At 72.1% G+C, this 57,671-nt stretch carries 26 protein-coding genes and 1 pseudogene (1 of these 27 running past the window's edge); 10 read left to right on the top strand and 17 right to left on the bottom strand.

Annotated elements, in window-relative coordinates:
• The coding region (locus tag QNO09_RS34785; protein WP_283974223.1) for an RICIN domain-containing protein at positions 1–630 on the top strand (630 nt) is incomplete at its 5' end.
• A gap of 246 nt (positions 631–876) precedes the next feature.
• On the opposite strand, the gene QNO09_RS34790 is transcribed toward QNO09_RS34785, so the two are convergent.
• Positions 877–2,391 (bottom strand): glycoside hydrolase family 43 protein, encoded by a 1,515-nt coding sequence (locus QNO09_RS34790; protein WP_283974224.1) that lies wholly within the window; start codon positions 2,389–2,391, stop codon positions 877–879.
• Between the two features lie 815 nt (positions 2,392–3,206).
• Between QNO09_RS34790 and QNO09_RS34795 the strand changes: the two genes are divergently transcribed.
• Together QNO09_RS34795 and QNO09_RS34800 are read left to right on the top strand one after the other, a co-directional pair.
• The gene (locus QNO09_RS34795) at positions 3,207–5,678 is read left to right on the top strand and encodes a SpoIIE family protein phosphatase (protein WP_283974225.1); all 2,472 of its coding nucleotides are present in this window, start codon (positions 3,207–3,209) and stop codon (positions 5,676–5,678) included.
• Between the two features lie 301 nt (positions 5,679–5,979).
• On the top strand, positions 5,980–7,515 hold the full coding sequence (locus tag QNO09_RS34800; protein ID WP_283974226.1) for a fused MFS/spermidine synthase: 1,536 nt from the start codon (positions 5,980–5,982) through the stop codon (positions 7,513–7,515).
• 363 nt (positions 7,516–7,878) lie between these two features.
• On the opposite strand, the gene QNO09_RS34805 is transcribed toward QNO09_RS34800, so the two are convergent.
• Positions 7,879–8,790, bottom strand: coding sequence for a hypothetical protein (locus QNO09_RS34805; protein ID WP_283974227.1), 912 nt, complete (start codon positions 8,788–8,790; stop codon positions 7,879–7,881).
• Positions 8,791–10,089: 1,299 nt separating this feature from the next.
• On the opposite strand from QNO09_RS34805, the gene QNO09_RS39785 reads away from it, so the two are divergent.
• A complete protein-coding gene (locus tag QNO09_RS39785) occupies positions 10,090–10,794 on the top strand; it encodes a C40 family peptidase (RefSeq protein WP_349637009.1) in 705 nt (234 codons plus the stop codon).
• 198 nt (positions 10,795–10,992) lie between these two features.
• On the opposite strand, the pseudogene QNO09_RS40130 reads toward QNO09_RS39785, so the two are convergent.
• From QNO09_RS40130 to eccD, 10 genes and pseudogenes are all read right to left on the bottom strand, one after another.
• Positions 10,993–11,549 (bottom strand): annotated as a pseudogene (locus QNO09_RS40130) (ferredoxin-NADP reductase); the annotation flags it as partial.
• A gap of 48 nt (positions 11,550–11,597) precedes the next feature.
• Complete coding sequence (locus tag QNO09_RS34815; protein WP_283974228.1) at positions 11,598–29,498, bottom strand: DUF8616 domain-containing protein; 17,901 nt, start codon at positions 29,496–29,498, stop codon at positions 11,598–11,600.
• 84 nt (positions 29,499–29,582) lie between these two features.
• On the bottom strand, positions 29,583–29,960 hold the full coding sequence (locus QNO09_RS34820; protein ID WP_283974229.1) for a hypothetical protein: 378 nt from the start codon (positions 29,958–29,960) through the stop codon (positions 29,583–29,585).
• A gap of 2 nt (positions 29,961–29,962) precedes the next feature.
• Entirely contained in the window at positions 29,963–30,415 is a 453-nt protein-coding gene (locus tag QNO09_RS34825; RefSeq protein ID WP_283974230.1) for a YbaB/EbfC family nucleoid-associated protein, read from the bottom strand.
• Positions 30,416–30,575: 160 nt separating this feature from the next.
• Positions 30,576–34,334, bottom strand: coding sequence for an AAWKG family protein (locus tag QNO09_RS34830; RefSeq protein ID WP_283974231.1), 3,759 nt, complete (start codon positions 34,332–34,334; stop codon positions 30,576–30,578).
• A 112-nt stretch (positions 34,335–34,446) separates the two neighbouring features.
• Positions 34,447–34,917 (bottom strand): type VII secretion system-associated protein, encoded by a 471-nt coding sequence (locus tag QNO09_RS34835; RefSeq protein WP_283974232.1) that lies wholly within the window; start codon positions 34,915–34,917, stop codon positions 34,447–34,449.
• A 130-nt stretch (positions 34,918–35,047) separates the two neighbouring features.
• Positions 35,048–35,356 (bottom strand): WXG100 family type VII secretion target, encoded by a 309-nt coding sequence (locus tag QNO09_RS34840; RefSeq protein ID WP_283974233.1) that lies wholly within the window; start codon positions 35,354–35,356, stop codon positions 35,048–35,050.
• An 88-nt stretch (positions 35,357–35,444) separates the two neighbouring features.
• Positions 35,445–35,780 carry a hypothetical protein gene (locus tag QNO09_RS34845; protein WP_283974234.1) on the bottom strand — a complete coding sequence of 112 codons (336 nt, stop codon included), beginning with the start codon at positions 35,778–35,780 and terminating at the stop codon, positions 35,445–35,447.
• Positions 35,781–36,320: 540 nt separating this feature from the next.
• The gene (gene eccB / locus QNO09_RS34850) at positions 36,321–37,895 is read right to left on the bottom strand and encodes a type VII secretion protein EccB (protein WP_283974235.1); all 1,575 of its coding nucleotides are present in this window, start codon (positions 37,893–37,895) and stop codon (positions 36,321–36,323) included.
• 44 nt (positions 37,896–37,939) lie between these two features.
• A complete protein-coding gene (eccD, locus tag QNO09_RS34855; protein WP_283974236.1) occupies positions 37,940–39,340 on the bottom strand; it encodes a type VII secretion integral membrane protein EccD in 1,401 nt (466 codons plus the stop codon).
• A 453-nt stretch (positions 39,341–39,793) separates the two neighbouring features.
• Here eccD and eccCa point away from each other — a divergent pair, with 453 nt between their 5' ends.
• On the top strand, positions 39,794–43,822 hold the full coding sequence (gene eccCa, locus QNO09_RS34860) for a type VII secretion protein EccCa (protein WP_283974237.1): 4,029 nt from the start codon (positions 39,794–39,796) through the stop codon (positions 43,820–43,822).
• 89 nt (positions 43,823–43,911) lie between these two features.
• Here the strand turns inward: eccCa and QNO09_RS34865 are convergent, their stop codons facing one another.
• The 4 genes from QNO09_RS34865 to QNO09_RS34880 form a co-directional block, all read right to left on the bottom strand.
• The gene (locus tag QNO09_RS34865) at positions 43,912–45,156 is read right to left on the bottom strand and encodes a S8 family serine peptidase (protein WP_283974238.1); all 1,245 of its coding nucleotides are present in this window, start codon (positions 45,154–45,156) and stop codon (positions 43,912–43,914) included.
• Positions 45,153–48,470 carry a right-handed parallel beta-helix repeat-containing protein gene (locus tag QNO09_RS34870; protein ID WP_283974239.1) on the bottom strand — a complete coding sequence of 1,106 codons (3,318 nt, stop codon included), beginning with the start codon at positions 48,468–48,470 and terminating at the stop codon, positions 45,153–45,155. Before QNO09_RS34870 ends, QNO09_RS34865 begins: the two co-directional genes overlap by 4 nt.
• Positions 48,471–48,614: 144 nt before the next feature.
• Positions 48,615–49,907, bottom strand: coding sequence for a ricin-type beta-trefoil lectin domain protein (locus QNO09_RS34875; protein WP_283974240.1), 1,293 nt, complete (start codon positions 49,905–49,907; stop codon positions 48,615–48,617).
• Entirely contained in the window at positions 49,904–50,659 is a 756-nt protein-coding gene (locus QNO09_RS34880) for a type VII secretion system-associated protein (RefSeq protein WP_283974257.1), read from the bottom strand. The genes QNO09_RS34875 and QNO09_RS34880 overlap by 4 nt, the downstream gene beginning before the upstream one ends.
• A 1,038-nt stretch (positions 50,660–51,697) precedes the next feature.
• Between QNO09_RS34880 and QNO09_RS39790 the strand changes: the two genes are divergently transcribed.
• A complete protein-coding gene (locus tag QNO09_RS39790) occupies positions 51,698–52,462 on the top strand; it encodes a mannose-binding protein (RefSeq protein ID WP_349637010.1) in 765 nt (254 codons plus the stop codon).
• Between the two features lie 219 nt (positions 52,463–52,681).
• On the opposite strand, the gene QNO09_RS34890 is transcribed toward QNO09_RS39790, so the two are convergent.
• Entirely contained in the window at positions 52,682–53,695 is a 1,014-nt protein-coding gene (locus tag QNO09_RS34890; protein WP_283974242.1) for a LacI family DNA-binding transcriptional regulator, read from the bottom strand.
• A gap of 326 nt (positions 53,696–54,021) precedes the next feature.
• On the opposite strand from QNO09_RS34890, the gene QNO09_RS34895 reads away from it, so the two are divergent.
• The 4 genes from QNO09_RS34895 to QNO09_RS34910 form a co-directional block, all read left to right on the top strand.
• On the top strand, positions 54,022–55,332 hold the full coding sequence (locus QNO09_RS34895) for an ABC transporter substrate-binding protein (RefSeq protein WP_283974243.1): 1,311 nt from the start codon (positions 54,022–54,024) through the stop codon (positions 55,330–55,332).
• 90 nt (positions 55,333–55,422) lie between these two features.
• The gene (locus tag QNO09_RS34900; protein WP_283974244.1) at positions 55,423–56,409 is read left to right on the top strand and encodes a carbohydrate ABC transporter permease; all 987 of its coding nucleotides are present in this window, start codon (positions 55,423–55,425) and stop codon (positions 56,407–56,409) included.
• Between the two features lie 12 nt (positions 56,410–56,421).
• Positions 56,422–57,342, top strand: a complete 921-nt coding sequence (locus QNO09_RS34905; RefSeq protein ID WP_283974245.1) for a carbohydrate ABC transporter permease — start codon at positions 56,422–56,424, stop codon at positions 57,340–57,342.
• A gap of 79 nt (positions 57,343–57,421) precedes the next feature.
• Positions 57,422–57,671, top strand: the beginning of a protein-coding gene (locus tag QNO09_RS34910) for a GH1 family beta-glucosidase (RefSeq protein WP_283974246.1). The gene runs 1,187 nt beyond the window's last position; the window shows 250 of its 1,437 coding nt (coding positions 1–250); it begins with the start codon at positions 57,422–57,424; its stop codon lies off the right edge, out of view.

The raw sequence follows: 57,671 nt of genomic DNA on the forward strand, positions 1-57,671 counted from the left end.
AGCACCGAGGTGTTCGCCAAGCCCCTCGCGGACGGCTCGGTCGCGGTGGGCCTGTTCAACCGGGGAGGCGGCACGGCCACGATCACGACCACCGCCGCGCAAGTCGGCCTGGCCGGCGGTCCGTTCACCCTCACCGACCTGTGGACCGGCGGCACGTCGAGCACATCCGGGCAGATCTCGGCGAGCGTCCCCGCGCACGGCGTGGCCGTGTTCCGGGTGAGCGGCGGCAGCCCGCTGGCGGCCACCACCTCGCGGTTGCGCGGCAGCGCGTCCGGCCGGTGCGTGGACGTGGACAGAGCCTCCACCGCGGCCGGGGCCACGGTGTTGATCTGGGACTGCCACACGGCCGCCAACCAGCTGTGGACCACCTGGGCCGGTGGTGAGATCCGCGTCTTCGGCGACAAGTGCCTGGACGCATACGAGCGGGGCACCGCCAACGGGACCCGGGTCATCTCCTGGCCCTGCAACGGTCAGGACAACCAGAAGTGGACCGTCGGCTCCGACGGGTCGATCCGCAACGTTCGCGCCGGGCTGTGCCTCGACGTCAACGGCGCCGGCACCACCAACGGAACCCCGCTGGTCCTGTGGACCTGCAACGGTCAGGCCGGCCAGAAGTGGAACCGCACGTGAGGGACGCCGTCCACCGGCCACGGCGCCATCGGGAGCGCACCCGGACAGCCCGGCGCCGGGGCACGGTCCCGCCACCCCCGGAAGGGAGTCGCAGCGTTCGTCAGCACCGGAGTGCCGTGGGTGACGACGTCGATCTGCCAGGGCAGCCCCTTGGAGAACCGGGCCTCGAGGGTGGCGTTGACGCCGTAGTCGCGATCACCGGCCGGCTTGGTCCTGATCTCTGTCAGCGGAGGGAGAGAGCCTGGTTCAGTGGTCGAGGGGCCGGTAGTCGAACCAGTCGAAGTGGACGGTGCCCTCCACGGCGTACATGCCGATGACCCGGCCCGTGAAGCCGCCGGCGACCTCGGTCGACAGGTAACGGCCGTCGAGGTTCGCGAGCTCGGTGAGTGTGCCGTCGGGCTGTTCGACGCCGAGGGAGACGACGTCGGGTCCGGTGCACGGCCCGTGCGGAGGGGGTGGTTCCGAGACGGTGACGGCGAGGACGACCGGCCCGGCGGGCACGGAGCGCGCGGCCACGACCGTGCGCAGGGAGCCGACGCGCGCGACCACCCGGACCCGCGTGCCCGAGACCTCGATCGCGTAGTGGTGCCGTTCGTCGAGCCGCACCGCCAGACCACCGCTTCCCTCCGCGGTGTCCAGCAGAACGCGCGCCCGGCACGACGGGTGCTGCTGGCGCCTGCCTGTGAACACCACGTCGGGCTCGTCCAGGGAGCCGCCCCGCGCGCGGAGCGTCAGCCATCCCGGGCGCTCCTTGAGGGTGCAGTGCTCGGCCGGCCGGTCGCGCAGGGAGATCCAGGACGGTCGCAGCTCGGCGAGCGCGAAGTCGTCCCGGTGGTCCTCGGCGGGGCCGGGGGAGAGCGGCCACGGCGGTTCGGGCAGGTCCAGGGCGACCTCGCCGACGACCGGCCAGTCGTCCACCCAGGTCACGGGTGCCAGGAAGGTCTCCCGGCCGAGCACGTGCCAGCCCGGGGTGCCGCCGCCCGGCCGGACCCCGAGCAACACCATCCACCAGGAGCCGTCGGGGCCCTGGACCAGGTCGGCGTGCCCGGTGTTCTGGACAGGGTGGTCGGTGCCGCGATGGGTGAGGATCGGGTTGGCCGGGCACGGCTCGAACGGGCCGGCGGGTGTACGGCCCCTGGCGATCGAGACGCCGTGGCCGCGTTCGGTGCCGCCCTCGGCGATGAGCAGATACCAGTAGTCGCCGATCCGGTACAGGTGCGGCGCCTCCGGAGCCTTGGCGCCCGGCCCGCCGGACCAGAGCCTGTGCGGTGTCCCGTGCGTCTGACCGGTGGACGGGTCGATACGGACCTGGGAGACCCCGGCGACCGTGCACCAGCAGGTGCCGTCCTCGTCCCAGACCAGGTCCGGATCGATGCCGGGGACGCCCGGCGCCCAGACGGGGTCCGACCACGGTCCGGCGGGGTCGGTGGCCGTGACGATCAGGTTGCCGCCGCCCTCGCTGCAGTTGGTGACGATCAGCCAGAAGCGGCCGTCGTGGTGGCGCAGGGTGGGAGCGTAGATCCCCCCGGAGGACGGCATGGAGTGAGGCAGGCGCAGTTGCTCCGGCCGGTCCAGCACGTTGCCGATCTGCGTCCAGCGCACCAGGTCACGACTGTGGAAGAGGGGCACCCCGGGGAAGTACTCGAAGCTGGAGCAGGCCAGGTAGTAGTCGTCGCCGACGCGGCAGACGCTGGGGTCGGGATGGAAGCCGGGGATCACGGGGTTGGTGGAGTGTCCGTCCGGCTGGCGCAGAGGGGGCACCCGACAGGTCCTCTCGTCGGTTCGTGATGCGGGCGTGGAGTGGTCGGGCGAATCCGGACTTGCCGTGCGGGGTCAGGCAGCCCACCGTGGGCGAGCGCAGCCGGAAGGCTCTGCCCTCACCGGGCGTTCCGAGATGCGTGAGGCGCGTGCTGCCGTCGTCGGGGAAGACCATGTCGAGGCGAAGTGCCGCGTGCCCCCAGTGAAAGGTCCCGAGTTCCTCGGTCATGTCGGCCCTTTCGAGGCGGCCCTCCTGCGGCAGGTGTCGAAGCGCTTCACCGCCAGGCGCAAACTAGCGGACATCTCCCCTGCGAAACAAGAGTTCCGACAACTGGCGGCTCTGTGCTGGTGTACGGACGGCTCAGAGGCATGAGTACGTCGTCGAAGCGCTTCGACGTGCCAGCGGGACGAGAGTGGTGGGCGCCTCGTGTACCGGCCCACGCGGGCCCGCTGGCCGCCGACGCGGGCGTGGGCGGCCGGACACGGCCTTCGGCGGCGTGCGCCGAGGCCGTGAGCCGTGCGAGTACATGCCGCAGGGACGGACGTCACCGGCACGGCGCCCGGCGGCCCAGGCGCCGTGCGTATCGGGAGCGTGGGGGGACCGCCTCGCATCGAACGCTGAGGGATGCGGCGGACGTCCTCGTCGAGCGGGGCCACCCGGACGACGCCCCGCAGGCCTGTTCCCCGAGGCCCGTGGCCGTCCGGACTGCCGTGGCCGGTTGAGCGCCGTGTCCCGCGGCGGGATGCTGGAGGCAGCGCCCGTGACGGGTGGCGCGGCGCCGTGCCGGGGCGCGGCAGGAACGAGGTCGGGATATCCCATGGAATACGAGCCCGACACGACCACAGGAGTAAGGGGAATAGCCGCACCCGACGACTTCGCGGTCGTCATCGACGCCCGCGGACTCGTCATGATGTGGAGCGCCGGAGCCGGGCGACTGCTCGGCTACCGGCGCGAGGAAGTGGTGGGTCGGCAGGCCGCCGGCCTGCTCGCCGCGCGGCTGCCCGTCTCGATGCGGCGCCACCTGGCCGCTTGGGAACCGTGGACGAGTGATGTGGTGCTGCGGAACCGGCACGGAGACCGTGTCACCGTGCAGCTCCGGGGCACGCCGCTGGTCGACACGTACGGGGGTCCCCACTGGATCGTCACCCGAGCGGTGACGACGTACGCCTCCGCACCGAGCGACGCGGGGACGGCGGAGCTGTGGGACCTCACGCTCGCGCAGCTCCCATTGCCCGTGGCCGTCTACGACAGCGAGGCACGGTTCGTCACGTGCAACCAGGTGATGAGTCAGGCCATGGGCCTGACACCGCAGGAGATGAGGGGCCGGACGTTGTGGGAGATCTATCCCACCCCACCCATGGACGAGATCGATCGCCTTCAGCATCACGTCGTGCGCACAGGCGAGATGATCTTCCGCGAGAATCAGCCGTTCCGGGCATCGGGCGAGGTCCGCGACCACGCCTGGTCGCTTTTCCTCTCCCCGCTCAAGGACCCGGCGGGCGCGGTGTCGGGGATGTCGGCGCTGGTGATCGACATCACCGAGCAGTACTGGGCCCGACGTCGCCTCGCCGTGTTGAACGACGCCAGCGTGCGCATCGGCAGCACGCTCGATGTGACCCGTACGGCAGAGGAACTGGCCGAGGTGGCGGTGACCGGGTTCGCCGACTTCGCCTCCGTCGACCTGCTGGAGTCGGTCGTCCAGGGACGCGAGCCGCAACCCGTACCCCGCGGAACGCCGGTCGTCTGCCGCCGTACCGCGAAACGGTCGGTGCTCCAGGGGTGCCCGGAATCCGTCGTCCGGACAGGTGACACCGACGTCTACCCTCCCGGCTCCCCACCGGCGCAGGCCTTGGTCACCGGTCGGGGCAGCCACTACAGCGTGGGCGACCCGCCGCTGCGCGCGTGGTCGACGGCCTCCCCGGCCCGCGCCGAGAGCATAAGGCGTTTCAAGATCCATTCGGTGATGATGGTGCCACTGAGAGCGCGAGGGATCACCCTCGGCGTGATGCAGCTCCTGCGACACCGCACAGCGGATCCCTTCGTCCAGGACGATCTGACCCTCGCCGAGGAGATCGCCGCCCGGGCGGCCGTGAGCATCGACAACGCCCGCCGCTACACCCGCGAGCACCGCACCGCGCTCACCCTCCAGCGCAGCCTGCTGCCCGAGCGGCTGCCGGGCGCGGAGGCGGTGGACCTCGCCTATCGGTACCTCCCCGCCGGTTCGGGCGACGAGATCGGTGGCGACTGGTTCGACGTGATCGCCCTGTCCGGGGGACGGGTCGCGCTGGTGGTCGGCGACGTGGTGGGCCACGGCGTACACGCCTCGGCCACCATGGGCCGCCTGCGCACCGCGGTACGCACCCTCGCCGACGCCGATTTCACCCCCGACGAGCTGCTCACCCGGTTGGACGACCTGGTCGTCCGCCTCGACCGGGAGGAGGGCCCGGAGACGCGGGGGCAGGCGGAGGAGGCCTCGGGAGAGGTCGGGGCCACCTGCCTCTACGCCGTCTACGACCCCGTCACCGGTTGCTGCGACCTGGCACGGGCAGGGCACCCGCCGCCCGTCCTGGTGTCCTCCGACGGCACCGCGCGTGTGCTGGACCTGCCCGCCGGGCCGCCGCTCGGGCTGGGGGGACTGCCCTTCGAGGCCGCCCGGATCGACGTGGGCGAGGGCAGTCTGCTCGCCCTCTACACCGACGGCCTGATCCAGGCCCCCGACCGCGACATCGACGTGGGACTCGACCTGCTGAGTGAAGCGCTCCGCCGCCCGGCCGCCAATCTGGAGGACACCTGCGACGAAGTCCTGCGCACGCTACCGCCCGACCCTCCTGCCGACGACATCGTCCTGCTCTTGGCCCGCGCCTCCACGCTCGGTGCCGACCAGGTCCGCACCTGGCGGCTGCCCATGGATCCCGCCGCCGTCGCCGGGGCCCGCAAGATGGCGGCCGAGCAGTTGGACACCTGGGGGCTGGCCGAGCTCGAGTTCGCCACCGAGTTGATCGTCAGCGAGCTGGTCACCAACGCCATCCGGTACGGCAACGGCCCCGTCGAGCTGCGCCTCATCCGCGCCGACGCACTCGTCTGCGAAGTCTCCGACGGCAGCAGCACCGCCCCGCACCTGCGGAGGGCCCGCGTCTTCGACGAGGGCGGACGCGGACTGCTGCTCGTGGCCCAGGTCGCCGAGCGCTGGGGCAGTCGTCAGACCTCCGTCGGAAAGACGATCTGGGCAGAACAGCCCCTGCCGCGTGAGCCCGAGCGCGACGACGGCCGGCCGCGCGCGAGCGGCTGACGCCCGCCTCGATGATGCGCTGCACGGAGTCACACTCCGGGAAGCACCGAAACAGCCCGGTCGGTCGGCGTCGTGACGCACGACGGCTCCCCCCGGGTCAGTCGGCGATGCCGTCGAAGGCGATGCCGGATGACGAAGAAGACGGCCGTGGAGCCCGCCGAGAACCAGCGCGAAGACCTTGATCCAGAAGTCGAGGACTCCGTCGGGCGACTACGTCATCAACCCCAACAAGGGTTCGGCCGACGGACGATGATTGACGCGATGCCGTTCCGGCTGTGGGCTGCGTGCAAGAATGGCGCCCGTGACCGGATCGTCATCGTCGCCCGTTGCCGAGAGCACGCCCGGCCGTGTCGGTCTGGGTCCTCGCGCCGCCGCAATACTGGTGTTCGGATCCTCGGCAGCGGTTCTGGTCGTCGAGATCGTCGCCTTGCGGCTGCTCGCCCCCTACCTCGGCCTGACCCTCGAGACCAGCACCCTGGTGATCGGCATCGCACTCACCGCCATCGCCTTCGGCTCCTGGATGGGCGGGCACATCGCGGACCAGGTCGATCCACGCCGGCTCATCGGACCGTCGCTCGGAGTGTCCGGAGCGGTGGTGGCGCTCACCCCGTCCGTGTTGCGCAGCACCGCGGAGTGGGCGCCCGCGGTGCTTCTGGTCATCGCGTCGCTGACCATCCTGGTGCCGGGCGCGCTGCTCTCCGCGGTGACCCCGTTCGTGACGAAGCTGCGTCTCACCAACCTGGCGGAGACCGGTTCGGTGGTCGGCCGACTTTCGGGGATCGGCACCGTCGGCGCCATCGTCGGCACCGTACTCACCGGCTTCGTCCTCGTGTCGCGGTTGCCGGTCAGCGGCATACTGCTCGGCCTCGGGGCACTGCTGGTGGCAGCCTCGGCGTGGATCGAGTGGCGAACCCGCGGGTGGAGCGGCGCCCCGGCACTGACACTGGTGGTCCTGGCCGGTGGTCTGGCCGTCACGGCGGCGCCCGGGGGCTGCGACGTGGAGACCAAGTACCACTGCGCACGGGTCGTCGCGAACCCCGACGGGGGCAACGGCCGCACGCTCGTACTGGACGGCCTGCGGCATTCGTACGTCGACGTCGACGACCCGACCCAGTTGAAGTTCGCGTACGTGCGCGCCATCGCGTCGGTGGTCGACGCCGCCTTCCCGCAACGTGAACCACTCGTCGCCCACCACCTGGGCGGCGGCGGACTCACCCTTCCCCGCTACCTCGCGGCCACGCGGCCCGGCACACACAGCCTCGTCTCCGAGATCGACGGCGGGGTCGTGCGCATCAACCGCGAGCAACTGGGACTGCGATCGCAAGCCGGTGTCGACGTACGCGTCGAGGACGGCAGGCTGGGCCTGCGGCGGCTGGAGACCGGCAGTCGTGACCTGGTCATCGGGGACGCCTTCGGGGGCGTCAGTGTCCCGTGGCACCTCACCACGGCGGAAGCGATGGCTGATGTACGGCGTGTGCTCAACGAGGAAGGTCTGTACGTGGCCAACCTCATCGACCACGGTGGCATGGACTTCGCACGCGCCGAAGTGGCCACCCTGGGCGAGACGTTCGAACACGTCGCCCTCCTCGGTGAACCCGCCGACATAGGCCAGGGCCCGGCTGCCGACGCCGTCGGCGGCAACCTGGTGGTGCTCGCGTCCGATCGGCCGGTCGATCTGCGCGCAGTTCAAAAAGCTCTCGACGCCCGGCGAACCGGCTGGAGGATCACCACCGGGCAGGACCTCACCTCCTGGACGGGCGATGCCCAGCTCCTCACCGACGATCACGCACCCGTGGACCAACTCCTCCAGCCCTACAGTCCGCAGAGCGGCCGGTGACAGGGATGCTTGCGGTGACGGGACGGTCCGGTGCGAACCCTGCGCCCGACAAGGCGGCCGGGGCCCGCTCCGCAGCGGTACGCGGGTGATGGTGCCGCCTCCTTGAGGCCGGCCCCCGCACACCACGAGTCGTGGCCGGTATCCCGGGGAGGCAGTAGTGGCAATGGATCCGGGACGGCAAGCCCGACCGCGTTCCGACGGACGGCACTGGTTCCGGCAGCCCCTTCCGCCGTTGCGGAGCGCACCCCCAGGACGTCCCTGGTCCAGGTGCCGCGCGACGCGATCCGGCCCGGGCCCCGCTCCTCGAGAGGAACGGGCCCCGGGCCGGGCGACGTGGCTGTGGCAGTGCGTCAGGACCCGGGATCAGACCCGGGTGAGGCGGACCGCCACGGTCTCGCTGACCGTCACCGGCAGGTCGTAGTCCGGGTCCGTCGCCGTCGCGCGGCCCTCGACCTCGACGTTCCCCTTCTGGAAGGGGACCGAGCCGGTGGGTACGGCGGTACCGGTCCAGGCGACAGGGGCGCCCGGGGTGCAGGACACCGATGTGGAGAAGGAACCGCGGATGAGGTCCCGCTTCTTCACCTGCGTGACATCGCCCGCCACGGTCACCTGCACCGGCTTGTTGCAGCTCACCGTGCCGTGGAGGGTGGCCTTGCCGTTGAGGGAACTGGCGGTGCCGGCCAGGGCGATGTCGAGGCCCAGGCCGAGTTCCGCCGGCGGGGCGGGGTTCTCGATGTGGACCTCACCGCGCGCGGCCGGGGTGCCTCCCTCGCAGTGCTGCACAAAGGTGGCGTCGAGCTTCTTCACGTAGCCCTGCGGGCCGAATTCCACTGCGGCGACGGTGAAGGTGCCGGTGAGCTGGTTGCAGCCGCGGCCGTTGCCGCTGAGCGACAGGCCCGGTTCGGCCCCGTCGTTGAACGGGTAGCGGGTGGCTCCGGTGTAAGTCCCGGGCGTCAAGGTCTTCCCGGACGGCGCCGCGAGGTTCAGGGTCCACCAGTCACCGTTCGCTCCGTCGAGGGAGACGGTGACCACCCTGTTGTCGGTGTTGCCGGAGACGTCCATGCGGTCTTGGGACGCCGTCGCGTAGGTGTAGGACCGGCCGCCGCTGATGTAGTCGTCCTCGTCACCGTTGAAGCTGAAGGAGCCTTCGGTGACCGGCAGGGCGTGTGCCTCCGTCCCGGCGAGCAGACCGGTGGTGCCGGTGGCCATGGCCAGCGCCAGCGCGAGGGTGGCGGTGGCACGGGCCAGGGCGCGTCTGGGCAGGCTGAGCTTCATAGATGTTTCCCCTGGTGAGATGACGTGAGTTCCGTCCGCCGACGTGGTGCCTCCGCGTGGCTGTTCGCACGCTTGCCCGCGTGATCCCGTCGGCGAGGCGAGTCTGCCAACCCAACGGATGTGCGACAACTGTGTTTCCGGCGTGGTGAGTTGATCTTTCAGCCAACACCTGATGTCGGCGTCGTACATCGAACAGGGGCTTTGCTGTGCCTCAAACCGCCGCGTCACCGTGGTGGGTCGGGCCGGGTCGTAGTCCCGAGTGGTAGGACAACGGCGTGAGATCAACGTGCGGTTGGAGCGGTGAAGGTCACAAAAGCATATCGGGCATTCGGGACTTGGATCTTCACGGAAGGCTCACAAGTTGGCTACGTTGGTCACCGACTGCACGAGTTCCGCCGATGGGTGGATGGTCTCGTGCACGCTCGGACGAAAGGAGCGCCCTTTCCATGGCGCCGGAACGAACCTCGTGCCCCGCAGTGGCCGACTTGGCGGGCAAGGTCAACTCCCTTGTACCGGCGGACGTCACTGCTGAGGCCCGGCTCTCGCCGTCTGCTGGTGGCCACGGTGGCGACTGAGAGCGAAGCGCTGAGCCCTGACGAGGTGCGTCGGTATGTCGACCACCTTTACGATCGGGCCGAGAACGCCACGGGTACCTTCAACGCGACCCGTGCCGCCAACGCGGCCCGCGCCGCCGCGATCCCGCGCCAGCGGAGCGCGGGCACCCGCGAGCGCTCCCGGGAAGACACGGAGCCCGCGTTCGGAGCCCTGACCCGCCAGTGGTTCGACGCCGCCCGTGCCAAGCTGGGCCCGATCATGCCGACTTCGCTGCCGGACGAGAGGCTGCCGGTCCGTCCCGACGCCGCGCCCCGGACGGCGCGATCCGCGCGCCCGGCGGAACGTCCCGCCGAGCCCCTCGCCCTCGAAGCGCCCAAGGAGCCCACACATGCTGTGTGGGAGCTGACCGGCGGATCGGCTCAGACGACGACGCCTGTTCTCCCGCAGCTCTCCGGCCCTCCCGTCGCACCGGCTGCGGCAGGCGAGTACACACAGGACGAGAGCGCTTGGCGTGCCGACACGCATGTGACTTCCGGCGAGGGCGTGGCGACATGGCCTCTGTACGAGCCCGAACCAGCCCTCGCTCCAGAGCCCGAACCAGCCCTCGCTCCAGAGCCCGAACCAGCCCTCGCTCCAGAGCCCGAACCAGCCCTCGCTCCAGAGCCCGAACCAGCCCTCGCTCCAGAGCCCGAACCAGCCCTCGCTCCAGAGCCCGAACCAGCCCTCGCTCCAGAGCCCGGACCAGTGCCCGCCCCGCAGCCCGCTGCGGCGCTGCCCGTCGGTCCAGCCCCGACCGCGTCCTATGACACCGCGTCCTATGACACCGCGTCCTATGACACCGCGTCCTATGACACCGCGTCCCATGACACCGCTACCTATGCCGCCGGTCTGCCGGACATCCCTGTACCGGCCGCTGCGGCTCTTGCTCCGGCACTGCCCGTCGAACCGGCCGCCGCACCCGTCCCCACCGCGCCGACGACGGCTGCCGTCCTCACTGCGCCGGTCATCTCGGCGGCAGGGGAAACCACCTTCACCAGCGTCGCGTCAGCCGCCCACGGCGGGTCCTGGCTGTCTCCGGCAGTCGGCCACAGTACCCAGACCGAGCGGGTGATCGCCTTCGCCCGAGGGCAGATCGGCCGGCCGTGCGTGTGGGGCGCGGCCGGGCCCGGGTCGTTCGACGCCCCCGGACTCACCCAGGCGGCATGGAAGGCCGCCGGCGTGACGCTTCCCCGGACCACCGAGGCCCAGTGGAGGGCGGGGTTGCAGGTCGCGCTCACTGAGGTCCAGGTGGGAGACCTGGTCTTCTTCCATGACGACCTCAGCCACGTCGGCATCTGGAGCGGCGGCGGCGTGATGATCCACGCCCCGGGTCCGGGAGCGCGCATCCGGGAGGAGTCGGTCTTCTTCGCCGGTCAGTCGGCGATCAAGGGCGTGGTGCGCCCGGCCTGATGTCGGCCTGGCCATCGGCCGGGTGCCGTCTGTGGTCGGCCGAGTTCGTCCGGACGGTCCGAACCGGGCGTGCCTGGTTCAGGGCCTGGCACGACGTGGGGCCGGGGGCCATGTCGCGTTCGGCGCGCCTTTCCCAGCCTGGCGCCTGTGGGGCCTCTTGGGGGCAGGGTGGTGCGCCGCAGGTGGGCTGGCGTGGCATCAGAGCCTCGATCGGCGTCGGGACGCCGTGACCAGTTCCGCCACGGTGGCGAACTTGTTGCGCGGTCTGCCGCCGCGTCGGCCGCGCCGGCGCTCGGTCCGGTCGATGGGCGCCATGCCGCGGGCGTCCACGAGATCCGGCGCGCGGCGCCGTGCCAGGCGCGGGAAGGCGTTCGCAGAGTGAGCGGGCACCGCCAGCACGCCGTCGACGGCGTCGGCGAGCCGTCAGTCCGGTCACCCGCCCCTTGCCGTGCGGAACGGTCCGGTCGCCTCGTCGAACGGCAGTCCCGGCACCGGCGCGTCCCGGGAGCCGATGGCGCGCAACACGGTCGTGGAGGGCAACAGAGCCTCGCCGCTCGCACCGGTGACGCACACGGCCCGCACGTTCCCGTCGTCGCCCCCACGATCTCCGTCGGCGCGGAGTGGAAGCGCAGCACGATACGGCGGTCCGCAGCGGGCGGGTGCGACCAGTCGGCCTTCTCGCGACGCACATTCCACAGTAGCGCGGCGAGTTCGTGCGGTCCGGCGGCGTCGATCGCGCTGCCGATGCGTGGGTCGGCGGCGGCGCACCCGCCAACGGGTGGCCACCTTCGGGTGGCGTCGGCCTACTGGATGCTGTCGCCGCGGTTGTTGAACGCCATGTGCGTGCCGATGCGACGGAAGTCGTTGATCACGCCGAGGAGGCTCTTGTTCGTCGGCAGGAGATCGCGCAGCGCGGTGTTGTCCTCCAGCCGGGCGCGCAGCAGGTCCTTGTAGGCGTTGTACACCCTCGCCGTGTAGTTGGGTTCCCTGGCCGCGTTCATCCGGTAGTCGTTGGTGATCGCGATGGACGCCAGGTCCATGAGGTAACAGTCGAACAGGTCGGTGACGTCCGCGGCCTTCGCGCCCTCTTCCCCCGCCTGCGTCTGCCGGGCGAGTATCTCGGCCGTCTCCACCACGATCTCGCGGTAGACACGGTGCCTCGTGCTGCTGGGGAAGGCCGCCATGATGTGGTCGGCCTGCCCGGCGCCCCGCGTGCTCATGGTGCGCGGAACGGCCAGATCCGCCAGGCCCGGCACCGGCAGCGGAATGTCCTGGAACATGGACTCCTCGTCGGGAATCCCCGCGTCCCGGGAGGCGAGGGGGTGCAGGCCGATCTCGTGGGCGAGCATGCCCATGATGTAGCCGATGTCGTACTTCTCGAAGTAGTAGCTGGCGAGGTTGATCTGCACGCCGTCGGCGCCCAGGTCGCGCACGTCCGCCGGGGTCTCGGTCGTGCGCAGATGCAGGGTGATCCGGACCGTGCGGTCGCCGACGTAGTCGCGGATCGTCGGGTGATCCCCGAGCAGTTCGATGATCCGGACCGCCTTGTCGCGGTACCTCTCGTTCGTGTGCTTCAGGTTGGTGAACTCGAAGTTCCCCGACCGGAAGGGGGTCGGGGTCGGCTCCGTGGCGGCGGGTGCCGCGTCCGAGCTTCGCGGCATGTGGGCGGGGACTTCGGTCATCGTCGTGCCGTCGGTGCCGTCGACGGCACCGGGGAGGGAGACCGGGTCCACCCAGACGGAGGTGCGTGGGACCGGAGTGGTGCCGGTGCGTGTCTCCTGCCAGGTCCGATCGGTGTCCTCGTCACCATCTCGAGGCTGCGGTGGCACCTCGCCGATGAGCGCTCCGAGCAGGGCCAGGTGCCGGTCGCGCAGACCGGCCGCCGCGAGTGAGCTGTCCTCGGGGGCTTCGTCGAGGGCGCCGAGGAGGCTGCCGGGGACGTGGGGGCGGTGCGGGGCGTCGGTGTCGCGGTATTCGTCGCGCAGGCCGAGCTGGTGGGTGAGTTCGTGGAGCAGTTGGACGGGAGTGGCGTCGGTCCACCAGGTGTTCTGGTCCATGGCCCGGTCCCGGCCGGTCAGGTCCACGGTCAGGTGGGGGGTGTCGGCACCCGGGTCGGTGGGGTCGACGTGTTCGACGGTGACATGCAGCCGGTCTCCGCCGGGGAGTAGATGACCGGGAGCGTTGAGGTACTCGTCCACGCCCGCCCGGAGCCGGTCGAAGACACGGGACGTCTCGTCGTGCGTGCCGCGCAGGGCGACGCGGACGGTGAGGTCGGTGACGGGCTCGCCGTCGTAGGCGAAGCGCCGAGCGTCGAAGCCCGAGCGGACGACGAAGCGGGGACGGTGGTCGCGGGGCCCTCGCGGCCGAGGAGCACCGGGGGAGGGGTACGACGGCGTCGGGTCGCCGTCGGTGCCGGAGAGCCGGGGCCGGGACTCGTCCGTTGGCTGGCCGCCGGCCTCCGGTGCGGAGGTCTGGATGCTGTCGCCCTGGTTGTTGAAGGCGAAGCTGGCGCCGAGGCCGAGGAAGTTGTTGGTGACGTTGAACCACCTCTTGTCCGGCGGCAGCAGCCGGCGCACCGGGCTGTCGTCAGCCAGTCGCGCGGCGAACTGCGCCTTGTAGGCGTTGTAGACCTTCGCCGTGTAACGGGGTTCCCAGGCCGCGTCCCTGCGCCGGTCGTTGGTGATCGCGATCGTGGCCAGGTCCATCAGGTAGGTGTCGATGAGGTCCGTGACGTCCTTGGCCTTGGCGCCCTCCTCACCCGTGCGGGCTTCCTCCTCCAGCACACCGGCCATCTCCAGGACGATGTCGCGGTAGATGCCGTGGCGCAGGGTGTGGGGGAAGGCGGCCATGATGTGGTCTTCCTGGCCGGCGCCCTCGGTGTTCATGAAGCGGGGGGTGTTGAGGGTTTCGAGGCCGGGGACCAGCAGGGGCATGCCCCGGTACAGCTCTTCTTCCTCGGGGATCCTGGTGTTGCGGGAGGCGAGGGGGTGCAGGCCGATCTCGTGGGCGAGCATGCCCATGATGTAGCCGGTGTCGTATTTCTCGAAGTAGTAGCTGGCGAGGTTGATGTCGACGCCGTCTGCGCCGCGGTCGATGACGTCGGCGGGGGTCTCGGTGGTGCGCAGGTGCAGGGTGATCCGCACGGGGCGGCCGTCGACGTACGCGCGGATCGTCGCGTGCTTGCGGAGCAGTTCGATGATGCGGATCGCCTTGTCGCGGTACTTCTCGTTCGTGTGCTTGAGGTTGGTGAACTCGAAGTTCCCCGACTTGAAGGGAGCGAGGACCCGATCCGGCGCCTCGGGCGCGGAGTTCGCCTCCTGCGGCATGCGGGGCGGGACGCCGGTGGCCACCGTGCCGTCGGCTCCCGCCTGAGGAAGCCGGGGACGTGCCTCGCCGGTGGTCGTGGCCGTCGGTGCCGCGGCGGCGGGTCGCTGGATGCTGTCGCCCCGGTTGTTGGTGCCGACACTGGTGGCGAGTTGGGCGAAGTCCCCCAGCACGCCGAACCTGCCCTTGTCGGCCGGCAGCAGGGGACGGACGGGACTGTCCTCGGCCAGCCGCTCGGCGAACTGCGCCTTGTAGGCGTTGTAGACCCGGGCCGTGTAGCCGGGGTCGAGGATCGCCTTGGCCCGGTGATCGTTCGTCACCGCGATGGAGGCCAGGTCCATCAGGTAGGTGTCGATCAGATCGGTGACGTCCCGGGACTTGGCCCCGGGCACGCCCACCCGGGCGCGCCGTTCCAGCACACCGGCCATCTCCAGGACGATGTCGCGGTAGATGCCGTGGCGCAGGGTGTGGGGGAAGGCGGCCATGATGTGGTCTTCCTGGCCGGCGCCCTCGGTGTTCATGAAGCGGGGGGTGTTGAGGGTTTCGAGGCCGGGGACCAGCAGGGGCATGCCCCGGTACAGCTCTTCTTCCTCGGGGATCCTGGTGTTGCGGGAGGCGAGGGGGTGCAGGCCGATCTCGTGGGCGAGCATGCCCATGATGTAGCCGGTGTCGTATTTCTCGAAGTAGTAGCTGGCGAGGTTGATGTCGACGCCGTCTGCGCCGCGGTCGATGACGTCGGCGGGGGTCTCGGTGGTGCGCAGGTGCAGGGTGATGCGGACGGTGCGGTCGCCGATGTAGTGCTTGATGGTGGCGTGTTCGTCGAGCAGTTCGATGATGCGGACGGCCTTGTCGAGGTAGGTGTCCGTCTGGTTGAGGTTGGTGAACTCGTAGCTGCCCAGCTTGAAGGGACGCAGGGCCGGCTCCGGGGCCGTGGACGGCGCGTCCGTGTCCTGCTGCATGTGGGCCGGGACGACGTCGGCGATCGTCGTGCCGTCGGCGGTCCGGGGCAGCGACACCGGGTCGACCCACACGGACTCGCGGGGTTCGCGTGCGGCGGCGCTCCGGGCAGCCGCCCAGCTCAGGCCGGACACCTCGCCGTCCGGCGGGGGCGCCTGGGTCACCTCGCCGATGAGCGCTCCGAGCAGGGCCAGGTGCCGGTCGCGCAGACCGGCGGGAGCGAGCGCGGGGTCCTCGGGCGCCTCGTCGAGACTGCCGAGCAGGCTGCCGAGGATGTGGGGGCGGTGCGGGGCGTCGGCGTCGCGGTACTCGTCGCGCAGGCCGAGCTGGTGGGTGAGCTCGTGGACCAGTTGGACCGGCGCGGCGTCGGTCCACCAGGTGACCTGGTCCATCGCCCGGTCCCGGCCGGTCAGGTCCACGGTCAGGTGCGGGGTGTCGGCGTTCGGGTCGGTGGGGTCGACGTGTTCGACCGTGACGTGCAGCCGGTCACCGTTGGGCAGCCGGTAGGCGGGATCGTTCAGGAACTCCTCGACCCCGCCGCGGAGTTCCTCGAAGACGCGGACGGCCTGCTCGTTCGTACCGCGCAGCGTGACGCGCACGGTGAGGTCGGTGACCGGCTCACCGTCGTAGGCGAAGCGCCGAGCGTCGAAGCCCGAGCGGACGACAAACCGGGGGCGGTGGTCGCGCGACCCCCTGGACGGCGGTGCGGAGGGCGCCGGGTCCGGCGTCGCCGTGCCCCCGCTGCTGCCGGGGAGCCGGGGGCGTGTCTCGCCCGGTCCGAGGGGTCGCTGGATGCTGTCACCGCGGTTGTTGGTCGCGATGCTCGTCGCGAGCTGGGTGAAGTTCCGTGCGACACCGAACAGGGTCTTGTTCGACGGCAGGAGATCCCGAAGTGCGGCGTTGTCGCCCAACCGGGCGCGCAGCTCCTCCTTGTAGGCGTTGTAGACCCGCGCCGTGTAGTTGGGCTCCTTGACCGCGTTCAGCCGGTGGTCGCTGGTGACCGCGATCGAGGCCAGGTCCATCAGGTAGGTGTCGAACAGGTCGGTGACGTCCTGGGACTTGGCGCCGGGCACGCCCACCCGGGCGCGCTGCGCGAGCACCTGGGCCATCTCGATGACGATGTCGCGGTAGAGGCGGTGCCGGATGGTGGGGGGATAGGCGGCCATGACGTGGTCGGCCTGGCCCGCCCGGTCGGTGTTCATGGTGCGCGGGGGATCGAGGTCGGTCAGGCCCGGCACGGTCAGGGGCATGCCCTGGTAGGCCTCTTCCTGCTCCGCTATCTCCGGGTTGCGGGAGGCGAGGGGGTGCAGGCCGATCTCGTGGGCGAGCATGCCCATGATGTAGCCGGTGTCGTATTTCTCGAAGTAGTAGCTGGCGAGGTTGATGTCGACGCCGTCTGCGCCGCGGTCGATGACGTCGGCGGGGGTCTCGGTGGTGCGCAGGTGCAGGGTGATGCGGACGGTGCGGTCGCCGATGTAGTGCTTGATGGTGGCGTGTTCGTCGAGCAGTTCGATGATGCGGACGGCCTTGTCGAGGTAGGTGTCCGTCTGGTTGAGGTTGGTGAACTCGTAGCTGCCCAGCTTGAAGGGACGCAGGGCCGGCTCCGGGGCCGTGGACGGCGCGTCCGTGCCGGTGCCGGACAGCGTGCTCAGCTCGTACGCCTCCTCCTCGTCCGGCGCGTGCGTGACGTCGCTGCCCGTCGTGGGGACGGGCGAGAGGGGCAGCGGGATCGCCGCCGGGTCCTGTTCCGGCAAGGGCGAGAGGTCGGTCGCCTCGGTGGGAGGAGTCCCCTGTTCCGAGGGCGGCTCGGGTGCCGGGGTGCGGGACAGGAGCGGGACGATGTCACCGCCGCGGCGGCGCAGGCGCAGGTGAGGGCTGTCCGCGGAAGGGCCGGTGTAGGTGTGCGCGGTGCCGTTCTCCTCGATCAGGGTGACGGTCGTGCCGGTCGCGGCGGCGGCCCACTCGGCCACCGCGTGGTCGGCCTCGGCGCCCCACGGGGCCACGGAGAGGTGACGGCGCAGCTGCCCTTCGAGGGCCTCCGGGCTGGGCGCGGGCGCGCCCGGGCGGAGCCGCGGGGGCGGGGGTGTGAACAGCGCGTCGCGCATGGTCGCTTCGCCGGGGAGGCCGTTCAGCCGCATCAACTGGGAGGGTGTCGCCTCGGCACGGGTGCGCAGGCGTGCCGCCTCGCGGGAGGGCAGCCCGGGGTGCGCGGCCGCCTCACGCAGGGCCGTGGACAGAGCGCCGAAGAAGCCGTTGCCGCGGCCGCTGGGTGTGCCCTGGGTGTAGGTGGCGCCGTCGGGTGCGGTGAGCACGCCGTCCCGGTCGAGGCGGTAGCGCGGGCCGGAACTCCCGGCGGGCGGCATCCAGGGCGGAGTGGAGTGACTGCGGCGGGGGAGGGGCTTCCCGGGCGTGCCGCGGGTGGGGTCCGCGGTCGTCGTGCCCGTGTCCGCGGCGCCCGTGGAGACGGTGGAGTCGGTGGGGGCCGGCAGCGCGGTGGCGACCGGGGGCGGGGTGCCGGGCGGGAGCGCGGCGTGGAAGAAGCCACCGGCGGCGAGAAGGACCGGGTCGGTGGCCGGCCGTACACCGGCCGGGTCGGCACCGTGCGGAAGGAACAACTGGCTGCGGCCCTCGCCGGTGACCACGGTGAGCGGCGTGCCCAGGACCCGGGCGGCGAGGGCGGGCAGCAGATCGGCGCCGCCATGGTCACCGGCGCGACGTTCCGGCGGGGCCTGCTCGCCGTCCGGGTACCCCGCTGCGTCCGGGAGCGGCTCGCTCGCGAACGGACGGGACAAGGCCGCGACGGCCAGGGCCACCCGCTGACCGGGAGTGGGCCAGAAGGTCTGCGGAAGGCGCCCGAAGGCGTCGAACTCGGCTTGCTGGGCCGGAGTGAACTCCACTCCGGCGGCGTCGAGTTCGCCCTGTGTGAAGGTGTCGGCCGCGTCCAGGGCGAGCGCGTCGAGCAGGTCCTCGTTGCCGTCCTCGCCCAGTTCCCAGGCGAGGCGGTCGCGTGCGGCGCCGACGGCCTCGGCGGTGACCTCGGGGCCGCCGGGCGCCGCGGCGAGCCGGACGGCGAGGTCGGTGCCGAGCAGGTGGGGCAGCCGGGCCCGGTCCTGGGCGACGGCGAGCAGCGCGTGGAAGAACGAGGCGCCGTCGTGCGGCACGTCGTGCACCTCGCGCACCATGGCGCCGTCCGGCGAGGTGAGGGTGCGGGGGCCGGAACCGGCGGTGTCGGTGACGATGTACGGCTCGGGAGCCTCGGAGCGCCACGCCGGCTCGGTGTACTCCTGCGGCTTCTCCGGCGCGGGAACGGCGGACGGGTTCCGGTGGTGGGCGGTGAGGCGGGTCGCGGCCAGGTGCAGACGGTGGTGGTCGGCGGCGGCGGCATCGGTGCGCCGCTCCCAGAGGCGGACCTCCGCGCGGGCCGCCTGCCAGGCGCGGACGGCCGGCGACCGGGTCACGGAGCCCGGACCGGTGGTCCCGGCGGTGTCGTCGTCCACGGCGGCCCGCTCCTGCGGAGTCAGGTCGAGCCAGGTGTCGCGGGCCCGTGCGCGGGCGTCGTAGTAGCGCTGCTCGGCCGTGGCCAGGTCGGCGGTCGCCTTCGCCAGGTCGTCCCAGGCGGAACCGACCTCGTCGGGGAAGGAGGTGTCGTCGAGGAGGCCGTGGTCGCGGGCGATGTCCTCGCGCAGCCAGACCAGGGCGGTCGTCCGGGCCTCCGCGGCACGCGGTCCGCGGCGTGCCTTGCCGAGGGCGTGCAGCGGGCGGCTGTCGGACATCTGGTGGTGTGCCTCGGCGACCGACAGCCAGCTCACCGGCAGCGCGAAGAGCATGCTGCGGTCGGTGACGACCTTGACGTGGGTGCCGAGCGTGGTGTCCACGGAGCCCTTGAGGGCCGTCGTGTCGTTCGCGCCGCCGATCGGGACCGTGGCGCCGGGGTTGGTCAGGCCCGCGTTGCTGGTGCCCGCCAGCGGGGAGGTGCCCACCGCGCCCTCGACGTTGTCGGTGATGCCGGATTCCAGCGCGTCGGAGGTCTTGCGGCGCTGCATGGCCTCCATGCGGGGCTTGTTCTCCACGGCGAGCAGCCGGGCGCCGCCGCGGTGCATCTTCGCGTAGAGACGGGCGTCGGCGGTGTGGGACTGGCCGAAGAGGCGGGCGGAGGACTGGGTCGGCAGCGGCGAGCCGTGCGGGCCCAGCGCCTCGCGGAAGCCGGCGGTCAGACCGCCCTGGGAGGTGGCCTCCGCCTGGGCCTGGGCGGGGGCCGTACCGAGGCCGGTGAGCGGGGTGAGACGGGCCATGCGCACCCGTTCGGCGAGGCTCGTGCCGGTGTGCCGGCGGCCGAGGTCGCTGTCGCCGAAACCGTCCGCGCGGGCGGTGGCGAGAGTGAGCGCGTCCTGCACATTGGCCGCGCCGACGATGTCCACGGCGAGGATCCCGGAACCGATGCGGTCGTCGAAGGGAAGGACGTCGGAGTCGGCCGTGCTCGGGGCGGTGGTGCCCGGTGCGGCGGTGTTCGGGCTGGTGGTGCCTGGGTGGTCGGTGCGGTCGGTGCGGTCGATGCCATGTGCGCTGTCGGTGTTGTCGGTGGAGGTGCGCCAGGCGGCGATGCCCTCGGGAAGGGCCTGCTCGGCGGTGAGCAGCTTCACCGCGCGCTCCGGTTCGGGCACGTCCTGTTCGGTGAGCGCGCTGTCCGAGCCGTCCCCGTCCGGGGTGAGCAGAGACGCCGGCAGCATCTCGTTGAGGGTGCCGACCGAGGCGCCGACCCGGGGCGCGAGGGGCGCGCCGGTCGCGTCGCTCATGGAGACGGTCAGCACATAGCTGGTGACGAGTTCGGCGTGCGCCTGGGTGGTGGCGATGTTCGGCATCGCGGTACTGCCGGTCGTCTCGGTCCGGGCGCTCGACCGCTGCTTTGCCGCGGTGCCCTGGAGCGACGGGTTGGCGGTGAGGATGCCGCCGCTGCCCGCGGCGCGCTGGGCGACGCTGAGCGTCGCGTCGGCGCCGCGGTTCTGGGAGGTCGCGACGGCGTCGTCGCGGGCGATGGTGCGGTAGTCCTCCAGCTCGAAGCCGGTGCGCAGCTTCTCCACGGTGGTGGTGACCGGGGTCAGCCGGAAGAGGAGCCGACCGGGGCTGCCGCCGACCGGCAGGTGGTGCGGGCTCGTCCAGGTGCGGTAGCGGACCGGCAGGGTCATCCCGTCGGTGGTCAGCTCGTGGAGGTGGGCGCGGAGGAAGTCCGGTGAGAGCCGCTGCAGGACCTGCTCGCGGTCGTGCGAGGGCACGCCGATCCGCTCCAGCTGCCGCATCAGATGGCTTGCGGCACGGCTCGCGTCGAGCTGGCCGCTGGGGTGGGTGGGGAAGCGCCGGCCGCGCAGGAAGCCGGGCACCCGGTAGCCGCCGGCGAGGTTGTGCGGGGTGCCGGTGCCCAGCCCGTCCGGGGCGAGCCCGGCCTCGATGGCGTCCTGCATCGGCAGGTGGAACATCACCGCGTCGCGGATGCGCTGGAGCGCGGCGGCGGCCCGGCGCGGTGCCAGGCGGCGCCCGAGGTGCTCCGAGAGGCGCCCGGCCGCGGAGCTGATCCGGGACCCGGCACGGGTGCCCACCAGGCCCATCGCGGCCGTCCACCGGTCCCGCACCGCGATGGTCTCGGTGGCGTCGGCGACCACCAGGTACATGCGCCCGGCGAAGGTGAGGGTGGTGTTGCGGCCCCGCGTGAGGGTCTGGGCGATGCTGCGGCCCCGGCCCCAGGCGTACTGCAGGGCGGTCGAGTAGGTGCCGACCAGCGCAGGCCCGCCGGGGGCCTGCTGCAGCGGCATGTCGGCTCCCTGTATGCCGAGGGTGGCGTGCGAGACGGTGCTCGCGCTGCCGAGGACCCGGTGCTCGTTGCCGAGGGTGGCTTCCAGACTGGCCGGCTTCGGGTCGCTCCTGACGCGCAGATGGTGCAGCTCCCCGCGGATCGCGGCCTTGAGGTAGTGGGCCTGGAGCGGTCCGGCGCCGGACAGTCCCGCGATGCGCGAGCCGAACGGGCCCAGGTACTGCCCCAGTTGGCCGGCCACACTGAGGTTCGCCATCGCCCGGCGCAGAGCGGTGCGGGCCGGTGCGCCGGGTGCGCCGATGTGCCAGGACGAGCCGGTGGCCCGGTCGGCGGTGTCCTGCGCGAGCTGCTGGCGCCGCGGGCCGCCCTCGGTGCTGAGCACCGCGTGCGGCGCCCTCAGCAGCCGCTGGGTGAGCCGCCGGTCGGCCGAGTCCACCCGGTGCACCGGGCGGGTGCCGTCGAGGAGTTGGTCGGCCTCGGTGGAGGAGAGCCGCTGCGAGGTGGTCGTGGGGGCCGGGGCGGGCCGGCCGGTCGGCGGGTCCGCGGGGGCGTGGCGTTCGGAGCCGTGCGCGGCGGGCACGGCCAGCTCCACCCGGCCCACGGTCTCGGCGCCCCGGGTGAACAGGGGCCGCTCCTCGACCTTGCTGACGAAGGCACCCGCACCGAGCAGGCCGACCGAGGCGAGCCGGGCCCAGCCCCGCGGGCGGCGGTGCCCCTCGAACGAGGCGCCCAGCTCCACCCGGTAGCTGTAGAGGTCGGCGCCGTTCTGGAACGTGAGCTGGTCGTGCGTGACCGCGACGGTGTTCCTGGTCGCCTTCTGGTCGGTCTTGGCGTACCGGGCCCCGACGGTGACGCTGCCGGCCTGGCGCGGCAGCCCGGCCTCGGGCACCTTGTCGTGGTCCCGCGGCGAGACGCCCAGCTCGACGCCGCCGGAGAGCGTGGTGGACGCCTGCTGTCCCTGGCCGGAGATCTCGGTGCCGATCACGGCGTTGCGCAGGGAGCGCTCGCTCATGGTGGTCTCGAACCGCCGGTCGCTCAGACGCGCTCTGAGGATCAGGGTGTGATGGCCGCGGTGTACCTTGCCGTCCTCGGTGAGGCTGACCGGGACCCCGGTGGTGGTCAGGTCGTCCAGGCTCTGCGCCAGGCTCGGCCGGTTGAGCGCCTCACGCACCTGACGGTCGTTGTGCAGCGCGGTCCGCATCCGCCCGTCGCCGTACCAGAACTTGGCCAGCCGCGGGTGGCGCAGCATCAGCGGCGGGACGAACAGCGACGGGTACGAGCGGTGCAGCGTGTCCAGCACGGCGTCGGCGAAGGCACGCATCGGGTCCTGCGGCGCGGGTTGCCCGGCCGGGTCCTGAGCGGGTGCCGGCGCAAGGGCGGGGCCAGGGGCAGGCGCGGGTGTCGGCGCTGGTGCGTGGGTGGAGGGCTGAACCTGTGGCCGGTTCTGCCCCTGCGGCTGGTCCCGGTGGGCGCGCGGGTGGTCGTTCTGCGGGCGGTCGGGGCGGAAGCCCTCGGCCCGGACCTGGCCGCTGAGGTGGACCGGGTCCTCGCGGGTGAGGTACCACGGCACGGGCGGCTCGGCGTCCGGGTTCGGCCCGGCTTGGCCGGGCGTGCGGCTGTCCCAGCCCGCGAGGCGGCGGGCGTCCTGGGTGGACATCCAGTCCAGGCTGACCACCCGGACCGGACGGGCCGCCGACGCCGGTTCGCCGGGCTTGCGCACCATCAGGGTGCGCTCCACCCGGTAGAGCGCCAGCGGGTGGTTGCGGACGCGGCCGGTGGTCTTGCGTGCCGCGTCCGCACCGAGGTGGTGGCCGCGCCCACTGGTGAGGTCCGCGCGGACCAGCGGACCGCCCTGGAGGCGTACGTCCGTCTCCGGGCCGACGAGGGTGTGGTTCGGCCCGGCGGTGACCTGGATCCCGAAGCGGGTGTCACGGACGTGTCCGCGTTCGTTCTGGTAGGTGGTCTGGGTGAGGTCGCGCAACTCGGCCTTGACCGACTCGGTGACCAGGGTGGCCCGGTGCGGCACCGACCGCTCCACGACCAGATGCCCCAGCGGGTGCCGGCCACCGCCCCGGGTCAGCTCGGGCCCGGTGACCGGGCTGGTCATCCGTCCGAACAGCGCGAGCAGCCGCGTCGGCCGGACGTACGAGACCACGGTGCGGTGGGCCGAACTGCCGGGCCGGGCACCGGAGATGGCGAGGGCCAGGTCCTCGGGCGGGTCCGTCAGGTGCAGGCCGGTGATGTCGGTGACCCGCGGCTCGGCGCCGTCCGGGAAGGTGAGCGTCCGGGGAGCGCGCCGGGGCCCCTTGAAGGGCACGGTGAGGTCGTCCGGCAGCCGCCAGCTGAGCCCGTCACGCAGGGCGAAGCCCGCGGTGTGCACCTGGCTGCGCCGCCAGGCGGGTTGCGGCGCGGGCGAGTCGGACGGCGTGGCGGACCGGGTGTTCCCGCCGTTGCTGTCGACGGGACCCGAGGAGGGCTTCGGTTCCTCCGTGACGCGGTCCACCCGCACCCGGTAGTAGACGTCGTCCAGGTGCAGGTGCGAGCCCTCGTGGGCGCGCCACTCGGACTGGTGGTACGCCTGCGTGCCCTGGGTGTAGTCGGTCCTGCGGGTCCAGCCCGCGGAGACACCGATCTTCAGCAGCCAGTTGAGCGGGGGACCCATGCTCAGGGCACCGGCGATCCGGCGCCCGAACCCGACGCTGCGCCCTCCGCCCGTACCGGCCTGGCCGCGCCGCATGGTGTCGACGCGGACGGTGCCGCCGTCGACGTCGGAGAAACGCTCCCAGCGGTGGTACGGGACGGCTTCGACCGTCATCTCCAGGCCGACGCCGGACTTCTCCCGTCCCACGAAGCGCGCACCGCGCGGGGCGGTGAAGGCACTGGGCTGATCGGTCAGCAGGCGCAGCAGCTCCGCCTCGTCGAACCGGGAGCGCAGGTGCTTGGGCAGCTTGTCGAAGATCTCGCGGGCGACCAGCTCGGGGGAGCGCAGCGTGGTGACGCCGGGGCCGTTGAAGAGCCCGGTCGGGACGTTCCGCGCGGACCCGTCCGGCCGACTGCCCGGGGCGCTGTCGCCGGGATCGGCGTCGGGGCTGATCAGGACCGTGGGCAGGCGGCTGCCGTCCTCGAAGGCCACGGTGCGCGGCGCCGGATCCGGTGGCGGGGCGTCCTGGCCGGTCAGCAGACGTGCCGGGCGGTGCCGTTCCAGCTGGGTCTCCAGCGGTACGGGTTCGCCCCGGTCGGTGGCCTGGGACTCCGGGGCGGCGCTCGGCTCCCGCGTGACGGGGTCGGGCCCGACGGGATGCTGCGTGGGAAGGTCGGGGGAGACGGGATCCTGCGCGGGAAGGTCGGGGGAGACGGAGTCCTGCGCGGTGGCCGGGTCCGGTACGGGGGTGAGCGGGGCCGAGGCCGGGACCAGGGCGTCGTAGTGGTCGGTGCCGTTGTAGGCCAGGTGCAGGGTGCCGCCGCTGCCCCCCGGGTGCAGCGAGGTGACGAGTGAACGACCCGGCGACCGCGTGTCCGGCTGTATGAGCCGCAGATCCAGGTCCAGGGTGTGGGCCAGTGCCTCGGGGAGCAGGTCGGCGAAGGGGGACGACCACAGCCCGGGACGCTCGGCGGCCGCCGCGAGCAGGGCCCCGGAACCGAGCCGCCGTGCCTGCGTGGGGGTGGGTGCCACGTCGGCGAGCTGGGGGTAGTCGCTGTCGCGCAGGAGCTGCCGCCACCGGCCGGGATCGCCGTCGGTGACGATCGCCTGCGCGATCCGGTTCCACTCCTCGGTGATGCGGCGGCTCTCGTCGGCGTCGCGCGCTCCCGCGAGGGCGCGCACGCGCAGGTCGTCCACCACGGCGAACACCGGGTCCGGGATCGCCGTGGCCGCGGCGGCGCCCAGTTCGGTGCCCGCGATCCGGTCGCGCAGCAGTCCGCGCAGACCCGCGACGTTCCGGGCGGCCCAGGCGGGCGGTATCGTCCGGCCGCGGGCGCTGTCGAGCAGCGCCCGGAAGAGGCAGTTGCCGCCGCCGGGCGTGTCCAGTCGCGTGAAGGTGAGTCCGTCCGCGTACACCGTGTCCGAGGGACCGGGTGTGACGGCGCCCTTGCTGAGGAGGGTCAGATCCTCGGCGGGGCTCTCCGGCCGGCTCGGTGCGGGGACCAGATCGGGTCTGCGGCGCGCGAGTTCCGCGGTGTCCTCGGGGCTGAGGGAGAGCTCCGCGAGCGGCAGCGGGGTGTCGGAGAGCGACCAGGTGACCTGCGCGGAGGGCGCGTAGGTCAGTCCGCGTACGTCCTCGGGCGAGACCATGGTGGTCGGCGGGAGCGCGGGGGGCGGGGGCGGCAGCAGGGTGTCGAGCGTGGCGTCGGGGCCCGTGGCGGAGCGCAGCCGGGCGGCCTCGCGCAGGAACCGCGCGTACTGCTCGGGCGTGGGATCGGTCGCCGGATCGGTCGTGCCGCCCGTGGGGTCGGCCCAGTGCGTGACCATCCGACGCAGCAGACCGGGGGTCATGCGGCCGTCGCCATAACGGGCCGCGGTGTCCGGGCTGAGCCAGCGCAGATGGTCGACCAGGGCGAGCCCGGCCAGCAACTCCCGCCCTTCCGGGCGCTGTTCGGCGTCGGGGCCGAAGGTGTCGCGCAGCGTGCGGATCTGCTGAAGGGTGCGTGCACGGGTGAAGGCGTCAGCGGGTTCCGGGCCCGCGTGCAGCCCGGCGTCACGGGCCAGATCGTCGAGGTCGGCGCCGACGGGCTCCGGGGTGAACAGCCGCCAGCGGCCCGGCCCGTCCGAGCCCTCGGTGAGCACCGCGCGGACGTTGCCGTCGCGGTCCCGGGCCGTGCCGACCTCGGTGGTCGGCGCGTACACCGGCCGCCCGGTGCGGTTCGCCACGTGCTGGGCCACCGGCAGGCCCGCCACCTCCGGCTGCCGTCCGGTCTCGCAGGAGAACAGCACGATCGGCCGGTCCGGATTCCCGTCCTCGGACCAGGACTTGAGCACCTGGCCGAACTGCACGCCGCTGACCTTCACGGTGGGGTGCGCGGCGTCGTCGGTGCCGAGCGTGACGGTACGGGAGGTGCCGTGCCCGGCGAAGTAGTCGGCTCCCTCCTGTGTACCGGAGCCGGGCAGCGGGGTCGGCGGGCCGGTGAAGACGGCACGGGAGACGGTCGTCGGAGCGGCGCCGGTGTCCTGGGCCGGGGGAGTGGAGACCGTGCGCACCCCCCGGAACGTGTCCTGCCCGAGCAGCGCGCGACGCCCCTCGCTGTGCGCCGTACCGTCGTCGGCCGGGCTCTGCGAGATGGTCAACGTCCGCACCGCCTGCCCGGGTTGCGGCCTCACGGCGGTGTCGGGCATCCAGCGCCGCAGCTGCGCGACGGGCACGGTGTGGCCGGCGAGGGTGGTGACGACGGGCCGGCCTTCGGGGCGTGCCGCGCCGTTGTCGGAGTCGGCCGTGGCGCCCGTCGGCCGCACGATGATCCGCCCCGTCGACGGAGCCGCCACGGGAGGCGTCTGGGCGGAGTCGTCCGGTGCGTTCGGCGTGTCCCATGTGTTGGGCGAGCCCTGCGTGTTCGGCGTGTCCGGTGTGGGCGAAAGCGGGGGTGGCGGCGGGGGCGGGGTGCCCCTGTTGCCGGACCCGCGTCCGCCGCCCGGACCGTCCCCGCGACCGGCGGAGCCTTCGCCGTCCCCCGACTCCAGGTGCAGATCGGTGGCGGGCTCGGCCCATGGGCGCGACAGAGTGGCGAGCTTGGCCGTGGCGGGGACGGTGAGCGTGCTGTCCGGTCCCGTCCCGCTGCTCTGTGCGAGAGGCGTCACCCCCGACAACGCCTTCGCGGACGACGCATCCGCGCCCGGAGACGCTGATTCGGTACGGACCGGCGTCTCACTCGGCGGAGGCGAAGGCGCGGCCGGGGGCGGGGTGCCGTCGGGCGGGGTCATGGGACTGGTGGTCCGGGTGCCGCCTGCCGGGGTCGCGGAGCTGGTTGCCCGTGTGCCGTCTGTCGTGCCTGCGGAGCTGGTGGTCCGTGCGCCGTCCGCCGGGCCGGCAGAGCCGGTGGTCCGGGTGCCGTCGGATGGCGCTGCGGAGCTGGTGGTCCGAGTGCCGTCGACGGTCGGGCCGCTCTGGGTGGCGGGACGGGGAGATGGCCCGGCAGGGGCGGGCGGGCCGAAGGCGTCGGCCAGCGGCAGTAGCACGTCGGAGCCGGGGAAGCCGGTTCCGACGGTGCTGTCCGGCGTCGTGGCGGGCGGCGGGCCGGTGAGCGGGCGCACCTCGACCGGGCGTCCCGGCCCCTCGCGGGTCAGCTCGACGGCCGCGCGCACCGGATGCCCCGCCTCGTCCATCGAGGTCGGCGGCCCGAGCACCACGGCCCGGTCGGTTCCGGCCCCGTCCAGCAGCTCGGCGGCTCGGGCAGACCCCTGCTCCGGCGGCGGCAGCTCCGAGACGACGATGGTGAACGGGGGTGCCTCGGACGGCGCGGAGCCCACCGTGGGGACGGGACCGGCCTTCGCCTCGCCCGCGTCGCCGCTGCCTCGCACGCCCGGCGCGTCACCGGTGTCCTGTCCATCAGGGAGGTCCCGTACGCGCTGCCCCTGCGAGGGTTCCCGCTGCGGCATGCCGTCCTGGCCGTCCGCTGTCCCCTGCGAACTGTCCGGCGTACGGGTGCCCTGCGACGGCGCGCTGAAAGGCGCCGACGACATTGAGGTCCCTCCCGAGGAGACGCCACCAGGCCTGCCGCCGGAATTGGTTCCAGGGGAGGCAGAGGTGGCGGAGCCACTGTGGGTGACGGGACCGGCCGCCGCCCCCTGATCCGGAGTCGTCTCCGCGCGGTCGCCGGTGACGGAGGCGTCAGTCGAGACGGAGGCGTCAGTCGACAGCGAGGTGTCGCCGGACAGCGGGGCGTCCACCGTGACCGGCACGCCGAGGGAATCGAGTGCGCGGCGGACGCCGTCCGCGTCGATCTGTGCGGCCGGGCCGCTCCCCGTGGGCACCACCCGCACCTCGGGCAGGTGTGAGAGGTTGCTGCTCAGCGTGTCACGGACCCCGATCTCGGTACTGCCGGGCGGCTTTGAGCCACGCAGGGCGGCAAGGTCGCGCAGCGCCTGCTCGCGTACCTCCGGCGGGCCGTTGTGGACCTGCTGCCACAGCTCGTTGTCGGCGGCGGTCACCGGCAGCGGGCCGGGGGAGTAGGACGGGGGGTCCACGGTCGTGTACGGCGGGGGCGGGCTCTGCGTGAAGGCGGTGGACGGTGACGGGCTGCCGGCGAAGTCGCCCGAACCGGTGGTCTGCCGGGTGGCGGGCGGCGGAGAGGTGAGGGCGGGTGCGTTGCCGCCCGCGCCGTCTCGCGAGGGGTCACCGGCGCTGTCGGCGACGCCGCCGTCACGGGAGCGCGGCGAGTCGGCGGAGTCGCGGTCGCCGGAACCGGCGTCGGTGTCCGACACGGTGGGCGGCTGGAAGCGCAACTTGTCGATGGCGTGACGGAGTTCGGCGCCGCTGTTCAGTGCGATGTCGGTGAGGGTCGCCTCGACCTGGCTGCTGATGCCCGCGCCGACGAAGGTCGACCAGCTCGTGGACCAGTCGCCGTCGAACGCTCCCTTGATCAGGATCTCCGCGAGGGCCTCGCCGGAGCCTGCGGCGAGGAAGTCGGCGGTTCCCTTGAGGCCGTAGTGGCCGGCCAGCGCGCCCGGCCGGTCGGCGTTGTGGCGCAGGAGCTGGTTGTTGCGCCACAGGTTGGTGTTGTTCCGGAAGGAGAGCGGATCGTTCCGGAAGGTGGTCGGGGTGTCGCGGGGAGGGGGCGGGTCGTTCGGGGACGGGTGCGGATCGGGGCGGCCGTTCGGGGAGGTGCCGCCGTGGGGGCCGGGGCCGGGCCTGAAGTCGAGATCCGGGTTGTCGCGAATCTTCGGCGGGTTCTTGAAGTCGAGGTCGGGCCCATGCTTGAGGAAGTTGTTGTCGTAGCTCTTGACGATGTTCTTGGCGAAGTCGTCGAAGACGCTGGTGAGGAAGCCGGCCGCCGCGCCGAACGCGGCGGACTTGAGGATGTCGTTCCAGTCGAAGCCGTCCGGGCGGCGGCCGTTCGGGGCGAAGTTCATCATGGCCAGCCGCACCGCGAAGGTGGTGAACGCCTCCGCGAACGCCTCCGTCAGGGACGGCGCGAGATGCAGCCGCTGCAGCAGATGGCTGAGCGTGGTGAGGATCATGAACCGGCTGCGCAGCTTGGCCATCATGATCTGGCTGGCCGAGGCGCCACCGGTGAAGAAGGACATCGCCAGATAGATGGCGATCTCGATGAGCAGCCGGATGACCTCGGCGATGACCTGCCACTTGGACTCCATGATGTCCATGGAGGTCTTGCGCCGGCCCTCGGCGATCTTGTCGAGCTGCTCGGCGAACTCGCGCAGGTAGTTCTTGCCGTCGTCGTCGATGAGCATGCCCATCGCCTTGGCGTACGACTTGGACAGGTCGTCCGGCATGGACTCGGCGATGTCGTGGATCGACTTGTCGATCAGTGAGGAGAGCCGGTCGAGTTTGCGGCCCAGGCCGGAATAGGGCTTGCGGCTGTCGTAGGCCAGATCCTCGTCGGCGTCGATGAGTTTCTCCCCGGTGAGGATGAAGATCATCGCGTTGACCTCGGGCGATGCCTGCAGGCTCATCGGGGGCCGCCCTGGGGGGTGTGCGGGCAGCGCGCAGCCGCCGCTCCCGGGACGGTGCGGGAGCGGCAGGCGGTGGTGCTCGGGTCAGCGGCGGCCATGCCCGCCCGGGCCTCCGTCGCCGTTCAGTCCGTCGGTCTCGATCCGGCTGTTGCGCTGCTCGATGCCCTCGATGTTGCGGTCGCGGGTGTCCTTCATCATCCGGACCTGGCTGAGCGTGGCGTCGGTGATGCCCACCAGGGCGTCACGGATGGACATCATCGTGTCCTTGGTGGTCTGCCGCTCCTTCTGCTCCTGCGGCCTGGCCTTGTCGGCGAACTCCCCTTCGGTGCCGGGCCAGCTGACCGTGGGCGCCAGCTCGTCGAGGAACTCCTCGGTCATGCTCCTGGCGAGGGAGCCGATCTCCTCCAGCTGCCCGGCCAGGGCCTCGATGCGGTGCGGGTCGACGTGGTAGCGCTGTCCCATCGTCAGTCCTCCCCGTCCTCGTCGAGCGCGTCCCGCCAGGCAGGGGCCTGCTCGTCGGCGCGTGCCGGGTCCTCGTCGTCGCGCAGCACCTCGGGGCCGAAGATCCGTTCCCAGTCGAGCTCGAAGCCCTTCAGTTCCGGCACGTTGCTGCTGGGCTCGGTGAAGGGGGCCATCGCCTTCATCACGTGCCGGTTCATCTTCACGCGTGCCGCGCCGGCCGCTTCCAGGACGCTGGCGGCCAGCTCCTGCGGCGACATGTCTCGGTACTTGCCGTCCAAGAACTCGATCCCGGTCAGTTCACCCTGCGGGCCCGCGGTCGCCCTGACCGCGCGGTCGGAGGAGAGCACCGCGAACGACGCCTGCCGCAGCTCGCGTTCGGTCCGTGCCACCGCCTCCTGGGCGGCCTGGAGCTCGGCCATCGCCTTTTCCAGGCGCTTCTCCAGCGGTTCCGTCACGCTCGCCCCTCCCCTCTCCGTAGGTCTGTCCGTGTGGCCGGAGGTCCGGCCCGTCACCCGGTCCGGCTCTTCCGGACCCGTCAACTGCCTTGCTGATCTTGCATGGTGGCGGCCCCGGAGCGAAATCCGGGGGTTCCACGGCGTGCGCGATGCGCGCCGGTCACCGGCCGATGACGGCCGGTGCGCCGCCCTCGTCGGTGCCCCACACATCCGCGTCCTCCTCCAGGTAGTCGGCGGAACTGGTGGGCCTGCGGCCCGGTTCCGTCTCCTCCTCGGGGGACTCGCCGCCGGTGGTCGTCACCCGGGAGGCCGGGGCGAGGAAGGTGTCGTCGTCCTCCTGACGGTTCCACGGGCTGCGCCGCCGGCGGTTGCGCCGCTCGCTCTCCTCGGCCGCGTCGACGAGGACGGCGCGTACGCGCTCGCCGTTGCCGCGTTCTCCGCCCGCGCCCGTGCCGCCCATACCGCCGCCCATGGGCATGCCGGGGCTGCCGGGCATGCCGGGGGCGCCGGGGGCGCCGGCCAGGGCGGAGGGACCGAGTGATGGGGCCGCGCTCTCCGCGAGCGGGGCGACGCCCGAGCCGTCGGTGGAGAACGAGCCGCCCGGGGAGAGACCGCCACCGGGCATCGCGGCGGTCGTGGTGGCTCCGTTGCCGCCACCGAGTCCCAGTTCGGACAGCGGTACGTCGCGGGAGGTGGTGGAGTTTCCTCCGCCGATCCCGTTCAGGTCGCCCAGACCGTCGAGGACGTCGGAACGGCCGGACGTCGTGGGCGAGTTCAGGTCGCGCAGATCGACCGTCTCGGTGCGGCCCTGCGGGTCGGTGACCTTGGCGATGCCCGTGTCCGGGTCGATGACCTGGGTGCTGCCGTCCGGGAAGGTCGTCGTCAGCATGCCGTTGTCCAGGACGGTGGTGGAGCCGTCCGGGTTGGTGACCTTCGCCCCGTGGGTGAGGTCGGTGGTCGTGGTGGAGCCGTCCGGGCGGGTGGTGGTGAGCATCCCGTCGTCGGGGTCGAAGACGCTCTCGCTGCCGTCCCGGAACGTGGTGGTGAAGTCGCCGTCGTCGAGCGAGGTGTGCCCGCCGGTCGGCGTCTCCAGTCCGGACCGGTCGGTGTTGAGACCGCCGAGGTCGCCGAAGTCGCCGATCGACTCGGTCGTCACGTCGGGGGTGATGTCCCCGAGGTCGCCCAGGTTGCCGAGCTGGTTCTGGGCGTTGAGGTTCCCCAGGTTGCCGAGGTTCTCCGTGATGGTCGTGCCGTCCGGGCGAGTGGTGGTCGCCTGGCCGGTGGTGGGGTCGACGGTCTGGGTGGTGCCGTCGGGGAAGGTCGTGGTCAGCTCGCCGCCGTCGCCCAGGGTGGTCGTGGAGCCGTCGGGGTTGGTCACCTCGGTGCCGTTGCCCAGGTCGGCGGTGGTGACGGAGCCGTCCGGGTGGGTGGTGGTGAGCACCCCGGTGTCCGGGTCGAAGGAGGTGCGTCCCCCTTCGGGGAAGTCCGTGGTGAGCTCGCCGCCGCCGGTGAGTTGCGTACTGCCTCCGGTGGGGGTGTCGAGCACCCCGTCGCCGCTGTTGATGCCATCGAGGCTGCCCAGATCCGTCGTGGTGCTGGTGCCGTCCGGGTGGGTGGTGGTCGCCTGGCCGGTGGTGGGGTCGACGGTCTGGGTGGTGCCGTCGGGGAACGTGGTCGTCAGCCTGCCGTCGTCGCCCAGGGACGTGACCGAGCCGTCGGGGTTGGTCACCTCGGTGCCGTTGCCCAGGTCGGCGGTGGTGACGGAGCCGTCCGGGTGGGTGGTGGTGAGCACCCCGGTGTCCGGGTCGAAAGAGGTGCTGCTGCCGTCCGGGAAACCGGTGGTGAGCTTGCCGTCGTCGAGTTGGGTGGCGCCCCCGGTCGGGGTGCGCAGCCCGGCGCCCGGGCCGTTGTTCAGCCCGCCGAGACTGCCGAGGTTCTGGGTGACCGCATGGTGGGCCGCGTCGTCGCTCGTCCCGCCGGGACCGTTGTTCAGCGTGCCGAGGTTGCCCAGGTTCGCGGTGACCGGGGGAACGTCACCGGCCGGACCCTGATCGCCGCCGCCCGTACCGTTCAGATTGCCGAGGCTTTCGGTGACCGGGATGTTCTGGTTCAGCAACGCGTCGAGGTTGCCGAGGTTCTGTTCCTTGAGCGCGTCCGGATCGAGCGCGTCGGGATCGTTGAGGCCGCCCAGGCTCTCCTCCATGGCCTTGCGCTGCTCCTCCGCCTCGCGCTTGGCCTCCTCCTGCTCGCGTTGCTGTTCGGCGCGGAGTTCGTCCTGGTATTTCTTGTCCTCTTCGCGCTGCTCCTTCTGCTCGTTGCGCAGCTCCTCCTGGTACCGCTTGGCCTCTTCCTGCTCGCGTTGCTGTTCGGCGCGGAGTTCGTCCTGGTATTTCTTGTCCTCTTCGCGCTGCTCCTTCTGCTCGTTGCGCAGCTCCTCCTGGTACCGCTTGGCCTCTTCCTGCTCGCGTTGCTGTTCGGCGCGGAGTTCGTCCTGGTATTTCTTGTCCTCTTCGCGCTGCTCCTTCTGCTCGTTGCGTAGCTCCTCCTGGTACTTCTTGTCCTCCTCGCGCTGCTTCTCCTGCTCCTTGCGCAGTTCGTCCTGGTACTTGAGGTTCTCCTCGTTCTGCCGGTCGATCTCCTTCTTCTCCTCCTCCAGCTTCCTCTTCTCGTAGTCGTCCGCGGCCGTGGTGGTCGACTTCGGCTCGGGCAGGTTCTCCGAGAAGTCCTTGCCCAGGTCGAGGAAGTGGTTGTTGAGGCTCGACTGCACCTGGGCGGCGGGCTTGCCCAGGTACTCGTCGACGCCCTGGCTCCAGATCTTGACCGCCTTGTCACCGACCTTCGCCCAGTTGGCGATGTCGGTGAGGTCGCCGTACTCCGGGTGCTCCTGGAGGAAGCCGGCCTGGGGGGAGTGGTAGGTGGAGCTGCTGTAGCGCGAGTACGAGACCTTGATGTCGGTCTTGGCGACGTTGTTCGCGTCCACCCACTGGGCGAGGTCGTCCAGGACGTAGCGCAGCACCTGGTGCGGGTCGTAGTAGGGCGACTTGGCCCAGTCCAGCCACGCCTTGAGAAGGGTGTCGGCGGCGTTCTCCAGGTAGGTGCGGCCCAGGGACAGGGCGCGGGAGTAGACCGTGCCGCCGGTGCCGGTCTCACTGCCGGACCCGGCGGTGGAGTCGAAGGTCTCGACGTAGTTGTCGTAGTTCTCGCGGATCTTCTTCAGCAGGCTGCGGAAGACCTCGGCGGCCTCGCCCTTCCAGCTCGCGTCGTCCCGGCCGAAGCGGTCCTCCCAGTCCTTCAGCACCACCGCGTGGTCCTTGAAGAATTTGGCCGCGTAGTCGAAGGACTCACCGGTGGTGTCGAAGGAGTTGAGGTCGACCACATCGCCGCCGCCCACACCCAGGTTGCTGAAGCGGGCGTCCTGGGTGCTGCCGCCGAGCAGGGCGAGGAGCGCCGCCCGTGGCCCGTTCATGTACCGGGCGAGCGGGATCGTGCTCATCTTGTCCTTGTTGTAGTCCGTGAACTCGTTGCCCTCACGGACCTGGGCGTCGTGCACGTTGTCGGAGCCGGGGCCGGCGAAGTGGATCTCGTCGCCGACCTTCACCCGGCCCTCGAAGACGATCCGGGCCTGCTTGATCTGTGTCTTCTTGCCCCGGTCGAAGAACCAGATGTCGTAGTCCTCGCCGGTGTTCGTCAGGAAGCCGGAGTCCTTGACGAGCAGGCTGAGGCTGCGGTCCTTGATGTCCATCCGGAAGAGCTTGCCGCCGTGGTCGGAGCGCAGGGTGTCGAAGATCGTGCCGCGGTCGGGGACCGGGTAGCCGGTGATGTGGGTGACCAGGGTGGCCCAGGTGTCGGACGAGGGGTCGCTGGCGTCGTCGAACTTGTCGATGTTCGCGACGGAGTTGGGGTCGTACCGATCGGCCACCGGGCGCCCTTTCTGGTCGGTGCCTGTCATCCGTGCCGGCGCACGGCGTCCTCATACCGGGGTGCGTCCGGGCGTGCGGTACCCGGACCGGACCGGCACGCGCGGCGCGCTGTCAGGTGTCGTCGTTCGTCCCGCCGGAGCCGCCGGCGGTGAGGGAGTCGACTTCTTCGAAGGTCATGAGCAGCGTCTGCGCGTCGATCGCGCCGAGGTTCTTGTCCTTGGTCTTGTCGGCCTCGTCGATGGTGTCGCTGAGGGCCTCTTTGAGCTCCTTGAAGAGCTCCATCTGGTCGCCGAGCAGCTTGTCGATCGACTCGGCCGCCGCGCGGATGTCCTCGATCAGCTTCGGCCCCGAGACCAGCGGCTCGGTGACCATCTTGCCGATGCGCAGGAGCTGCTGGTTCTGGTCCAGGTTGTCCGGGGTGGTGTGCCCGTCGATGAGCCGGCCGAGCGGGCGGATGTGGGAGCCGTCGCCTTCCTCGCGGTGCTTCTTGGCGGCGGTGTACACCGGCTGCACCTCGTTGTCCCGGAAGTTCTCCATCTGCTTGAGGTCGAAATGCTTGACGTCGGCCTTCTCACCGGCCATGGGACGTCCTCCTGGGGCTGGGTACCGGACGGGGTGGTGAGCGGCACCGGTACGGCCGGCCTGTGCCCGGGGCGCGGACGGCCGTACCGATGGGTGGCCGGCCCGGGGCTGACGGGCTGCGGCACCGGTGCTAACGGGCCCGGACGTTGCCCCAGTTGTCGGCGCTCCTGCGCTCGTCACGGGAGTGGTTGTCGTGGATGCTCTGGATCAGGTCACCGCTGTCGCCGAGCAGCAGGGCCATGTTCTTGGTGGCCTGGTCCCACTCCGCCTGGACCTGGATGTACATCTGCTGGTCGGAACCCTCCCAGGAGCTGACGAGCGGCTTCAGCTCGTCCTCCAGGTTGTTGAGGGTGTTGATGATCTGCTGGGTCTGGTCCCTCAGGTCCTCGATGGCCCGCTGAACCAGGGGGTACTGCACGTCGATGATGCCGTCGGCCATGACGTCTCCTCTCGGGTGGCCGGGCGCCACGGCCCGGGAAGCTCACGGGGTCCGGCCTCGTCCGGGAGGGCCGACGCCGGTGGGGATGTCAGAGCAGCGCTTGGAAGACGCCCTGGGTGGTCTTGCTGTTGAGGACCTCGGTCAGGTCCTGGTTCTCCTTCGCCAGACGGTCGGCGGAGGTCACGTTCTCCTGGAGCGCGTCGATCATCTTGCTGATCTGGACGACGACCTTCTGCGCCTCGGAGTTCCAGCTGCGGAACAGCTTCAGCAGGGCCTGGCCCTCGTCGCCACCGACGCCCGAACGCGAGGCCAGCTCGGCCACGTTGTTCTGGATCTTCTCGACCTGGGTCCGGGCCGACTCCAGGGACGAGACGCCCCCCAAGCCCTTGGCGTAATCCGCTTTCCTCGCGGCACTGTCCGCCATGTCGCGCTCCCTTCGTTCGAGCCAGTCTGATCGCCATGTGGCTCGCTGAGGCTAAAGAGGACCCCGCGTTCCGCGCAACGCGAGCGGGGTCGATTTTGAGCTTCGGTCCGCTTGCCCAAGAACCTTACATACCAGTGGAGTTGCGGGACGGTTTCACCGGGATGAAGGCAAAGTCCTCTCCGGTCGACAAGGAGACGGCGGCCATTCCGCCGGGCAGCGTGATACGGGCGTGAAACGGGCACGCGGAGGCGGCAAACGGTCACCGCGACGGTTCGTTTCCGAAATGTCCGCGTCGCCCGCGGTGATTCCGTGGGGCCGCCCGTCGGTATTCTCTGAGCTTTTCTTGAGGTTCCTTCTCGAGCTCGGGCATTCCTCCGACGGCTATCGGCGGGCAGGGGTCCGGCCGAGGTTGATTTCCCGCGGCCGGACTCCGCGCCGGACCGTGCCCAGTACACGCCACCGAAGCTCAATTCGGCTGGAATTCGCCCCCGCTGTCGCCCCATTCCTTTTCGTTCGGTGCGTACGTGTTCCTTGTCCGAATCACTCGGCTGTGATGACTGTGTCGGCCTTGTCCGGCTCGCTGTCCGCCGCGCGCTTCCCCGACTGCTGTGCGGTGCCGCACTCGGGGGCGGTGACCCTGGTCCGCGCGGCGCCCGAGGCCGCCGCCGGATCCAGATCCGCCCCGGTCGGGAAGGCGGCGAGCAGCGGTGCCGGTACCGAGTCGACGTCCCCGGTCCCGTACCCGAGCGCCGACAGGGCGTCCTTGGAGGGCAGCCGGTACTTCACACCGTTGTCCGCCACCAGGTAGGTGGTGCCCGCGTGGGCGGCGCCGCTGGCGTGCAGCGCCCGGACCAGCGCTCCGTGCCCGGGCCGTACGACTGTCGCGTCCGGTGGCGCGCAGGCGGGCTTCAGCGGCTGGTCGGTGCCCTCCGGCACTGTCACGGGGCCGAGTCGGGCCAAGGGGACCAGCACCGAGCTGATCCGCACGCCGCCGTCGTCACCGTCCACCTTCGCGCACAGCGCGCTGCCCCGCGGTGCCGACCGCGGCGCGGGCGGCGCGTCCGGCAACGCGGCGGACCCGGCCGGGGCCGCGTCCTTCGCGCGGTGCTCGCGCAGGGTGTCCGCGCCGACCGTGCGCACCTGCGGCGACTTCCCCTGGTAGGCGTCCTCCTGGGTGGCCGGATCACCCAGCACCAGGGCGGCGCCGAGCCGGGTCAGCGGCACCAGGCCGTCTCTCCGGAGCAGGTGGTACGTGCTCCCGCCGCCGGGGACGCTCACCTTGAACACCTGGCCGACGCGGCTCGCCTCGCCGCCGAGTGCGGGACCCTCCTCGCCGCGCCCCTGCACTTCGGGCGGGCTCAGGGCAGGACCGGGAGCCAGTGCGTCCAGGAAGGCCGCGGAGACCGGCATCGGCCGCTCCGAGCCGTAGCCGAGGGCGTTGCGGGCGTCGGAGGCGCGGTCCAGCGGCAGCCTGCTGCCCCGCCACACCAGGTACTCGGTGCCGTCCGGGCCGCGCACCAGCACCGCTCCGTCGGCGTCCATGCCGCGGGAGTTCACGGGCGCCCCGGCGACGACCGTGGTGGCGCCCGGCTTGTTCACCCCGGTGTCCGTCGCGGCCGCGGAGGTGCTGGGCAGCGCCCCCTGCGGGCCGGTGACGCACATGTGCCAGGCCTCGTCGTCGAGCTGACCGGCCTCGGGCACGGTGTCGGGGGCGCCGGGGATGCCGACCGGGGCGCCCACCGGGGTGTCCCTGAGCGATGCGGTGCCCACGTCGCTCGTCTCCAGGTCGGAGCCGCCGATGAGGCGCGCGGAGGCGTAGTTGCGCACCGGGTGCAGCACACCGTCGGTGCCCGTCCACAGGTAGCGGGCACCGGTGTCGCGGTTGATCACCAGGTGCTCACCGTCGCGCCAGCCGTCGTTGCCGCCGGGGCGCAGCAGGCCGTAGACGGTGGCGCCCGCGCCGATCAGGACGGTGAACAGCACGCCGAAGACCACGCCGCGGGTCGTGCGTCCGAGCGGGCTCTCCGGGGCGTCCGGGTCGGCCGTCAGCAGGCCCGAGCTGAGCCTGCCCATCATGAATGCGTGGGCCTGCACCTGGTCGCGTTTGGACTGCACAGCCTCTCCTCAACTCGTACTCGATGAAACGGCGTTCGGAGGTCTCAGCCGAACAGGCCGCGCAGCCAGCCGAACAGGCCCGCCACCCACAGGCTCAGCGGCAGCAACGCCACCGCCAGGCCGGTGTGGGCCAGCTCCGCCGCCCGGCCCCAGTACGGCAGCACCCGGCGGCCGGGTACCACCCAGGCGGCCACCACCAGGGTGGCGGCGGCGGCCAGCAGGACCGCCGGGACCACCGTGCGTCCGTCGCTGCCGCTGTCGACCGCCCAGGCACGGGCCAGCAGCAGCAGACCCCACACCCCGGGCACCGCGAGGGCCAGCCGCTGGGCGATGTGCACCAGGCCGCGGCCGTGCAGGAGCAGCAGCAGACTCAACGCGAGGGCGGTCAACACCTCGGGCAGGTTCGGGTGCTCGGCGAGGACGACCAGGGCGGCCGCGGAGACCACCCCGGTGGCGGCGAACAGCGCGGTGACCCAGCGCCCGGCCAGCTCGGTGCGCTCGGCGACCTCACTGCCCGCGTAGGGCTCGATGCCCTCCTGGAGCTGGCCCGCGGACGACGGCAGCGCGGGCATCCGCATCCCGGCCAGCTTGAAGGCGAAGGGCGCCACCGCTCCGGCGCCGAGCGCGACCACCGTCGCCACCAGCGCCACCGTCGCCGGCACGTCCAGGCCGCTGTAGCCGATCAGGGCCCCCGATACCGCGGTGGCCACCGCGACCACGGCGGTGGCCACCAGCGCCGGGGCGCCGACCGCGGTGGCGGCCAGCGCGAGCACGGCCCCGCCCGCCCCGGCGGCGCCCGCCGCGAGCAGCCGCGCCCCGACGACCCGCGCGGCGTCCGGGCCGGTCAGGTCGCCGCCGGGCAGCACCCAGCCGGCCAGTGCCAGGCAGGGCGCGACGAGCAGGCCGAGCGCACGGGCCGAGAGCCGGTCGCCGACCGCGCGGCTGGCCGTGCCCGCGCCCGCCAGCAGCAGCAACCCCGTCACACCCGCGTAGGCGGGCCGCACCGACGGGCTCACCCCGGGCCAGAACACCAGCAGCAGGGCGGTCACCACGGTGGCCACCGCGGTACCCACCAGCAGGCCGCGCGCCGCCCCCGGGTGCCAGTTGTGCAGCCGACGGCCGGCGGTGTCGGCTATCCCGTCCACGAGGTCGTCGAGGCGTGCCTCGGGCAGCGCCTCGGTGTGCGGGCGCAGGTACAGCACGTCGCCGTCGGTGAGTCCGGAGCGTGCGAGCGTGGTCTCCTCGTCGAGCGGGGCGTCACCGAGGCGCTGGAGCACCCAGCCGGCGTGGTCGAGACCGGCCTCCTCGGCCTCCTCGCCGACATAGCGCAGGAGCGTGGGCAGCAGGTCGGCGACCGGCACGTCGGCGGGCACCGCCAGATCGACGGAGACGCTCGGCGCGCGTACGGTCAGGCGGCACAGTTCGGCCACCGCACTGTCGGTCATCAGCTGAACTCTCGTCTTCCATGGGGGGCTTGGCAGGCAGACGTCCCCCGGGAAAGGGGAACGGGTGAAGAGTACGTAAGCCATATGCGGCCAAGAACGGGGGGCCAGGGCACGGGAATTGGGCCCGCAGGTCCGGTAACCGCCCCTCTCGCGTGGACAGGTCGCGTTCGGTGAATGCAGACTACTGCCGACGCCCGCCGGATTGTGCTGCGGACCGGACCTGCGCCCGGTACGGAGCCGATCGGCACGGGAGTCGCCCGCCCCTCTCCCCGCCCGGAAACGCACCCCGATTGCGCCGTTCCCCGGGAACCGTACGAGTCCGTACGGTGTGGAACTTTCCCGCTACCGCCCGTAGCGGTATTCGGTGCGGGCCGGAAAGCCCAGCGAACCCGGAGGTTCTGTCCCTTGAGCGTGGTGCTGTTTCGCCGGCCTGCCCGCAGGCGCGGACCGGAGATGCCCGAAGGGCAATTGACCCTCCAGGAACCACCGGTGCTGTCCGAGACGGTTCCGGACACCTCGGCGATATGGACTTATTTGCCGATGGCGCTGATGTCGGTGTCGATGATGCTGATGTTCCTGCGCCCCGGCGGCGGCAACGGCGTCTTCATCTACCTGGCGATGGGCGTCATGGCGCTCTCCGCCGGTGCCATGCTGCTGGGCCAGCTGATGCGCCGCTCCAGCGAGCGCAAGCAACGCCTCAGAGGTGAACGCCGCGACTACCTCCGCTACCTGGCACAGATCCGCAAGCGGGTCCGGGCCACCATCGTGGAACAGCAGCGGGCGTTCGCCTGGCGACACCCGGAACCCGCCTCGCTGCGCTCCCTGGCCCGCACCTCCCGACTGTGGGAACGCCGCCCCACCGACGAGGACTTCGGCGAGGTGCGGCTCGCGGTCGGTGAGCAGCAGCTCGCGCTCACCCTGCAACCCGTCTCCACCCGCCCCGTGGAAGACCTCGAACCGCTCTGCGCACACGCCCTGCGCCGCTTCATCCGCGCCTACTCCACCATCCCGGAGCAGCCCCTCGGCCTCTACCTGCGCTCCTCGGCCCGGATCCTGCTGCGCCCCGAAGAAGCCTCCGGCGAGGCGTCGGCCGAGCCGGGCGCGACGGCCCACGCCGCCGGCACCCGGAGCGGCCACACCCCGGCCGGGGACGCGGGCGGCGAGGCCGTACGGTCCCTGGTACGGGCCGCGCTCGGCCAGCTCGCGGTCTTCCACGCCCCCGAGGAGCTGTGGCTCGCCGTCTGCGTCAGCGACGAACGCCGCCCCGACTGGGAGTGGGCCAAGTGGCTGCCGCACGCCCTGCACCCGCACGAGGAGGACGGCGCCGGCCAGGTCCGCCGCATCACCGCCGACCTCACCGAGCTGGACGACCTGCTCGGCGCCGAGTTCGCCGAACGGCCCGGCTTCGACCCGGACGCCCGCCCCGGCCGCGACGAGCCCTACACCGTCGTCGTCCTGGACGGCGTCACCGTCCCCGAGGGACACCGATGGGAGGGGCACGGCTACCGCAACGCGGTGGTCCTCGACGTCTCCGGCGCGCTGCGCTGGCGGCCCGGCCGCAACACGCTGCGGATGACCGTCGGACCGGACCGCGTGAACCTGGTGCGCACCGACCGCAGCCGCAAGGAACGGTCGGTGCCGCTCGGCCGCCCCGACCGGCTCGGCCCGCTCGGCGCTCAGTCACTGGCCCGGCTGCTCACCGCACGCCGCATCAGCCTCGGCACCGACATCGCGCAGCCCCTGGACACCGACGTCGAACTGACCACCCTGCTCGGCATCAGCGACCTGCACCGGCACGACCCGCAGACCCTCTTCGCCCGGCACACCGGCTCCGCCCGGCTCCGGGTGCCCGTCGCGGTCGGCGTGGACGGCCGCCCGGTGGAGCTCGACATCAAGGAGTCCGCGCAGGGCGGCATGGGCCCGCACGGCATGCTCATCGGCGCCACCGGCTCCGGCAAGAGCGAGCTGCTGCGCACCCTCGTCCTCGGCCTGGCCCTGACCAACTCCTCCGAGACGCTCAACTTCGTCCTCGTCGACTTCAAGGGCGGCGCGACCTTCCTCGGCCTGGAGGAACTCCCGCACACCTCCGCCGTCATCACCAACCTCGCCGACGAAGTCGCCCTCGTCGAACGCATGCAGGACGCCCTGCACGGTGAACTCATGCGCCGCCAGGAGCTCCTGCGCTCCGCCGGCAACTACACCTCCGCCCTTGAGTACGAACGCGCCCGCGCCGCCGGAACCGACCTGACCCCGCTGCCCAGCCTGTTCGTCGTGGTCGACGAGTTCAGCGAACTGCTCTCCGCACACCGTGAGTTCATGGACCTGTTCGTCATGATCGGCCGCCTCGGCCGCTCCCTCGGAGTGCACCTGCTGCTCGCCTCGCAGCGCCTGGACGAAGGCCGCATGCACCAGCTGGAGAGCCACCTGTCGTACCGCATCGGCCTGCGTACCTTCTCCGCCATGGAGAGCCGCGGCGTGCTCGGGGTCCCGGACGCCTACCAGCTTCCCGCCCAGCCCGGCAGCGGCTACCTGAAGTCCGGCGTCGAGGCACTGACCCGTTTCCGCGCCGCCTACTCCTCCGGCACCTACCGCCGACGCACCGGAGCGGTGGTGCAGGCCCGGGTGGCCAGCCAGGTCGTGCCCTGGACCAGCGGCTGGGTCGTGCCCCGCACCCTTGAGCCGGCACCCGAACCCGAGCCGGAGACCAAGGAGACCGGCGACGAGGAGACCCTCCTCGACGTGGCCCTGGACCGGCTGCGCGACTCCGGCCCCGCCGCCCACCAGGTGTGGCTGCCGCCGCTGGACTGGCCCTCCCCGCTGGACGCCCTGCTGCCCGGCATCGCCCCCGACCCCGAGCGCGGCCTCACCGCCACCGGCTGGCCCGGCACCGGCAGGCTGCGCGTCCCCGTCGGCCTGGTCGACAAGCCCTTCGAGCAGCGCCGCGACCCGCTGATCGTGGACCTGTCCGGGGCCGGCGGCCACGTCGCCGTCGCCGGCGGCTCGCAGAGCGGCAAGTCCACCCTCGCCCGCACCCTGATCAGCGCCCTCGCCCTCACCCACACCCCGGCCGAGATCCAGTTCTACTGCCTCGACTTCGGCGGCGGCGGCCTCTCCCAGCTCGCCGGTCTGCCGCACGTCGGCGGTGTCGCGGCGCGGCTCAACCCGGAGCGGGTGCACCGGGCCGTCGCCGAGGTGATGACGCTGCTCGCCCGCCGCGAGCAGTTCTTCGTCGACCACACCCTCGACTCGATGCAGTCCTACCGGCGCCGCCGGGCCGCCGGGGAGTTCCCCGACGAGCCCTTCGGCGACGTCTTCATGGTGGTCGACGGCTGGTCCACGGTCCGTCAGGACTACGACGACCTGATCCCCAAGTTCAACGAACTCGCCGCCCGCGGCCTCAACTACGGCATCCACCTGCTCATCACCACCACCCGCTGGGTGGAGCTGTCCGCCCAGGTCCGCGACCAGGCCGCCACCCGCCTCGAACTGCGGATGGGCGACCCGATGGACTCCGAGGTCGACACCCGCAAGGCCCGCTCGGTGCCGCGCAGCGGCGGTCGCGGCATCACCGCGGACACCAAGATGCACTTCCTGGCCGGCCTGCCCCGCCTCGACGGCAGCGGCTCCCTCGACGACCTCGGCGACGGCGTCTCCCACCTCGTCGCCGAGGTCTCGCGGCACTGGTCCGGCGCGTCCGCCCCGCAGATCCGGATGCTGCCCCACCGGCTGCCGCTGGCGGAACTGCCCGCGCCCGAGGCCACCGAGGGCGGCGGCATGCGCCTGCCGCTCGGCATCGACCAGGACGCCCTGGAGCCGGTCTGGCACGACTTCAGCCGCACCCCGCACCTGATCGTGGTCGGTGACACCGAGAGCGGAAAGACCAACCTGCTGCGCCGCGTCACCGAGGGCATCACCGCCCGCTACGCCCCCAACGAGGCGAAGATCATCGTGGTGGACTACCGGCGCACCCTGGTGGACACCGTCCCCGAGGAGTACCGCATCGGGCACGTGATCTCCCTGGACAACCTCAAGGAGACCGTCGAGGGCGCCGCCCGCGCCATGAAGACCCGCATCCCCGGCGCCGACATCGCCCCGGCGCGGATGCGCCAGTGCGACTGGTGGACCGGCCCGCGCCTGTTCATCCTCGTCGACGACTACGACATGGTCTCCGGCAACTCCTTCCAGAGTCCCTTCGAGCCGCTCTTCGAACACCTCACCCTCGGCTTCGAGATGGGCCTGCACCTGGTCGTCGCCCGCAGCGCCATGGGAGCCGGCCGCGGTCTGAGCGATGGCCTGCTGCGCCGCCTGGACGAGGCCAACAACCCGGCCGTCCTGCTGTCCTGCCCGCCCACCGAGGGCCGGCTGTTCGGCAACGCCAAGCCGCGCAACCTCCCCCCGGGCCGGGCCCTGCACATCGCCCGCCGCCGCGAACGGCTGATGCAGACGGCGCTGGTGGAGGGGACCGAGGGGCAGCAGGCCTGAGACGGCCCCGCACATCGGGATCACACACGGACAGCGGGGGCCACCACAGGTGGCCCCCGCTCGGGGGTTTCAGCGCCCTCGTGACCGGCTCACCGACGGCCCGCCTCCCCCGGACCCGCCGCCCGCCAGCCGCGCGCCCGGGCACGCGGGAGGGCGAACACCGCCCACAGGACGCCGAGCACGGCGGCGCCGCCCAGGAGGACGAAGAGCGCGGCACGGTCGGAGGCGCGATCGGCGGCGGAGGTGTCGCGCAGGGCCACGGGACGCGCGCCGCTGTCGCCGCGTGAAGACCGCGGGGAGTCGCCGAGGACAGCCGTGACGGCGGCGTACGGATCCAGTTGGGGGAGGTCGGCGGGGTAGGCGGTGGCGGTCAGACGGCGGGTGACGGCGGCGGGGGAGGCGTCGGGGTGCGTGGCGCGCACGACCGCCGCGGTGCCGGCGGCGTAGGCGGTGGCCACCGAGGCGCCGCCGCCGAGATAGTGACCGTCGCCGCGCGGACCGCCCGAGACCACACCGGCACCGGGGGCGGCCAGGTCGATGCCCCCGGTGCGCAGCGCGCCCTCGGGGCGGGCCCCGTCGGGCAGCATGTCGGCGACCGACAGGACACCGGGTTCACCGGCCGGCCAGTAGGTGCGGGCCGGGATGTCGTCGCCCGTGCCCCGGGACGGCGGGTCCGGCGTGGCGGCCGCGAGCACCACCGCGCCCGTGCGGCGGGCGTCGGCCACCGCGCGGGTCAGCTCGGCGTCGCGGCGGGGCAGGGCCACCGCGACCGCGATCACCCCGGCATCGGCCCGGGTCGCCTCGCGCACCGCGGCCGCGACCAGGCCCGCGTCCGCCCGACCGCGTTCGTCGGTCCCCCGCAGGGCCAGGACCTTCGCAGCCGGGGCGACGCCGGCCAGGCCCGGTGCGTCCCCGCCGGTTCCGGCGATCAGCCCGGCCAGGAAGGTGCCGTGCCCCACGCAGTCGGCACCGGCCGCGCCCCGGGCGGTGACGCGGCCGTCGAGTCCGGCGGCGTCGGCGACCACCCCGGTGTCGATCAGGGCGACCGTCACGCCCGCGCCGGTGCCGTGCCGGCGCAGCCGGTCCAGGTCCAGTCGTTGCCGCGACCAGTCCTGCTTCTTCGCCCGCTCGCCGGAGGCGGGGGTGCAGGCCGCCTGCTCGGCGTCCGGGTCGAGCTGGGAGGGCATCCCGGGCAGTCGCTGGCCCTTCCCGTCGGCCGCGGGCAGGAAGGACGGCGGTACGGCGTGCGCCGGGCCGGCCAGGGGCAGCAGCAGGGCGGCGGTGAGACCGGCTCCGGACAGCAGACGGGCGGTCCCGCGCACGGGCGACTTCATCGGGGTGCCGCCTTCGAAGCCGCCGCCGTGACGTCCTCGGGCAGGAGGATGCGCAGGTCGTCCAGAGTGGGCGCGGCCAGCGAGCTGAGCCGTCCGGCCTGCCGGGTGACCATCGACTCGACCACCTGGCGGGCCAGCCGGGCGTTGCCGAAGGAGCGGTCCCGGGGCAGCGTGTCGAAGTACTCCTTGAGCAGCGGCCCGGTGCCCGGACCGCACTCGTAGCCCATGCTCGCGGCCTGGGTGCGCACGATGGTGACCAGTTCCTCGGAGGAGTAGTCGGCGAAGGCGATCCGGCGCGGGAAGCGCGAGGACAGGCCGGGGTTGGAGGCGAGGAAGCGTTCCATCTCGTCGGTGTAGCCGGCGACGATGACGACCACCTCGTCGCGGTGGTCCTCCATCAGCTTCAGCAGGGTGTCCACCGCTTCCTGGCCGAAGTCGGCCCCGCCCTCGCGCGGGGTGAGGGTGTAGGCCTCGTCGATGAACAGCACGCCGCCCCTGGCCCGTTCGAAGACCTCACGGGTCAGTTGTGCGGTGTGCCCGATGTAGCGGCCCACCAGGTCGGCGCGGGCCGCCTCGACCAGCTGGCCCCGTTCCAGGATGCCGAGCTGCGACAGGATCTCCCCGTAGAGCCGGGCGACGGTGGTCTTGCCGGTGCCGGGCGGGCCGGTGAACACCAGATGGTGGCTGAGCGAGGGAACCGGCAGTCCGGCGGCCGCGCGATGGCGGGCCGTCGTGATCAGGTTGACGAGGTCCGCGACGTCGCGCTTCACCTCGGCCAGACCCACCATGTCGCCGAGACGCGTCAGCGGGTCGTCCTCGGCAGCGGTGGTCTCGCCGGCCTTCGCGCCGGCGGTGGCGGAGACGTCCTCCGGCAGCAGCAGCCGCAGGTCGTGCTCGCCGACCTGCGGCAGGGAGGCGAGCCGGACCGCCTGGCGGTCCACCATCTCCTCGAACACCCCGCGCGCGGCACGGCCGTTGCCGAAACCGGCGTCCCGGGGCATCGCCTCGAAGTGCGCGGCCAGCGCCTCCGCGGTGCCCTCACCCAGCTCGTACTGGTGCTGGGCGCACATGTTCTCCATGATCGCGACCAGTTCGGGCACCGAGTAGTTCTCGAACTGCACCGTGCGGGAGAACCGCGAGGCCAGACCCGGGTTGGAGCTCAGGAAGGACTCCATCTCGCGGGAATAACCGGCGGCGACCACCACCACGTCGTCGCGGTGGTCCTCCATCAGCTTCAGCAGGGTGTCCACGGCCTCGCGGCCGAAGTCGGCGCCGCCGTTGCCGCTGTCCGAGGTCAGCGTGTACGCCTCGTCGATGAACAGCACGCCGCCGAGGGCCCGTTGGAAGGTCTCGGTGGTCTTGATGGCGGTCCCGCCGACGACCTGGGCGACCAGGTCCGCGCGGGAGACCTCCACCAGGTGCCCGCTGCGCAGCGACCCCAGCTCGGCCAGGATCGACCCGTACAGGCGCGCCACGGTGGTCTTGCCGGTGCCGGGCGGCCCGGCGAATACGAGGTGGCGGCTCATCGGCGGAGCCGCCATGCCGAGCTGCTCACGCCGCTGGGCGAGCTGCGTCAGGTTCACCAGGGTGCGCACCTGCTGCTTGACGTTCTCCAGGCCGATCAGCGCGTTGAGGGCGCCCAGCGGGCCGTCGGCACGGTCGGTCGGGGGAGCGTCCGCCGCGCCGGATCCGGCCGGGTCGGTGTTCTCCGCGCTGCCGGTGCCCCAGGCGTCCCGCTTGCCGTTGCCGGTGCTGGTCAGGCCCTCCACGGCGAGCCGTTCCCCGGGGGCGGTCTGCACCAGGCCGCCGCCCTCGTTCTCCCGGGCCAGGCAGTTGACCAGCGAGACGGGCGCGGTGGACTCCACCCGGAACCCGTCCTGGGCGCCGCCGGTGACCTCGCAGCCGCTGAGCGAGGCCAGCGCGCCCTCGCGGAGCAGGAAGCCGTGCCCCTGGGGGGCGTGCACCGCCGTGCGGTTGGCGGTCAGCTCACCGCCGGCGGCGACCACCACCCCTTCCTCGCCGGACATCTCGATGCGGAAGTCGCGGACGGTGACGTTCCCGCCGTCCTCGACGACCAGGCCACTGGTGGCGGTGTCGGACACCCCGCCACCGGCCAGGTAGAGGGTGCTGCCGGAGGCCACCCGCACCCCGGCGCCCTTCGGCCGGACGACCTCGCAGTCCTCGGCGCGCCCGCGGGCGTCCTTGGTGGCCGTAAGGCCGTCCCCGGAGGGCTCCACCAGCCGGGCCCGGCGCAGCAGCGGGTCGGCACCGCCGCGCACCAGGACCGCCGGCGCGCCGCCGATCACTTCGAGACGGTCCAGTTCCGGCGCCGAGTCCTCCTCCAGGAGCAGCCCGGTCTGGTCGCAGTCGCGGACCGTGAAGCCGGTGAGCGCCGGGGAGGCGGCCCCGGCGACTCTCAGGGCCGCACCCTGCGCGCCGTCCACCCAGCAGTCCTCGAAGGTGCCCCGGGCCCGGTCGGTGACCAGCACGGCGTGCCCGCGGGTGCGGGAGACGCGGCAGCGGCGCAGCACCGGGTCGGTGCCGGCGGCCAGCGTGATCCCGTTCCCGGAGGCCCCGGTGACGCGCACGTCCTCCAGCGTCGTACGGCCCGCGCTGCTCAGGTGCAGCCCGGTACTGGTGTCGTGCACCACGGTGCGGATCACCGACAGGGAACTGTTCTGCTCCAGCGCCAGGGAGGGCTTGTCGGTGGAGGACAGGTCACAGTCCTCGACGGTGCCGCGGGACTCGCCGTTGGCCAGCAGGCCGTTGCCGCGGGCGTCGCGTACGGTGCAGCCGCGGATGCGTGCCTCACCCTGCTCGGCGAGAACCACCCCGCTGGTGCCCAGGTGCTCGAAGGTGCAGGACTCCAGAGTGGTGGGCGTGGTCGAGGTGACGACGACTCCCGCCCCCTGCGCGTTGCTCACCCGGCACTCCCGCAGCGCGAGCGAGCCGGTGCCCCCGGCCAGCATCGCGGTCCAGGCGGCGCCGACGACCTCGCAGCCGTCCAGCGCGGCCTGCCCGCGCCGCACGTCCACGGCCGGCTGCTCGGCGTCACCGCCGCGCAGGGTCAGTTCGGAGAGCATCACGGCGTCGGCACGCAGCGCGAGCACGGTGCCCGAACGCGGCCTGATCTCCACGGTGCCCCGCCCCTCGGCGGCGGCGAGGGTGACCCGGGTGTGGATCACCAGATTCTCCGCGTACGTCCCCGGCCGGACGCTGATGAGCGCGCCGGTGCGGGCAGCCGAGAGTGCCTCACCGATCGTCCGGTAGCGGTCCCGGTCTCCCGGACCGACCGTCAGTACCTGGCGCGACACGCACCAACCTCCTTGCTACGGCGTCGTCTTCAGCGTCCGCCCCGCTCGACCGGGGGCGCGTGTCGGCGAGCCGACGGTGCCCTCATGTCTCGCCCCTGGGCGGGCGGGTGCCGGGAGCGGTGCTCCCGGCCCGGAAGCGTCCGGTCAGACGCTCCACTTCTGGTTGTCGGTGCCGGCGCAGGTCCACAGCTGCAGTCCGGCCCCGTTGCCCCGGTTGTTGTCCCTGATGTCGACACACTTGCCGACCACGGTGTTGACCAGGTCGTGGCTGCCGTTCAGCGTGAACTTCTGGGCGGCGTTGCCGCTGCACCAGGCGATCTGGATCGGCGTGCCGTCGTTGTAGTTCGCGCCTGCCACGTCCAGACACTTGCCCCCGATGCGCACGGTGCCGTCCGAGGCGAACTGCCACTTCTGCGCGGGGCTGTTGTTGCAGTCCCAGACCCACAACCGCTTGCCGTCGCTGAAGTCGCCGTCCGGAACGTCGACGCAGCGGCCCGAGAGATGGCTGTGGAAGGACACGGGGGAGCTGAGCGTCACTCCCGAACCGGCATGGGCGGGGCGGTCGTTACCGCCGGCCGACTTGCCGCCGCCGGTCCCCGCGTCCTGCCGGTCCGGCGCGGGCGCCTTCGTCCGGTCCTCGGTGTCGGCGTCCTTCTTCGGTGCGTCCGCGCTCCTGCCCCGGTCCGGGGCCGGCCCAGGGGAGTGCCGTACCGGCTTCTCGGGCTCGGCAGTGGCCTTGGCCGTCTTGTCGGAGGGGCTGGGGCTGCTGTCGGGTGAGGCCACCACGAACTCGCCCGGCGCCTCCTGGCCGTCCTCACCGAGCACGGTTCCGGCGCCCACCGACTTCTTGCTGCCGTCGCCGTCTCCGTTCCCGCCCAGCACCAGGAACGGCACCGACACCAGCAGCGCGCCCGCGACGGCCGCACCGGCCAGCACCGCCTTGCCGGGCCGCCCGACCGGACCGGCCTGCTGCCGGGGCCGGTCGATGGCCGTCTCGGTCATGGTCCGTACGAGCGCGGGCAGTCGGCTCTTGGCCGCCGTGGCGGCACCGGGGTCGGCCTCCCCCTCGGACCGGGCAGCGGTGACCGCCCCGGCCTCGGGACCGGTTTCGCCGGTGGGCTGGGTGGGCTCGGCCTGCGCGGCCTTCCTGGCCTCGGTCGTCTCTTCACCGGTCCCGGAGGAGCCGGATTCGGCCCTGGAGTCGGTCCCGGTCCGGGAGCCGGTCCCGGAGTCGGCACCTGTCTTCGTCTGGTTCTCCGTCTGGGGCTCCGGCTGAGCTTCCGCCTCCGCTTCGGTCTTCGACTCGGCGGGTTCGCCGTCGGGCCCGGGGGAGACGGCGGCGAGAGCGGTCGCGGCGGTGGGCGTCGTCTCGCCCTCGGCACCGGATTCCCTGCGCGCCCCCGGGGAGGTGGGGGGTTGCTGGGCGGATCGCGTCACGGGGTTCTCCCTGTGGTGTGGGGCCAGGGTTCGAATAAGTCGTCGTTCCGGGCCGCGACAGGGTCCCCGGTCTCGGCAGTGGTCCGGTCCACGGTCTCGGGGCCGGGGAGGCTGTCTGCCGGGACGAGCAGGGGAGCCGCTGCTGCCGCGTTGACCATCAGCAGGGTGCCGGGGCCGCTCAGCGAACGGACCAACTCCCGCACGGGAATGGTGTCGTGGTGAAGTGCCGGGGACATGAACTCGTGGGCCGCCGAGGTGAACAACAGCACCACAGGCGCCCCGCCGCGTCCGGCGGCGGTGAGCGGACCGCCGTCCGGCCCGCGCACCACGGTGACCTCAGCCTCGGCGAGCGCCGCCAGCGCCGCATCCGTCGAGGCGTAACCGGTGGCGGCGCGTTGCGCCGCGGCGTCCACAGGGTCGGTGGGTTCGGGCCAGCCGAGCATCCGGGCCGAAGGGCGGTAGGCCGGGTTGGCGCGGAACTCCGTGACCTCACCGCCGTCGTCCGACTGCCATTCCCCCAGCACCGCCCAGTCCGGCGGTGTCCGATCCCCGGCCCACTCCGGGTCCACCACGCCGATCCAGTGGCCCGGCGCCTGCCGAGCCGCCGTCCGTACGGCGTCGGGTATCTCGGGGATGCCGACGTCCTCGGTGGTGCCGGGGTCGGATGTCTCGGGGGCGGAGGCCGGTCCGGAGGAGTCAGATGACACGGGCAGGGCGCCTTGCCTGGCCTCTTGCCGATCTCCGGGCCACATCTCCACCTGAACTCTTGATTGCCTACGCCTACTTGGGGTGCCGAACGGCATGTGCACACGCCGACACTGATCAGTCGGGGGCCAACAGGATGCCACACGAACTTGGTTCACGGGCGCCCGGGTTGGCTCCGTTTGGGGCCGCTGGCGTGCCCGTTTGCCGCCCGGGTGGAGAACGTTCCGGGAGCAGCGAGGCGTCGACGGACAAAGCGACGGGGGCGGTTGGGGTGGCGACGCGATCGTCGGCCGCGACAGGGGCTAAGTTGGCCCAGTCGTCGGAAGCAGGACGTACAGTGCCTTCCGGCCGGACGTCCAGGCTTGGCCTTACGGCGGACCCGGGCGAAACGGGAAGGCGTCGGACCGGCTTCCGAGCGCCACCCGGCCGGGTCCCGCGGAACGTGACGACCCGGCCGGAGCCGAAGGCTCACCTTGGCGCACCACCCGCCGAAAGCCCGCCGGGTGCCGCCGTGTTCGTCCGGCCGGACTGCCGCGCGGGGCCCCTGCTCACCACCGAGAGCTCCGCCACCGAGGAGGAGTAACCGCATGTCCCCCCAGCACCACACCCCTGGCGCGAAAGCGGAGAGGGCCGCCGACCCCGACGCGGAGGAGGCCGGAGCCTCTCCCGGCCCCTCGGCACCGACCGCCCGGGAACCCGGCGCGGAGTCGGCTGCCGTCGCGGCGGGGAAGCCCACCGCCTCCGAGGCACAGCCCGGCAGCGCCGGGTCGGGTGCCGCGCCGGCCGAGAAGCCGGCAGACCCCGCGTCCACCACGCCAGAGGCATCCACCGCGCACGAGGCATCCACCGCCCCAGAGGCATCCACCGCGCCGGGGGCATCCGCTGCGGCAAAGGCACCAGGGGCGCCGGAAGCGACCGCGGCACCCGACGCATCCCCCTCCAACCCCGCATCCGACGGATCCCCCGCACCCGAGACATCCACAACACCTGAGCCACCCGCGACACCCGAGCCATCCGCGACACCCGAGCCATCCGCGGCATCCGAGACGTCCGCGGCACCCGAGCCGACCCCTGCGCGCATCGGTGTGACGGCTGCCGTCGCCACCACCCCTCCGGGCGTCAAGACCGACTCCGCCGTCGGCACCGGCCTGCCCCGCAAGCCGGTCCTGGCGGGAGCCGCGGTCCTGGGTGCCGTCCTGATCGCCGTACCGCTGCTGCTGGCAGGCGGTGCGCACGACGACGACCGCAACGCCTCCAGGACGGTGACCGCAAAGGACTCCGACACCGTCCTGGCCCCGGAATCGGCCCCCGCCGCCCTGGACGACTACGTGGCCGAGAAGCCCAGCGCGTCTCCGAGCAAGAAGAAGCCGCCGAAGAGCGAGGCGCCGGTGGCCGTCGCCCCCCAGCCGGTGGAGGTCGCGCCGAAGCCGGGCAGCTCGCCCGGCAAGACGGCCGAGCCGAAGACGAAACCCAAGCCCAAGTCCATGCCCGAGCCCAAGCCGAAGCCGAAAGCGACCCCGAAGCCGAACTGGAGCACCGAGACCATCTCGGCGACCAGCGTCCTGGAGGTCAACCAGGCCTGGACCACCAACCGCATCCGGATGGTCATGCAGACCGACGGCAACCTCGTCGTCTACAACGAGAAGGACAAACCCATCTGGGCGTCCATGACCTTCGGCCAGAATCACCGGGCGATCTTCCAGGGCGACGGCAACCTCGTCATCCACAATGCCGCCGACCGCCCCATATGGGCCTCACGGAGCCATGGCCACGGCGGTGCGCGCCTGGTACTGCGGGCGGACGCCAAGGTGGTCATCGTGCACAACGGCGCTGTCATCTGGTCGACCTGACATCGGGCAGTGGCCCGGCACGTGGCCGATGTCTGCCGACGCGCCGTGGGCCGAATTCGCGCGACGGGCTACCAGGCTCGTCGCGCTCCCGGCTCGTTCGGGAACGAGGGACGCCCCGGCCCCGAGGCGCCGACACTTCCCGGTTGCGAAGAGCTCCCCGACGGGTGAGCCGATCAGTCGGTCGCCCGGAGCACTCCTTGCACCTCGCCCGCGCGGCGGTCAGGACGACTCGCGCACCACCAGCTCCGTCGGGAGCGTCACCTGCTGCCGAGGCGCGCCGTTCTGTGTGATGTCGGTCAGTATGCGGGCCATGGTCCGCCCCAGTTCCTCCACCGGCTGACGCACCGTCGTCAGGGGCGGGTTGGTGTGGCGGGCGAGGACGGAGTCCTCGAAACCGACCACGGCGACATCGCGGGGTACCTGGCGCTGCCACCGGCGCAGTTCGGCCAGGGCGCCCACCGCCATGAGGTCGGAGGCGGCGAAAACGGCGTCCAGGTCCGGTGCGCGTTCAAGAAGCAAACGCATGGCGCGGGCGCCGCCCTCCTCGGTGAAGTCGCCTGCCTCGATCATGAGTTCCGGTGCGCGAACGCCCGCTTCGTCGTGTGCGGTGCGCCAGCCGGCGAGCCGGCTGCGGCCGACGTCCATGTCCAGCGGGCCGGTGATCGTGGCCACCCGTCGCCGTCCGCGCTGAAGCAGGTGGCGTACCGCCGCTGCCGCACCGCCGGCGTTGTCGGAGTTGACGTAGCTCAGCCGCTCACCCGCGTCGCGGCGACCGGCGAGCACGGTGGGCAGCCCCATCTCCTCCAGCATGCCCGGCAGGCGGTCCTCGGAGTGCACGGAGACCAGCAGCACACCGTCCACCCGGCGGGTCGCCACCGACTCGGTCAGCTGATCCCGTTCGGCCTGGTCGCGGACGAGCATCAGCTGCAGCTGGGTGCGGCTCCCCGCGAACGCGCCGCTGACACCGCGGATGAGCGCGGCGAAGAACGGCTCCGAACCGAGCCGGCTCTCCGACTCCGGGATCACCAGGGCCACGGCGTCGGTGCGGTTGGTCACCAGACCGCGGGCGACCGAGTTGGGGACGTAGTTGAGTTCCTTGATCGCCGCGAGAACCCTGGCGCGGGCGTCGGCACTGACCAGTTCCGATCCGTTGACGACGCGGGACACCGTGGTGCGGCCCACGCCGGCGCGGGCGGCGACCGTTTTGATCGTGGGACGGCGGTTGCCGCTCATGTGCTCCCCCCTCGGCGCCGCGGAGGCTGGACCTGCCGCGGAGGTGACCTGCGGCAATTCTTGCAGATCCGGTCCTCGGCAGAGCACTCCGGGAGTCGTGGGGACCGGCTCGGGCCGCAGCGCCGCGACTACGACTTGCGTTCAAGTCATTGACAGATCCGTCCGCTCCCACGAGTCTTCGATGCGCCGGTGGGAACGTGCCCACCCAAAAGTGGGCACGTTCCCACTGACCTAAAGCCATACAAATGTCATCGCTGTAGCCATCGCAGTAGTCAGCGCAGAACTCGTCACTCCGATGTGTCAGCGCCATCGCTAGGAGGAGATCCATGGGCAGTCCCGGTTCGTTGCGCGGAAAGGCGGTGGCGACGGCCGCGACCGTCGGCGCACTGGCGCTCGTCGTCGGCTGCGGCGGTGGCGACGGCTCCGCCACCGGCGGTGGGAAGAAGGACGGCAAAGTCACCATCACCATGGGCCTGTACGGGGTGATGGGCATCAAGGAGACGGGGCTGCTGGAGCAGTACGAGAAGGAGAACCCCGAGGTCGACATCAAGGCCGAGATCGCCGGTGACGAGCAGACCTACTACACCGCGCTGCAGACCCGGCTCGCCGCCGGCAAGGGCCTGAAGGACGTCCAGGGCATCGAGATCGGGCGGGCCAAGGAGATCACCGACACCCAGGCGGACAAGTTCGCCGACTTCGGCGACATGTCGGGCACCGACCACTTCCTGCCGTGGAAGCAGTCGCAGATCAGCACGGGCGACGGCAAGGTGCTCGGCCTGGGTACCGACATCGGCCCGATGGCCGTCTGTTACCGCAAGGACTACTTCGAGAAGGCCGGCCTGCCCACCGACCGCGAGGAGGTCGCCAAGCTCTGGGAGGGCGACTGGAACAAGTACGTCGAGGTGGGCCGCACCTTCAAGAAGGACTTCAAGCAGGACGGCGTCGCCTACATGGACGCGGCCAGCGGCCTGTTCAACGCCATGATCTACGGCCACCCCGAGCAGTTCTACGACGAGAAGGGCGAGCTGATCTACGACAGCAACCCCGTCGTCAAGGACGCCTGGAGCCTTGCCGCCGACGCGGCGGAGGACGGCCTGACAGCCAAGCTCCGCCAGTTCCAGCCCGGTTGGGACCCCGGTCTGGCCAACGGCACGTTCGCCACGGCCGTGTGCCCGGCGTGGATGCTGAGCCACATCAGCGAGAAGGCCGGCCCGGCCAACAAGGGCAAGTGGGACGTGGCCAAGGCCCCGAAGGGCGCCAACTGGGGCGGGTCGTTCCTCGGTGTGGTCGAGCAGAGCCCGGTCAAGGAGGAGGCCAAGAAGCTCGTCGCCTGGCTGACCGCCCCGGAGCAGCAGGCCCACATCTTCAAGGAGATCGGCAACATCCCGTCCTCCCGCCAGGCGCTGAACAGCGCCGAGGTGAAGAGTGCCGAGTCGGAGTACTTCGGCGGCGCGCCGATCGGCCAGATCTTCGGGGCGGCCGCCCAGGAGATACCGGACAAGCAGGTCCTCGGCCGCAAGGACGGCACGATCAAGGACACCTTCTCCCAGGGACTGACCCTGATCGAGCAGCAGGGCACCGCCCGTGACAAGGCGTGGGAGACCACCGCGGAGCGCATCGAGAAGGCGGTCGGCTGACCCCCGCCCCCGCGGCCGTCCGTGCCCGCCGGCTCCGCGCCGGTGGGCACGGACGGTCGGCTCACCCGTCCGCTCTCAGGAAGGAATCCGGTGGCCACCTCCACCACCAAGGCCGTGACCGGGGCCGAGCCCCCGGTGCCGTCCCCGGACGACGGCACCGCCCGGCGGCGCGGCGCGCTGCTGCACCGACTCGACGTCAAGGGCGCCCCGTACGTGTTCGTCGCGCCGTTCTTCGTGGTCTTCGCCGCGTTCAGTTTCTACCCCCTCGTCTACACGTCGTGGATCTCCCTGCACGACGTGGAACTGGCCACCCTCGACGTCATGGAGTGGGTGGCGTTCGACAACTACGTCGAGCTGTGGGGCGATTCCAGGTTCTGGAACGCGCTGCAGAACACGATCACGATCGGTGTCATCTCCACGGTGCCGCAGCTGCTGATGGCCCTGGGGCTGGCGCACCTGCTCAACTACCGCATGCGCGCCTCGCTGTTCTTCCGCGTCGCCTCGCTGGTGCCCTACGCCACCTCGGTCGCCGCGGCCGCCCTCGTCTTCACGATGATCTTCGAGCGGGACTTCGGGATGATCAACTGGGCGCTCGGTTCGGTCGGCATCGACCCCGTGGACTGGGAGGCCGACAAGTGGCCCGCCCAGGCCGCCATCTCCACCATCGTGATCTGGCGCTGGACCGGTTACAACGCGCTGCTCTACCTGGCCGCGATGCAGGCCATCCCCGCCGACCGCTACGAGGCGGCCGCCCTCGACGGCGCTTCCCGGTGGCAGCAGTTCACCCACGTCACCGTGCCCGGGATCCGCTCCACCATCGTCTTCACCATCGTGCTCTCCACCATCGGCGCCACCCAGCTGTTCGGCGAGCCGCTGATCTTCGGCCAGGGCCCCAACGGGGTGAGCGGCGGCGCGGACAACCAGTACCAGACGCTGGGACTGCTGCTGTACGAGGAGGGCTGGAAGAACTACCAGATGGGTCGCTCGGCGACCGTGGCCTGGGCGATGTTCCTGCTGCTCGTCGTCGTCTTCCTCGTGCAGCGCCTCGTCAAGCGCGCACGCTCCCGTACGTCCTGACCTGGAGTCATCATGACCACTCAGAGTCTCCCGGCCCGGACCGGCACCGCGGCCCGGACCCCCGACGAGCCGGCCGGGCGCGGGGGCCGCCGACTGCTGCGCCCGCGCGCCGGCCGCCAGCACCACGCCGGGCCCCTCGCCTACGTGCTGCTCGCCGTCATGGCGGTGCTGTCGATCTTCCCGCTGTACTGGACGATGGTGGCCGCCTCCACCGACAACACCCGGGTCAGCCAGACTCCGCCGCCCTTCCTGCCCGGCCCGAACCTGTTCAGCAACCTCGCCCGGGCCTGGGACGAGGCCGCGATGGGCAAGGCCATGATCAACAGCCTGATCGTGGCCGGGGTGATCGCCCTGTCCACGGTCATGTTCGCGACGCTCGCCGGGTTCGCCTTCGCCAAGCTGCGGTTCAAGGGCCGCAACGCCCTGCTCATGCTGGTCATCGGCACCATGCTGGTGCCGCCGCAGCTCGGCGTCGTGCCGCTGTTCATGATGATGGCCGAGCTGGGCTGGTCGCAGCAGCTGCCCGCCGTCATCTTCCCGACGCTGGTGAGCGCGGTGGGCGTCTTCTTCATGCGGCAGTACCTGTCGGAGGCGCTGCCGGACGAACTCGTCGAGGCGGGACGCGTGGACGGAGCCCACTCGCTGCGGATCTTCTGGAGCATCGTGCTTCCGGTCGCCCGGCCCGCGATGGCCGTCCTGTTCATGATCACGTTCGTGCACGCCTGGAACGACTTCTTCTGGCCGTTCGTGGTCCTCGACATGACCAACCCGACGGTCCCCGTCGCCCTCACCCAGCTCAGCGCCGGGTATGTCCGCGACCAGTCACTGATCATGGCCGGCGCCCTGCTCGGCACCCTGCCGCTGCTGGCGATGTTCATCGTCTTCGGCCGTCAGATCGTCAGCGGCATCATGGCGGGCGCCGTCAAGGGCTGACCCGCCGCGTCCGGACCGCCCGCGCACCGACCCCCGCCAGGCCTCCGCCTGCGAACTCCCCTACCCCGAAAGGACCTACGTGGTCACCGCACAGCAGACCGCATCCGCCCCGGACGCCGCCCGCACCTTCCCCAGGGGTTTCCTCTGGGGCTCGGCGACGGCCGCCTACCAGATCGAGGGCGCCGCGGCGGAGGACGGTCGCACGCCGTCCATCTGGGACACCTACGCTCGCACCCCCGGCCGGGTCCGCAACGGCGACACCGGTGACATCGCCACCGACCACTACCACCGCCGCAGCGAGGACGTCGCCCTCATGGCCGAACTCGGCC

It is taken from the genome of Streptomyces sp. 378, assembly GCF_030124145.1.
Classification (GTDB): domain Bacteria; phylum Actinomycetota; class Actinomycetes; order Streptomycetales; family Streptomycetaceae; genus Streptomyces.

Excerpts from the sequence above, each read along its gene's own strand:
- QNO09_RS34795 (WP_283974225.1), top strand. The coding sequence starts at position 3,207 with ATGGAATACGAGCCCGACACGACCACAGGAGTAAGGGGAATAGCCGCA.
- QNO09_RS34805 (WP_283974227.1), bottom strand. The coding sequence starts at position 8,790 with ATGAAGCTCAGCCTGCCCAGACGCGCCCTGGCCCGTGCCACCGCCACC.
- QNO09_RS34815 (WP_283974228.1), bottom strand. The coding sequence starts at position 29,498 with ATGAGCCTGCAGGCATCGCCCGAGGTCAACGCGATGATCTTCATCCTC.
- QNO09_RS34820 (WP_283974229.1), bottom strand. The coding sequence starts at position 29,960 with ATGGGACAGCGCTACCACGTCGACCCGCACCGCATCGAGGCCCTGGCC.
- QNO09_RS34835 (WP_283974232.1), bottom strand. The coding sequence starts at position 34,917 with ATGGCCGGTGAGAAGGCCGACGTCAAGCATTTCGACCTCAAGCAGATG.
- QNO09_RS34840 (WP_283974233.1), bottom strand. The coding sequence starts at position 35,356 with ATGGCCGACGGCATCATCGACGTGCAGTACCCCCTGGTTCAGCGGGCC.
- QNO09_RS34845 (WP_283974234.1), bottom strand. The coding sequence starts at position 35,780 with ATGGCGGACAGTGCCGCGAGGAAAGCGGATTACGCCAAGGGCTTGGGG.
- eccD (WP_283974236.1), bottom strand. The coding sequence starts at position 39,340 with ATGACCGACAGTGCGGTGGCCGAACTGTGCCGCCTGACCGTACGCGCG.
- eccCa (WP_283974237.1), top strand. The coding sequence starts at position 39,794 with ATGCCCGAAGGGCAATTGACCCTCCAGGAACCACCGGTGCTGTCCGAG.
- QNO09_RS34865 (WP_283974238.1), bottom strand. The coding sequence starts at position 45,156 with ATGAAGTCGCCCGTGCGCGGGACCGCCCGTCTGCTGTCCGGAGCCGGT.
- QNO09_RS34880 (WP_283974257.1), bottom strand. The coding sequence starts at position 50,659 with ATGTGGCCCGGAGATCGGCAAGAGGCCAGGCAAGGCGCCCTGCCCGTG.
- QNO09_RS34890 (WP_283974242.1), bottom strand. The coding sequence starts at position 53,695 with ATGAGCGGCAACCGCCGTCCCACGATCAAAACGGTCGCCGCCCGCGCC.
- QNO09_RS34895 (WP_283974243.1), top strand. The coding sequence starts at position 54,022 with ATGGGCAGTCCCGGTTCGTTGCGCGGAAAGGCGGTGGCGACGGCCGCG.
- QNO09_RS34905 (WP_283974245.1), top strand. The coding sequence starts at position 56,422 with ATGACCACTCAGAGTCTCCCGGCCCGGACCGGCACCGCGGCCCGGACC.